General features: G+C 70.2%; 36 protein-coding genes. 15 read left to right on the forward strand and 21 right to left on the reverse strand.

Annotation, left to right across the window (positions count from 1 at the left end; genetic code table 11):
* Window positions 1-344 precede the first annotated feature (344 nt).
* The 3 genes from H149_RS0116825 to dapF are packed head-to-tail and all read right to left on the reverse strand — an operon-like array spanning window position 345 to window position 2,814.
* Window positions 345-1,289 carry a tyrosine recombinase XerC gene (locus H149_RS0116825; RefSeq protein ID WP_020650941.1) on the reverse strand — a complete coding sequence of 315 codons (945 nt, stop codon included), beginning with the start codon at window positions 1,287-1,289 and terminating at the stop codon, window positions 345-347.
* Window positions 1,286-1,987, reverse strand: coding sequence for a DUF484 family protein (locus H149_RS0116830; RefSeq protein WP_020650942.1), 702 nt, complete (start codon window positions 1,985-1,987; stop codon window positions 1,286-1,288). The genes H149_RS0116825 and H149_RS0116830 overlap by 4 nt, the downstream gene beginning before the upstream one ends.
* The gene (gene dapF, locus H149_RS0116835) at window positions 1,975-2,814 is read right to left on the reverse strand and encodes a diaminopimelate epimerase (RefSeq protein WP_020650943.1); all 840 of its coding nucleotides are present in this window, start codon (window positions 2,812-2,814) and stop codon (window positions 1,975-1,977) included. Before dapF ends, H149_RS0116830 begins: the two co-directional genes overlap by 13 nt.
* 123 nt (window positions 2,815-2,937) lie before the next feature.
* Here dapF and H149_RS0116840 point away from each other — a divergent pair, with 123 nt between their 5' ends.
* Both H149_RS0116840 and H149_RS0116845 read left to right on the forward strand, forming a co-directional pair.
* A complete protein-coding gene (locus H149_RS0116840; RefSeq protein WP_020650944.1) occupies window positions 2,938-3,330 on the forward strand; it encodes a VOC family protein in 393 nt (130 codons plus the stop codon).
* An 89-nt stretch (window positions 3,331-3,419) separates the two neighbouring features.
* The gene (locus H149_RS0116845; protein WP_020650945.1) at window positions 3,420-4,433 is read left to right on the forward strand and encodes a ParM/StbA family protein; all 1,014 of its coding nucleotides are present in this window, start codon (window positions 3,420-3,422) and stop codon (window positions 4,431-4,433) included.
* 28 nt (window positions 4,434-4,461) lie between these two features.
* Here the strand turns inward: H149_RS0116845 and H149_RS21475 are convergent, their stop codons facing one another.
* Entirely contained in the window at window positions 4,462-5,874 is a 1,413-nt protein-coding gene (locus H149_RS21475) for a WS/DGAT/MGAT family O-acyltransferase (RefSeq protein ID WP_020650946.1), read from the reverse strand.
* Window positions 5,875-6,078: 204 nt separating this feature from the next.
* On the opposite strand from H149_RS21475, the gene H149_RS0116855 reads away from it, so the two are divergent.
* The 5 genes from H149_RS0116855 to H149_RS0116875 all read left to right on the forward strand — a co-directional run bounded on the left by H149_RS0116855 (window position 6,079) and on the right by H149_RS0116875 (window position 13,794).
* Window positions 6,079-7,533 (forward strand): aldehyde dehydrogenase family protein, encoded by a 1,455-nt coding sequence (locus tag H149_RS0116855; protein WP_020650947.1) that lies wholly within the window; start codon window positions 6,079-6,081, stop codon window positions 7,531-7,533.
* A 391-nt stretch (window positions 7,534-7,924) separates the two neighbouring features.
* On the forward strand, window positions 7,925-10,360 hold the full coding sequence (locus H149_RS0116860; protein WP_020650948.1) for a penicillin acylase family protein: 2,436 nt from the start codon (window positions 7,925-7,927) through the stop codon (window positions 10,358-10,360).
* Window positions 10,361-10,455: 95 nt separating this feature from the next.
* Window positions 10,456-11,250: an endonuclease/exonuclease/phosphatase family protein gene (locus H149_RS0116865; RefSeq protein ID WP_020650949.1), complete on the forward strand. Its 795-nt coding sequence runs from the start codon at window positions 10,456-10,458 to the stop codon at window positions 11,248-11,250.
* Window positions 11,247-12,716, forward strand: coding sequence for a phospholipase D-like domain-containing protein (locus H149_RS0116870; RefSeq protein ID WP_020650950.1), 1,470 nt, complete (start codon window positions 11,247-11,249; stop codon window positions 12,714-12,716). Before H149_RS0116865 ends, H149_RS0116870 begins: the two co-directional genes overlap by 4 nt.
* Window positions 12,717-12,798: 82 nt before the next feature.
* Window positions 12,799-13,794: a bile acid:sodium symporter family protein gene (locus tag H149_RS0116875; RefSeq protein ID WP_020650951.1), complete on the forward strand. Its 996-nt coding sequence runs from the start codon at window positions 12,799-12,801 to the stop codon at window positions 13,792-13,794.
* 3 nt (window positions 13,795-13,797) lie between these two features.
* On the opposite strand, the gene H149_RS0116880 is transcribed toward H149_RS0116875, so the two are convergent.
* The gene (locus H149_RS0116880) at window positions 13,798-14,802 is read right to left on the reverse strand and encodes a YhdH/YhfP family quinone oxidoreductase (protein ID WP_026353257.1); all 1,005 of its coding nucleotides are present in this window, start codon (window positions 14,800-14,802) and stop codon (window positions 13,798-13,800) included.
* A 103-nt stretch (window positions 14,803-14,905) separates the two neighbouring features.
* Here H149_RS0116880 and pdxH point away from each other — a divergent pair, with 103 nt between their 5' ends.
* Window positions 14,906-15,526: a pyridoxamine 5'-phosphate oxidase gene (gene pdxH, locus H149_RS0116885; protein ID WP_020650953.1), complete on the forward strand. Its 621-nt coding sequence runs from the start codon at window positions 14,906-14,908 to the stop codon at window positions 15,524-15,526.
* A 166-nt stretch (window positions 15,527-15,692) separates the two neighbouring features.
* On the opposite strand, the gene H149_RS21480 is transcribed toward pdxH, so the two are convergent.
* From H149_RS21480 to H149_RS0116900, 3 genes are all read right to left on the reverse strand, one after another.
* Window positions 15,693-16,136, reverse strand: a complete 444-nt coding sequence (locus tag H149_RS21480; RefSeq protein ID WP_020650954.1) for a copper chaperone PCu(A)C — start codon at window positions 16,134-16,136, stop codon at window positions 15,693-15,695.
* Window positions 16,137-16,216: 80 nt separating this feature from the next.
* Window positions 16,217-16,627, reverse strand: a complete 411-nt coding sequence (locus tag H149_RS0116895) for a DUF2946 family protein (RefSeq protein ID WP_154654895.1) — start codon at window positions 16,625-16,627, stop codon at window positions 16,217-16,219.
* Between the two features lie 95 nt (window positions 16,628-16,722).
* Window positions 16,723-16,935, reverse strand: coding sequence for a cold-shock protein (locus H149_RS0116900; RefSeq protein ID WP_020650956.1), 213 nt, complete (start codon window positions 16,933-16,935; stop codon window positions 16,723-16,725).
* Window positions 16,936-17,202: 267 nt separating this feature from the next.
* On the opposite strand from H149_RS0116900, the gene H149_RS0116905 reads away from it, so the two are divergent.
* Complete coding sequence (locus H149_RS0116905; protein WP_020650957.1) at window positions 17,203-17,967, forward strand: M48 family metallopeptidase; 765 nt, start codon at window positions 17,203-17,205, stop codon at window positions 17,965-17,967.
* Between the two features lie 182 nt (window positions 17,968-18,149).
* Window positions 18,150-19,574 (forward strand): DNA recombination protein RmuC, encoded by a 1,425-nt coding sequence (locus tag H149_RS0116910; protein WP_020650958.1) that lies wholly within the window; start codon window positions 18,150-18,152, stop codon window positions 19,572-19,574.
* A gap of 138 nt (window positions 19,575-19,712) precedes the next feature.
* Here H149_RS0116910 and H149_RS0116915 read toward each other — a convergent pair whose 3' ends face one another.
* Window positions 19,713-21,524 carry a PhoX family protein gene (locus H149_RS0116915; RefSeq protein WP_020650959.1) on the reverse strand — a complete coding sequence of 604 codons (1,812 nt, stop codon included), beginning with the start codon at window positions 21,522-21,524 and terminating at the stop codon, window positions 19,713-19,715.
* A gap of 207 nt (window positions 21,525-21,731) precedes the next feature.
* Between H149_RS0116915 and rimO the strand changes: the two genes are divergently transcribed.
* Window positions 21,732-23,114, forward strand: a complete 1,383-nt coding sequence (gene rimO / locus H149_RS0116920; protein ID WP_020650960.1) for a 30S ribosomal protein S12 methylthiotransferase RimO — start codon at window positions 21,732-21,734, stop codon at window positions 23,112-23,114.
* 12 nt (window positions 23,115-23,126) lie between these two features.
* On the opposite strand, the gene H149_RS0116925 is transcribed toward rimO, so the two are convergent.
* Together H149_RS0116925 and H149_RS0116930 are read right to left on the reverse strand one after the other, a co-directional pair.
* Window positions 23,127-23,531 (reverse strand): GFA family protein, encoded by a 405-nt coding sequence (locus H149_RS0116925; protein ID WP_020650961.1) that lies wholly within the window; start codon window positions 23,529-23,531, stop codon window positions 23,127-23,129.
* A 103-nt stretch (window positions 23,532-23,634) separates the two neighbouring features.
* Entirely contained in the window at window positions 23,635-24,534 is a 900-nt protein-coding gene (locus H149_RS0116930; protein WP_020650962.1) for an AEC family transporter, read from the reverse strand.
* A 373-nt stretch (window positions 24,535-24,907) separates the two neighbouring features.
* On the opposite strand from H149_RS0116930, the gene H149_RS21485 reads away from it, so the two are divergent.
* Window positions 24,908-25,486, forward strand: coding sequence for a type 1 glutamine amidotransferase domain-containing protein (locus tag H149_RS21485; protein ID WP_039749341.1), 579 nt, complete (start codon window positions 24,908-24,910; stop codon window positions 25,484-25,486).
* Between the two features lies 1 nt (window position 25,487).
* On the opposite strand, the gene H149_RS0116940 is transcribed toward H149_RS21485, so the two are convergent.
* From H149_RS0116940 to H149_RS0116980, 9 genes are all read right to left on the reverse strand, one after another.
* Entirely contained in the window at window positions 25,488-26,543 is a 1,056-nt protein-coding gene (locus H149_RS0116940; RefSeq protein ID WP_020650964.1) for a helix-turn-helix domain-containing protein, read from the reverse strand.
* Window positions 26,544-26,615: 72 nt separating this feature from the next.
* Window positions 26,616-36,056 carry a S8 family serine peptidase gene (locus H149_RS24255; RefSeq protein ID WP_020650965.1) on the reverse strand — a complete coding sequence of 3,147 codons (9,441 nt, stop codon included), beginning with the start codon at window positions 36,054-36,056 and terminating at the stop codon, window positions 26,616-26,618.
* 390 nt (window positions 36,057-36,446) lie between these two features.
* Window positions 36,447-37,649 carry a helix-turn-helix transcriptional regulator gene (locus H149_RS0116950; protein WP_020650966.1) on the reverse strand — a complete coding sequence of 401 codons (1,203 nt, stop codon included), beginning with the start codon at window positions 37,647-37,649 and terminating at the stop codon, window positions 36,447-36,449.
* A 289-nt stretch (window positions 37,650-37,938) separates the two neighbouring features.
* The gene (locus H149_RS0116955; protein ID WP_020650967.1) at window positions 37,939-38,244 is read right to left on the reverse strand and encodes a cyd operon YbgE family protein; all 306 of its coding nucleotides are present in this window, start codon (window positions 38,242-38,244) and stop codon (window positions 37,939-37,941) included.
* Window positions 38,241-38,357 (reverse strand): cytochrome bd-I oxidase subunit CydX, encoded by a 117-nt coding sequence (cydX, locus tag H149_RS22900; protein WP_020650968.1) that lies wholly within the window; start codon window positions 38,355-38,357, stop codon window positions 38,241-38,243. The genes H149_RS0116955 and cydX overlap by 4 nt, the downstream gene beginning before the upstream one ends.
* A 13-nt stretch (window positions 38,358-38,370) precedes the next feature.
* Complete coding sequence (cydB, locus tag H149_RS0116965) at window positions 38,371-39,507, reverse strand: cytochrome d ubiquinol oxidase subunit II (protein ID WP_020650969.1); 1,137 nt, start codon at window positions 39,505-39,507, stop codon at window positions 38,371-38,373.
* Window positions 39,508-39,517: 10 nt separating this feature from the next.
* Window positions 39,518-41,074 carry a cytochrome ubiquinol oxidase subunit I gene (locus tag H149_RS0116970; protein ID WP_020650970.1) on the reverse strand — a complete coding sequence of 519 codons (1,557 nt, stop codon included), beginning with the start codon at window positions 41,072-41,074 and terminating at the stop codon, window positions 39,518-39,520.
* Entirely contained in the window at window positions 41,071-41,274 is a 204-nt protein-coding gene (gene cydP, locus H149_RS0116975; protein ID WP_020650971.1) for a cytochrome oxidase putative small subunit CydP, read from the reverse strand. The genes H149_RS0116970 and cydP overlap by 4 nt, the downstream gene beginning before the upstream one ends.
* Window positions 41,275-41,531: 257 nt before the next feature.
* Window positions 41,532-42,875, reverse strand: a complete 1,344-nt coding sequence (locus H149_RS0116980) for a sigma-54 interaction domain-containing protein (RefSeq protein ID WP_039749329.1) — start codon at window positions 42,873-42,875, stop codon at window positions 41,532-41,534.
* 186 nt (window positions 42,876-43,061) lie between these two features.
* Between H149_RS0116980 and H149_RS0116985 the strand changes: the two genes are divergently transcribed.
* Genes H149_RS0116985 through H149_RS0116995 form a run of 3 tightly spaced genes read left to right on the forward strand, consistent with a single transcriptional unit; the run spans window position 43,062 to window position 46,469 of the window.
* A complete protein-coding gene (locus H149_RS0116985; protein ID WP_020650973.1) occupies window positions 43,062-43,946 on the forward strand; it encodes an MBL fold metallo-hydrolase in 885 nt (294 codons plus the stop codon).
* A 25-nt stretch (window positions 43,947-43,971) separates the two neighbouring features.
* Entirely contained in the window at window positions 43,972-45,642 is a 1,671-nt protein-coding gene (locus H149_RS0116990; protein ID WP_020650974.1) for a bifunctional protein tyrosine phosphatase family protein/NAD(P)/FAD-dependent oxidoreductase, read from the forward strand.
* The gene (locus H149_RS0116995; RefSeq protein WP_020650975.1) at window positions 45,642-46,469 is read left to right on the forward strand and encodes a sulfite exporter TauE/SafE family protein; all 828 of its coding nucleotides are present in this window, start codon (window positions 45,642-45,644) and stop codon (window positions 46,467-46,469) included. The genes H149_RS0116990 and H149_RS0116995 overlap by 1 nt, the downstream gene beginning before the upstream one ends.
* Before the next feature lie 91 nt (window positions 46,470-46,560).
* Here the strand turns inward: H149_RS0116995 and H149_RS0117000 are convergent.
* A partial coding sequence (locus H149_RS0117000; protein ID WP_020650976.1) for an integrase core domain-containing protein occupies window positions 46,561-46,847 on the reverse strand: 287 nt, incomplete at its 5' end.

Genomic DNA, 46,847 nt, shown 5'->3' on the forward strand with positions numbered 1-46,847 from the left:
CCGTGGAGCCGGTGATCGGGCACCTGAAGGACGACTGCGGACTACGGCGGAACTGGCTCAAAGGATCGGAAGGGGATGTGCTGCATCCGGTGTTGTGTGCCGCCGGCTACAACCTGCGCTGGTTGATGCGGGCCATTGCCCGGTTGGGACTGAAGGCCCTTTTTGCACTCTGGCTTCTGGTCGGGATGCTTGAGCGGGTGGTCAGTGACGAGGGGGGCATGGCCGCCGGGTCGGCGGCTGGCGGCGGTGAATTGAATATTTCAGGACCGACTTATTATTCAGCGTCGTTTTTCACTAATATAGCCTTAAGGCCGAAAAATAACATTTATCGACCGCCGCGGCGCTCACGGATCACGCCGGCGCCGCGCGCGCGGGTGGGCGTCGTCGTAGACCGTCGCCAGATGTTTCCAGTCGAGATGGGTGTAGATCTGCGTCGTCGACAGATGCGCGTGCCCCAGCATCTCCTGCACGGCCCGCAAGTCGCCACTGTTTTCAAGCATGTGGGTCGCAAACGAATGCCGCAGGCGATGTGGATGCAGGTGCACACCCAGACCGTTGCGGCGCGCCCAGTCGCGCAAAGTTCGGGCAATCGCCGTACGCGACAGGCGGCCACCGCGGGACGAGACGAACAGGGCCGGCTCGCCGACGCCGGCCAGACCCGCCCGGCAGGCCAGCCAGGCGTCGAGCGCAGCCCGCGCCTTGCCGCCGAGCAGCACGATCCGCTGCTTGCTGCCCTTGCCGGTCACCGTCAGCTCCTGCTGGCGGGCGTCGAGCGCGCCGACATCGAGCCCATGCAGCTCGGCCAGGCGCATGCCGGTCGAGTAGAACAGCTCGATCAGCGCGCGCGCGCGGACTGCGTCCTCGTCGCCCGCCGTGTCGCGATCGAGCGTGGCCGACAGGGTTTCGGCGTCGATCACGGCCGGCAGCTTGCGTTGCAGCTTCGGCGCGCGCACCTGCGCGGCCGGATTCGCCGCCAGGCGCTGCTGGCGCACCAGGAAGCGGAACCAGCCACGCAGGCTGGACAGGTAGCGATGCAGGCTCGCCGGCTCGCGCCCGGCGCGGCGCTGCGCGCCGAGGAAATCGCGGACGCGATGCACGTCGATCTGCTCGAGCGCGGTGACGCGGGCCAGACCGCAGTAGTGGCCGAACCGGCGCAGATCGCGCTCGGCGGCCGCGACGGTATGCGGCGAGTAGCGCTTTTCGTCGCGCAGGTAGCCGAGGTAGTCGTCGACCAGCGGCGCGAAGAAGGCCGGCGCCTCGCTCTCCGCCGCCGGCGCCGCCGCCTTCACGTCCGCGCGCGCACCGCGGCGGCCACCAGATCGGCGGTCAGCTCGAGGAACAGCTTGCCCTGACGCGGCGCGAAGCGTTCCGCCTCGCGCGAGCCGAGCGCGACGAAGCCGAGGCTCTTCTCCTTCTCCAGCGGCACGATCGCCGCCGAGCGGATCTCGGCCGCCTTCGGGAACAGCAGCTGCGCCCGCTCGGCGTCGATCGGCCCGCATTCGATCAGGCGGGTCCGGAAGAAGTCGTCGAGCGAGCGCGCCAGACGGCCGTCCGGCTCGATCGGCACGATGCCTTCGATGTCGTGGCGCTTGTAATGCGCCGCACCGATGCCGATCAGCGTGGCGTCGATATCGAAGTCCTCGCGCATGCACTTGGCGAGCCCGGCGGCGACGCCGGCCAGCGTCGGCGCCCGGATCAGCGTGCGCGCGAGGCGGTGCACATTGTCCTGGCGGCGCTCGTTGTCGCGGGCAGCTTCGAGCAGGCGTTCGAGGCGATCCTCGAGACGCTGATTCTTGGCGCGCAACAACTCGACCTGCTTTTCGATCAGCGACACCGCGGAACCGCTGCGATGCTTGAGCTCAATGCTTTCGAGCAGATCCGGATGACGGGCCAGGAAGTCAGGGTGCGCCTTCAGATACGCGACGATCTCGCGCTCGTTGAGCTTCGGCACCGCCGCTTCCTTGGCTTGCGTATTCAATTCGGCCATTCGATCTCCCCCTCGAAGACGGTTTCCGCCGGCCCCGTCATCAGCACCGGCTCGCCTTCGCCTCCCCACTCGATGCTCAGCTGGCCGCCGCGTACCTGCACGTCGACACAGGCATCGAGCAGGCCCCACAGCCGTCCGACCGCCACCGCCGCGCAGGCGCCGCTGCCGCAAGCCAGCGTTTCGCCGGCGCCGCGCTCGTAGACGCGCAGGCGTACGTAGCTGCGGTCGACGATCTGCAAAAAGCCGACGTTGACGCTCTGCGGGAACGCCGGATGCCGCTGCAGGCGCATGCCGAGCTCGGCGACCGGCGCATGGTCGACGTCGGCGACCGTCAGCACCGCATGCGGATTGCCCATGCTCACCGCGCCGATCTCGACCGTCTCGCCCTTGTCGAGCGCCAGCGTGTAGCGCGCGGCGCGCGGCGCGGCCGCGAACGGAATGTCGCGCGGCTCGAAGCGCGGCACGCCCATGTCGACGCGGTACTGGTTGCCCTCGACGTGGCGCAGTTCGAGCACACTGGTCTGCGTGCGCACGCGGATTGCATCCTTGTGCGACAGGCCGCGCTCGCGCACGAAGCGGGCCAGCGCCCGCGAGCCGTTGCCGCACTGGCCGACCTCGCTGCCGTCGGCGTTGAAGATGCGATAGTTGAAATCGACGTCGGCGGTCGACGGCGGCTCGACGACCAGGACCTGATCGCAACCGACGCCGAAGCGGCGATCGGTGAGTCGCTGCAACAAGGCAGGTGTCGGCCGGAACGGCTCGCGGGTGGCATCGACGACGACGAAGTCGTTGCCGGCGCCTTCCATTTTGGTGAAGTGCAGCTTCATCCGTATATTGTATCGGCATCGGCCGCGCCGAGGCGGACCAGGGAGATCGATGGACCACACCGCACCGAACGGCCTGCCGCCGGGTCGCCGCCGCGCGCCGCGGCGCTGCGGGGAATCCGCGCCGTGAGGAACGTCTACGCGATCGTCACCACCCCCGAGATCCGCGCCTGCTGCGATTTCTACCGGCGCGCGCTCGACGCGCGCATCGTGTTCCGCGCCGACTGGTACGCACACATCAGCTTCCGCGGCTGGGAGCTGGGCTTTCTCAAGCCGCACCAGGACGCTCCGCTGCCGGTGTTCCAGCACACGACGACGACGCGCGGGCTGTGCATCGCGCTGGAGACCGAGAACGTGCAGGCCGACTACGAACAGCTGGTTTCGCGCGGTTTGGCGCCGCTCGGCCCGATGCGCGAGTTCGCCAATGGCGAGCGCTCGTTCGCCCTGATCGACCCGGCCGGCACCGTCCTCAACTTCGTCGAGCACCGCCCGCACGCCGCCGACGGCCCGAGCGCCTGAGCCGCGCGCCGCGGCGCTCCTTTGTCTTTTCAAAATGCGCGTGCTAGAAACGCGCGGATCAGTTCGCCACCGGGCATGGGGAGTCGTTCGTGAAGGTTCTCGGCGCAGACATCGGCTTCGGCTACACCAAGGCGACGGACGGCCGCCAGTTCCAGGTCTTCAAGTCGGTGGTCGGCGAAGCCGCCGAAGTGCAGTTCGGCGAAAGCCTGCTGCCGGGGGTGCCGCAGTATCCCCGCCACGTCATCATCGGCGGTCAAGGCTACTTCGTCGGCGAGCTCGCCGAGACCCAGTCACGCGGCCGCGGCTTCACACTCGACCAGAGCCAGTTCCTCGCCCAGTACGCCAAGATCCTGGCGCTGACGGCGCTCGCCCCGTTCGTCGACAGCGGCGATCCGGTGCGGCTCGTCACCGGCCTGCCGATCAGCTTCTTCCGCAAGCACCGCGACGCTCTGACGGCGCTGCTGCAGAGCCGCCACACGATCACCGTGGTCAAGCCGGGTGGCGCCGACCGCGAGGAGAAGATCGTCTACATCGAGCGCGTGCGCGTCGTGCCGCAGCCGTTCGGCTCGATGTTCGACCTGATGCTCAACGACATCGGCAAGCCGGCCAGCCAGCGTTTCGTCTCCGAGAAGATCGGCATCATCGACATCGGCTTTCGCACCGCGGACTACACGATCAGCGACAAGACGCGCTACTCGGAGCGCGGCTCGCAGAGCTCGGACGCCGGCATCTCCTCGGCCTACCAGGCGATCGCCAACGTGCTGCACGAGAAGAGCGGCGTCAGCGTCGAGCTGTACCGGCTCTACGACGGCGTCAGCAAGGGCACGATCAAGATCAAGGGCAAGAGCTACGATCTCACCGCGATCGTCAAGGCCGCATTCCAGCAGCTCGCGACGCGCATCGCCCAGGAAGTGAACCGCCTGTGGGCCGACGACTGGGACATCGACGCCATCGTCATCACCGGCGGCGGCGGCGCGACGCTGGCGCCGTACCTGCAGCCGCTGCTCGAAGGCGAGGTGCTGCCGATGTCGCCCGAGCAGGACGCGCGCCTCAACAACGTGCACGGCTACTGGAAGTACGGCATGCACCTCTGGGGCGGCTGAGCGCGGCGGCGGATCGATCCGCCCGCCGCTACGCCGTTTCCGCCGCGCGCGGCGCCTCCGCCGCGATGCCCACCGCCGCTTCGAGCGCGTCGAGCGCATCGCCGGCGTAGACCGACAGGCGCTGCATGCTCGGCAGCGTATCGCGGCAGCCGGTGAAGCCGACGTTGAACTGGCCGGCATAGCTGACCGCGGTGATGTTCAGCGCCTGCCCGTGCGCCAGCAGCGAAACCGGGTACATCTGCTCCATGCGCGCGCCGTTGAAGTACAGCGGCCGGTCGGGGCCCGGCACGTTCGACACCGTCAGGTTGAACATCGGCCGCGTATGGCCGCCGAGCCCGGACAACAGCTGCGCCATGAACGGCGCCATGAACAGCGCCGTGTAATTGTCGATATCAGCCTTGTGCAGCTGCTGCAGGTGCTCCTTGGCGCGCTGCGCGGACTCGTGGATCGCGCGCACGCGCGCCAGCGGATCGGCGATGTGCGTGTTGAGGTTGGCGATGATGAAGCTGATCGCGTTGCCGGCGCCCTGGTCGTCGGCCGGCCGCACCGAGACCGGCACGCCGGCGGTCAGCGGCTTGTCCGGCAGCGCGCCGATCTCGCCGAGATAGCGCCGCATCGAAGCGGCGCAGACCTCGAGGAACACGTCGTTGACGGTGACGCCGGCGGCCTTGGCGATGCGGCGCACGCGCTCCAGCGAATAGTGCTGCGTGGCGAAGCGGCGCTGCCCGGAGATCTTGCCGTTGAAGGCCGAGCGCGGCCCGCTGAACGGCAGCGCCCAGTCCTTGTCCTCGTGCCGGACCGCCTCGCGCAGCAGCTCGCCGAACGCGCGCGTCACGCCGGGCACAGTGCGCAGCTGCGTGCGCACGCCGTCGAGCACGGCCTGCAGCGGCGTCTCGGCCGCCGGCCGCGACCCGCCGCGGCTGCCGGCGCCGACCGACCAGGGCGGACGCAGATCGCGCGCATCCGGATCGGGCGAGAGCATGCGCGCCAGCATGCGCATGCCGCCGATGCCGTCGACCAGCGAGTGATGCATCTTCATGTACAGCGCGAAGCGGCGGTTCTCGAGCCCCTCGATCAGATGGCACTCCCACAGCGGGCGGCCGAAATCCATCGGGTTGGAATGCAGGCGCGAGATCAGCACGCCGAGCTCGCGCTCGCCGCCGGGCTGCGGCAGCGCCGAATGGCGGAAGTGATATTCGAGATCGATCTGCCGGTCCTCTTCCCAGGCCGGCAGCAGAAAGCGCAGGCCCGGCGCGACCAGGCGCAGGTTGAACGGGTAGGCGAATTCGCGCGCCGCGCGGAAGTGCTCGACCTGCTTCTTGAGGAACTGCGGACCGGCCTTGGCCGGCAGCGAGAAGATCGCCAGGCAGCCGACCTGCATCGGCGTCGCGCGCGTATCGACGTACAGCCACGCGGCATCGAGCGGCTTCAAGGGCTTCATCGGACTCCTCCGTTTTCTCGTTATGCGCGCAGTGTAGGCGGGCGGCGACGGCGCGCCCAGCGTCGCGGCGAAAACGCGGCTGGCGGCAAGGCCAATGGCGCTCGCGGTCATGCCGCCGCGAACCTGAACGCCTATACTTGAATGATAAACGGGCGTTCAATTCGCCCGGCCAACTTTTTACATCGGGATCTCTGGAGTGCAGTCATGAACACGGTCGTTTCCTACCTGCCCAACGCCGCCGGCGCCGCCGCCGATCCGGGCAGCGCCATCCGCCACGCCTTCGACGCCCAGTGGTCGACCGCGCTGCGCCTGCGCAGCTCGACGGCCAAGGAACGCATCGCCAAGATCCAGCGCCTGCTCGACGCCGTGCTCGCGCACCGCGAGGCGTTCTACGCGGCCGGCTACAAGGACTTCAAGAAGCCGCCCGCGGAGATCGATCTCACGGAAGTGCTGCCGGTCGTCGCCGAGGCCAAGCACACCATGCGCGCGCTCAAGGGCTGGATGAAACCGATGCGCGTGTGGCCGTCGCGGATGACGATGGGCACCAAGAGCTGGATCCAGTACGAACCGAAGGGTCGCTGCCTGATCGTCTCGCCGTGGAACTACCCGGTGAACCTGACGTTCGGCCCGCTGGTGTCGGCGATCGCCGCCGGCAACACGGCGATCCTCAAGCCCTCGGAAATGACCCCGAACCTGTCGGGCCTGATGGCGAAGATCGTCCGCGAAATCTTCCCGGCCGAGGAAGTGGCCGTCTTCGAGGGCGACGCCGCGGTGTCGACGGCGCTGCTCGCGCTGCCGTTCGATCACATCTTCTTCACCGGCTCGCCGGCGATCGGCAAGGTGGTGATGGCCGCCGCCGCCAAGCACCTGACCTCGGTCACGCTGGAACTCGGCGGCAAATCGCCGACCATCGTCGACGAGTCGGCCGACCTCAAGTCGGCGGCCCGCACCATCATGTGGGGCAAGTACACCAACAATGGCCAGACCTGCATCGCGCCCGACCACATCTACGTGCACGAAACGGTCAAGGACAAGTTCGTCGCCGAGTGCGTCGCCGTGCTCAAGGCCAGCTACGGCGACACCGCCAGCGCGCAGATGCAGAGCGGCAGCCTCGCGCGCGTCGTCAACCAGCGCCACACGCAGCGCATCGCCGGTCTGCTCAACGACGCCCGCGAGCGCGGCGCGCGCGTGCTGTTCGGCGGCGAGGTCAACGAGGGCGAGTGCTTCGTGCAGCCGACCCTGATCGACAGCATCCCGGCCGACGCCAAGATCCAGAGCGAGGAAATCTTCGGACCGCTGCTGCCGGTGATCGGCTACCGCGATCTCGACGAAGTGATCGCCGAGGTCAATGCCCAGCCCAAGCCGCTGGCGCTCTACATCTGGAGCAAGCGCGAGGCGAACATCGAGCGCGTGCTCAAGAACACGACGGCAGGCGGCACCTGCATCAACCATGTCGTCATGCAGTACGCGCAGGGCAACCTGCCGTTCGGCGGCGTCAACAACTCCGGCATCGGCTCGGCGCACGGCATCTTCGGTTTCAAGGCCTTCTCGCACGAGCGAGCCGTGGTGCGCACGCGCTTCAATCTGGCGACGATGCTGTATCCGCCGTACGGCGAGAAGACCCGCAAGCTGCTGAACCTGATGATCAAGACGCAGTAAGCGGCGGCACGCCCGGGCACCGCCCGAAAGGCCGGCCACGCGCCGGCCTTTTTGTTGAGCTGTCGGTCGGCGCCGGCGCCCCGGCGCGGCAGGCGCGCAAAAGAAGACCCGACCCACGACGGCGTCGCGCCAACCCGGGCCAGACCCGGACGCCGAGCGCGAGCAGACCGCCGCCCCAGGCGCACCCGCGAGCACGTCGCGCCGCTGCGCGCCGGCGGCCGCGGCATCGTTGTCGCGCAGGGTCATCGGATCAGCGGACAAGAATGTCCCGACCCTGCGGGCGGCGCCGGCCACGCCCGGTGGTCCAGGCGTCTCAGCCCGCTTGACCGCTCGTCGCCGGCGCCCCGGCGCTATAGTCGGCCCATAAGACGGATAACGATGGAGGGGAAACATGATCGAGAAATGGACGATCCGGCGTTCGTTCGCCTGCCTGCCGCTGTGCGCGGCGCTCCTGCTCGGCGCTTGTGGCGGTGGCGGTGGCGGCGGTGACGGCGGCGGTGACGGCACCGCAAAAGCCTACGACGCGACGATCACGCGCACCTCGATGGGCATTCCGCACATCCGCGCCAAGGATTTCGCCGGCCTCGGCTACGGCTATGGCTACGCGTTCGCCGAGGACAACCTCTGCGTGCTGCTCGACGATCTGGTGACGATCCGCGGCGAGCGCTCGCGCTACTTCGGCCCGGACGGCAGCTACTCGATCCCGGCCGTGCCGGTCACCGCCAACAACGTCGACAGCGACTTCTTCTGGAAGCTGATGGCGACCGATGCGGTCGTCGCCAATCTGCGCAACACGGCGCGCGCCGAGATTCGCGACATGACGCGCGGCTACGTCGCCGGCTTCAACCGCTACATCGGCGAACTGAAGGCCGGCCGACACCCGGGCCGGCACCAGGCCTGCGCCACCGCCGGCTATCTGGCGCCGATCAGCGAGGACGATCTCTACCGGCGCTACTTCCGCCTGTCGATCATCGCCTCCTCGTCGGTCTTCACCAACGAGATCGCGCAAGCCACGCCGCCACTGCTGTCGGCCGGCGCGAGCGCCGCGGCGGCCCCGGATCCGCAGCAGCTGAAGACCCTGCTCGAACGCGAGCCGAACGCCCTGAAGGCGTTCACGCACGACAAGGCCTTCGGCAGCAACATGTACGGCCTCGGCCCGCAGGCGACGCAGGACGGTCAGAGCCTGCTGTTCGGCAACCCGCACTTCCCGTGGAGCGGCACCGAGCGCCTGTATCTGGTGCATCTGACCATCCCCGGCCAGTTCGACATCATGGGCTCCTCGCTGTACGGCGTGCCGGCCGTGCTGATCGGCTTCAACGACCATCTCGCCTGGAGCCATACGGTCTCCACCGCCTACCGCTTCACGCTCTACCAGCTGCCGGTCAATCCGCTGAACCCCAAGCAGTACTTCTATGAGGGCCAGCTGGTCGACATGACGCCGGTGCCACTGACGATCGACGTCAGACAGGCCGACGGCAGCACCGCGCCGCAGAGCCGCACGCTGTACCGCACGCAGTACGGCCCGGTGCTGGAGATGAAGGTCGCCGGCATTCCGGTGCTCGGCTGGGACAACACGCGCGTCTACACGCTGCGCGACGCCAATGCCGAGAACGACCGCCTGATGAACCAGTTCTTCGCCTGGAACACGGCGGCCAGCCTCGACGAGTTCAAGGCCAAGCACGCCGAGGTGCTCGGCGTGCCGTGGGTCAACACGGTCGCCACCGGCCCCGGCCAGGCCGCCTACTACGGCGATCTCAGTGTCGTGCCGAACGTGCCGGACAGCCTCGTCGCCAGCTGCAAGGCGCCACTGCTGTCGCCGGTCATCGACAGCGTCGCGCCGGGTCTGCCGCTGCTGCAGGGCAACCGCGCCGACTGCCAGTGGCTCAACGACGACGATGCACCGGCGCCGGGCATCTTCGGCGCCCAGCATCTGCCGAAGCTCGAACGCCAGGACTGGGTCGCCAACATGAACGACAGCTACTGGCTCACCAACCCGGCCGCGCCGCTGACCGGCTACGCACGCATCATCGGCGACGAGGACAGCACGCGCTCGCTGCGCACGCGGCTCGGCATCCGGCAGATCCAGCGCCGTCTCGACGGCAGCGACGGCCGTGGCGCGCCCAAATTCACGATGCAGAACCTGCAGGACGTGGTGCTGTCGGCGGATCTCTACAGCGCCGAACTGGCGCTCGAGGATGTCAAGCGCGATCTGTGCCCGCGCGCCGGCATCTACGACACCAGCCGCGCCTGCGCGGCGCTGGCGCAATGGAACGGCAGGGCCAGCCCCGACGCGATCGGCGCGCCGCTGTGGATCGAGTTCTGGGGTCGCGTCGCCGGCAGCAGCGGCATCTGGAAGAACGCCTATTCGTCGGCCGATCCGGTCGGCACGCCGAACGGCCTCGACACCGCGAAGAGCGCCGTGCGCAAGGCCCTGCACGACGCGCAGAGCGCGGTGCAGGACGCCGGGCTCGACTTCAACGGCCGCTTCGATACCCAGCAGTTCTCGGCGGTGCACGCCGCCCCGCTGCGCATCCCGGTGTTCGGCGCCAGCGGCAGCGTCGGCGCGTTCACCGTCGCCGACCACGATGCGCTGACCGCCGCCGGCTATCCGGTCAATTTCGGCAACAGCTACATCCAGACCGTGACCTGGACCGCGCAGGGCGTGCACGCCGAAGGCTTCGTCACCTACTCCGAATCGAGCGATCCGGGCAATCCGCACTACGCCGACTTCACGCAGCGCTACGCGCAGAAGCAGTGGCTGCACCTGCCGTTCAGCGAGGCCGAGATCGCCGCCGACCGGCAGTCCGTGCAGCAGATCAGCGAATGATCGCGACGGCGCCGGGGCGCACGTCCCGGCGCCCGCGGCGGCAGCGCTTGGATTCGTCCCGCGCAGCCGCATAATGGTGGCGGAGACCCGCGCCCATGACGATTCCCGAACCGGCGGTCCGCGACCAAGGCCCGACCGCGACCGCCGCCGACCGCCTGCGCGTGCTGACGCTGAACATCCAGGTCGGCATGCAGACGGCGCACTACGGCCATTACGTGACCGGCGCCTGGCGCCACGTGCTGCCGTCGCGCGGCGTCCGCAACAACCTCGACCGCATCGCCGAGCTGGCCTCGCAATTCGACCTCGTCGCGTTGCAGGAGGCCGACGCCGGCAGCCTGCGCACCGCGCAGCTCAATCAGGTCGAATACCTCGCCGCCAAGGCCGGCCTGCAGCACTGGCAGCTCGCGGTCAACCGCAACCTGCGGCCGTTCGCGCAGCACTGCCTGGGCTTCCTGTCGCGCCACCCGCTGCTCGACATCGAGCATCACCCGCTGCCCGGTCGCGTGCCGGGCCGCGGCGCGCTCGCCGCGACGCTGGCGCAGCCCGGCTATGACCCGCTGCGCGTGGTGGTCGCGCATCTGGCGCTGAGCCGCACTTCGCGGCAGGTCCAGCTCGACTACCTCGCCCGGCTCGTGCCGCAGAAGCGCGAGCTGCTGCTGCTCGGCGACCTCAACTGCGAGACCGACGAGCTGCTGCAGCACTCGCCGCTGCGCGACATCGGCCTGCAGCCGGTCAGCGGCGCCGCGACCTTCCCGAGCTGGAAACCGCAGCGCCGCCTCGATCACGTACTGGCGACGCCGGGTCTGCGCGTCGCCCACAGCCACGTGGTGCCGACGCCGCTGTCGGACCATCTCGCCGTCGCCGTCGAACTGCACCTGCCGCCGGCATGAGGGCGCAGCTCGCGACGCTGCAGGACTTCGTCGTGAGCGTCGACTGGGCGGCGGTGCTGCTGCCGCTGTGGCTCGCGATCGCGGTCGGCACCGCCGGCCACGCCCTGCTGACCCGGCGTGACGCGCGCGCGGCCTGGGGCTGGATCGCCGTCTGCTGGCTGTTCCCCTTCGCCGGGCCGCTGCTCTACTTCTTCTTCGGCATCAACCGCATCCGCACGCACGCGCGGCGCTTCAGCATCGACCGCAGCGGCCGCATGATCGGCTCGGCGCACGCCAGCGACGCGCGGCGCGCGGTCGCCGCGACCGGCGTCGTACCCGGCTGGCTCGACGAAGTCGCGCGCACCGCCGACGTGCTGACGCGGCGACCGCTGCTCGGCGGCAACCGCATCGAGCCGCTGCACGACGGCGAGCAGGCGTTCCCGCGCATGCTCGCGGCGATCGAGGCGGCGCGCGAGACGGTCTGGCTGGCCAGCTACATCTTCGACAACGACGCCGTCGGCCGCTCGTTCGTCGCCGCGCTGGCGGCGGCCCGGCGCCGCGGCGTGCAGGTGCGCGTGCTGATCGACGACGTCGGCGAGCGCTATTCGCTGCGCCGCATCGGCACGCCGCTGCGCGCTGCCGGCCTCGACGTCGCGCGCTTCAATCCGCTGCGCCTGCTGCCGCCGTCGCTGCACCTGAACCTGCGCAATCACCGCAAGCTGCTGCTCGTCGATCACGAAACCGGCTTCACCGGCGGCATGAACCTCAGCGCCCGGCACCTGACCGCCGATACCGGCAAGCGCCACCGCGTCGCCGACCTGCATTTCGCGCTGCACGGCCCGATCGTGCAGCAGATGAGCGAGGTGTTCGCCGAGGACTGGGCGTTCGCCACGCGCGAGCGCCTGGCGCTGCCGCCGGCGCCGCCATGCGTGGCCGGCGGCGCCGTCGCGCGCGTCATCACCGACGGTCCCAACGAGGATCTCGATCAGCTCAACTTCGTGCTGCAGGCCGCGCTCGCCGCAGCGCGGCGCGAGGTGCTGATCATGACGCCGTATTTCCTGCCCTCGGCCGAGCTGATCGCGGCCCTGCAGGGCGCGGCGCTGCGCGGCGTGCGCACCGTCGTGCTGCTGCCGGCGCGCAACAACCTGCCGTATGTCGACTGGGCGATGCGTCACCAGCTCGGCCCGCTGCTCGAACGCGGCGTGCGCGTGCGCTTCCAGCCCGGACCGTTCTGCCACAGCAAGCTGCTGGTGGTCGACCACGCCTACACGCTGATCGGCAGTGCCAACTGGGACCCACGCAGCCTGCTGCTGAACTTCGAGCTCAACGTCGAACTCTACGATCCGGCGCTGGCGCGGCAGATGGCGGCGCACTTCCTCGAACGCTGGCAGCTCGGCGAGGAACTGCTGCTGCGCGACGCGCAGCACCCGCCGTTCGCGCAGCGCGTGCGCAACGCCTTGTGCTGGCTGTTTTCGCCCTATCTATAGAAGTGCCGGACGGGGACGGCCGCGCACGGACGCCGACTACAATACGCGCCGCCTTCCGACCGCGACCGCCCGCCGCTCCCGCATGCGCATCCCCTTCCTCGACGGTTTCCTCGCCTCGATGCTGATCGCGATCGCGATCGCGCTGCTGGCACCGCAGCTCGGCGCCAGCGGCGGCGTGCTGCATCTGGAGCAGGTGACGATGGTCGGCGTGGCGATCGTCTTCCTGCTCAGCGGCGCCGGCCTGTCGCCGGCCAAGCTCAAGGCCGGCGCCGCCAACTGGCGCCTGCACCTGTTCGTGCAGCTGTTCACTTTCGCCGTGTTCCCGCTGCTCGGGCTCGCCGTGGTCGGCCTCGCCGGCCGCTGGCTGCCGCAGGAACTGGCGCTCGGCTTCTTCTACCTCTGCGCGCTGCCGTCGACGGTGTCCTCGTCGATCGCGATGACGGCGCTGGCGCGCGGCAACATCGCCGCCGCGGTCTTCAACGCCACGCTGTCGAGCCTGATCGGCATGGTGCTGACGCCGCTCTACATCAGCCTGTGGCTGCAGGCCGCGAGCCACGGCGTGCCACTCGCCGACCAGCTGATCAAGATCGGCGAGCAGCTGCTGCTGCCGTTCGTCGTCGGCCAGATCCTGCGGCCGCTGATCGGCGACTGGGTCGCCGCGCACAAGCACGTGACCGGCAAGGTCGACCGCGGCGTGATCGTGCTGATCGTCTTCAACTCGTTCTGCGACGCCACCGCGGCCGGCGTGTGGACGCGCTACGGCGTCGCGCCGCTGCTGGCGACCGCGCTGCTGACCGGCGGTCTGCTGGGCTTCGTGCTGTGGCTGACGCATCTGGTCGCCACGCGCTTCCGCTTCACGGTCGAGGACGAGATCACGGCGGTGTTCTGCGGCTCCAAGAAGAGCCTCGCCACCGGCGCGCCGATGGCGGCGCTGATCTTCGGCGCCTCGTCCGGCGGCGCGCTCGGCCTGATCATGCTGCCGATCATGGTCTACCACCAGCTGCAGCTCATCGTCTGCTCGGTGATCGCGCGCCGCTACGCGCAGCGGCCGGAAACGGCCGCCGCGCCGGACATCTGAGCGCTACTCGGCGCCGGAGACGCGCACCAGCGTGCGGCCGGTGACGGTGCCGGCGATCAGGTCCTCGCAGGCCGCCGGCAGCTCCTGCAGCGTGATCTCGCGCGTCACCAGACGCTCGAGCACGCGCGGCTTCCATTCGCCCGAGAGCTTGGCCCAGATGTCCTCGCGCCAGGCGCGCGGGCACTCGACGGAGTGGATGCCGAGCAGGGAGACGCCGCGCAGGATGAACGGCATCACCGTGGTGTGCAGCTCGTGCGATTGCGCGAGGCCGATGCTGGCGATGTTGCCCCAGGGCTTCACGGTGCGCGTCAGCATCGCCAGCGTCTCGCCGCCGAGGTTGTCGACGGCACCACCCCAGCGCGCCGATTCGAGCGGCTTGTTGCCGACGTCCAGCGACTGGCGTGCGATCACCTCGTCGGCGCCGAGCGCGTGGAGATAGTCGTCGGCCTTGCCGGCCTTGCCGGTAATCGCGTGCACGGTGAAGCCGGCGCGCTTGAACAGGTCGACGGCGATCGAGCCGACGCCGCCGGTCGGACCGGTAATGGCGATCGGCCCCATCGCCGGCGCCTGATGGTTCTCCAGCATGCGGCGCAGCGCGAAGGCGGCGGTGAAGCCGGCGGTGCCGATCGCCATCGTCTCGCGCAGGGTCAGGCCGTCCGGCTTGCGGATGATCGAATCGGCGGCGACGCGCGCGAACTCGGCATAGCCGCCGTCGAACACCTCGCCGATGTTGCAGCCGGTGACCAGCACCGCGTCGCCCGGCCGGTAGCGCGCGTCGGTGCTCGCTTCGACGTGGCCGGCCAGGTCGATGCCCGGCACCTTCGGATAGGACTTGAGGATGCGGCCCTTGCCGGTGACGGCGAGCGCGTCCTTGTAGTTGATGCCGGTCCAGGCGACGCGCACCACGACCTCGCCCGCCGACAGCGCGTCAATGCCGATCCGCTCGAAGCGCGCCTCGGTACGGTTCTTCTCGGGGGCATGCACGCGCAGCGCGGTGAACTCGCTCATCATCGTCTCCTCGGACGTTTCATTGATCTGCGCCATTTTCCGCGGGCGCCGAAAGCGGGACAATGCCGCGCATTCTGCCAGAGCGCCCGCCACGGTCCCCGCCATGCCGCAATACACGCAAAACCCGCCGCTCGACATCGCCCATCTCGACGTCGATCCGCTCACGCAGCTGCAGCGCTGGCTCGACGACGCCGCCGCCGCGCCGATGATCGAACCGACGGCGATGACGCTGGCGACGGTCGACGCGCACGGCCGGCCGTCGGCGCGCGTGGTGCTGTTCAAGGGCTTCCACGACGACGGCCTGACCTTCTACAGCAACTACGAAAGCCGCAAGGGTCGCGAGCTCGCCGCCAATCCGAACGTCGCGCTGGTGTTCTGGTGGGACCGACTCGAACGCTCGGTGCGCGTCGAAGGCCGCGTCAGCCGGCTGTCGCGCGCGATGTCCGAGCGCTACTTCCACCTGCGCCCGCGCGCCTCGCAGATCGGCGCCGTGACCTCGCGGCAGAGCGCCGTGGTGCGCTCGCGCGAGGAGCTCGATCGCCGCTTCGACGCCAAGGCCGCCGAACTCGGCGAGCAGGAAGTACCGCTGCCGGACTTCTGGGGCGGCTACCACGTGGCGCCGGAAGCGATCGAGTTCTGGCAGGGCCGCCACGGCCGTCTGCACGATCGCCTGCGCTACCGCCGCGAAGGCGACGGCTGGATCGTCGAACGCCTGGAACCCTGAACGCGCAGCCCTGCGCACGGCCGCCAGCGTGCGGCCGGGAACCGCGGCGAGTCATCTCCGGCTGCCCGCACCCCGTCGCGACACGATGCATCGCAGCTGGCTCCCGCCGCCGGAACCCGGCACGCGGCCGCGTCAGCGAGTCGTCCGCCGCCGCAGCCGCAGGCTCTCAGGGCGCGCTGTCGCGGACCGGGAAATCGACCGACAGGCGCGTGCCGTCGTCGAGCACGAACTGCAGGCGCTGCGACTGCCCGGCCGTCAGCGGCTGCTTGAGCCCCATCAGCATCAGGTGCAGGCCGCCGGGCGCCAACGACACGCTGCCGTGCGCCGGCAGTTCGAGGCTGTCGACCTCGCGCATGCGCATCACGCCGCCTTCATGGCTCATCGAATGAATCGCCGCGCTGGCGGCGAGCGCAGGCTCGACCGTCACGCTGAGCACGCGCCGCGGCGCGTCGCCGTCGTTGCGGAAAGTCGCGTAGCCGCCGGCGACACTGGCGCCCGGCGGCGTCGCCCGCAGCCACGGCGACACCACGGAAACGGGATCGGCGGCCTGCGCCAGCGTGGACCCGCAAAGCACGGCCAGCACGGCCGCGAAACGAATGAAAGTGCGCATCGGAAACTCCTGAAGTTGCCGCACCGGCGGCATGAGAACGGCCCGGTTCGAGGGCGGGTCGCGCGCAGCGCGCGCGGACTTCAGGCGCGGCGCGGCGGCCCGCGCGACGGCGGCCGGGGCAGACGCAGGGCCCGCGACGCCGCCGCGGCGATCACGCGCGCCAGCGGCGGCGATGCGCCCGCCGCCGGCACATGGTGGAGATCCGGCGACGGCAAGGCGGCGGCATGCAGGACGGCGCAGAGCGGGCAGGCCGACAGCAGATGCGCGGTCGCGGCGCCGCTCTCGCCGCGCTGCCGCGGCTTCGCCGCGAGCTGCTGACGCAGCGCCGCGAGCCGCGCCGGCGCGGCCTCGCCGCAGAACGCGGCCAGCAGCGGATCGGCGCCGCGGCGCAGCTGCGCCTGCAAATGCACGCTCGGCAGCAGCAGCTGGCCGAGCAGCGCGGCGAGGCTGAGCATCAGGAACAGCGAGCGATGGCGCGCGGAACGGATCACGGCGGCATTCTGCCAGCGCCCCGGCGGCGACGCGAAGGCGGATGCGAAAAACCCCGCGCGCGGCGGGGTTTCGTTCGTCATCGGGAGGCGGCGGATCAGGGCAGGATCGTGACTTTCTCGGCCTGCAGGCCCTTCTGGCCTTGCGCGACCTCGAACTCGACCTTCTGGCCTTCCGCGAGCGTGCGGAAGCCCTGGGCCTGGATCTGCCGGAAATGCACGAAGACATCTTCCTTGCCGGGGCGCTGGATGAAGCCGAACCCCTTGGCGCTATCGAACCACTTCACCGTCCCTGTTTCGCGAGTAGCCATCTGTTCAACCTTTCCTTATCTCTTCGGCTGCCAGGCAGCCGCGCTGATGAACGACGAAGGGTGAGCTTCGCCTGCCGCGGGCAGGATGATGGCCTCTGCAAAAAGCTCGGCGTTCGCACGGCGTCTCCACAAAGGTAACGACCTGCGCCCGGCCCTACTCTAGCGCAACCGCATGCCGCGACAAGCGAGCCCGCGCACACTGCGGCTGTACCCGGGGCGCGACGCATCGCTATGATTCCCGGCCCAGCCGCTGCAGGGAGCGCTGCAATGAAATCCTGGCACTACGCCACCGTCCTCATCGCCATCCTCGTCGTCGCCTGCGCGACCTCGCCGACCGGCCGCCGCCAGCTGCGCCTGGTCTCCGACTCGGAGATGGCGCAAATGGGCGCGACCGCGTTCCAGGAAATGAAGACCAAGACGCCGACCACCAAGGACACGCGCGAGTCTTCGTACGTGCAATGCGTGGCGCGCGCGATCACCACCGAGGTCGGCGGCACCTGGGAAATCCAGGTCTTCGACTCCAAGGAGGTCAACGCCTTCGCGCTGCCCGGCGGCAAGATCGGCGTCTATACCGGCCTGCTCAAGGTGGCGACCACGCAAGACCAGCTCGCGGCGGTGATCGGCCACGAAATCAGCCACGTGCTCGCCGGCCACTCGGCGGCGCGCGTTTCCAACCAGATGGCGGCGCAGTTCGGCACCGTGCTGCTGTCGGCCGGCACCGGCCTGTCGCCCGACCTGATCGGCACCGGCGCGCAGTACCTCGTGCTGCTGCCGTTCTCGCGCGGCGACGAATCGGAGGCCGACATTCTCGGCATGCAGCTGATGGCGCGCGCCGGCTTCGATCCGGCGCAGGCGATCACGCTGTGGCAGAACATGTCGAAGGCCAATGGTCAGGGGCCGCCGCAGTTCATGTCGACGCACCCGTCCAACGAAACGCGCATCGCCGATCTGCAGCGCAATCTGCCGAAGGAGCAGCCGCACTACCAGCAGGCCCGCGCCGCCGGCAAGAAACCGAACTGCGGCACGCCCTGAGCGCCGCGACCGCCGCGGCGCAGGGGCACCTGCGCGCGATCCGGCTCCGGGCGCCGCGGCGCGGATGCCGGACGCCGGCATGAACAGCGGCGCCGCGCTCCGCGGCGCGAGACGCCGTCGCGACTCCCGGGCGGCAGCGCCGCAGCGGCGACCCCGCAGGGGCCGGCATAGAATGCCGCCCCATGGACATCGCCCTGTTTCTGATCGCCGCGCTGCTCGGCGCCTTCATCGGCGGCCTGATCGCCGCCCTGCTGCGGCGGACGCCCGACGCCGCCGCCGCGCTCAAACCCGAACTCGAACGCCTCGAACGCGCGCTGCGTGACGAAGCGGCCGCGACGCGCCGCGACGCAGCCGAGCTGACGCGCGGCCAGCGCGCCGAGCTCGGCGAGACGCTGACGCGCTTCGGCACGCTGCTGACCCAGCAGCACGAGCAGCTGCGCGGCACGCTCGCCGAGAAGCTCGACGGCTTCGCCGCCGAGCTGCGCGCACAGAACCAGCGGCTCGCCGACACCCAGCGCCAGCTCGCCGAGGACGCGCTCAAGGCGCGCGGCGAGCAGGCCCAGCAGCTCGCCCGCTTCGGCGAGCAGCAGAGTCTGGCGCTGCGCCAGCTGGTCGAGACGCAGACGCAGCAGGCCGTCGCGCTGCGCACCAGCGTCGACGACAACCTCAAGACCCTGCGCAAGGACAACGAGGACAAACTCGAACAGATGCGGCGCACCGTCGACGAGAAGCTGCACGAGACCCTGGAGAAGCGCCTCGGCGATTCGTTCAAGCTGGTCAGCGAGCGGCTCGAACTGGTGCACAAGGGCCTCGGCGAGATGCAGACGCTGGCCAGTGGCGTCGGCGATCTCAAGCGCGTGCTGACCAACGTCAAGACGCGCGGCGGCTGGGGCGAGGTGCAGCTCGAAAGCATCCTCGAACAGATGTTCACGATCGAGCAGTACGCCAAGGGCGTGATGACCAAGCCCGGCAGCCGCGAGGCGGTCGACTTCGCGATCCGCCTGCCCGGCCGCGGCGAGGGCGAGTCGCCGGTCTGGCTGCCGATCGACGCCAAGTTTCCGCGCGAGGACTACGAACGCCTGCTCGACGCGCAGGAGCGCGCCGACGTCGAAGCCGCGCGACTCGCCGGCGCGCAGCTCGAACGCGCCGTGCGCCTGCAGGCGAAGTCGATCAGCGACAAGTACATCGGCCCGCCGCAGACCACCGACTTCGCGGTGCTGTTCCTGCCGACCGAAGGACTCTACGCCGAGGTGATCCGCCGCCCCGGCATCGTCGATGCGCTGCAGCGCGAGCACCGCGTCGTCGTCGCCGGCCCGACCACGCTGACGGCGCTGCTCAACAGCCTGCAGATGGGCTTCCGCACGCTGGCGATCGAGCAGCGTTCGAGCGAAGTCTGGCGCGTGCTCGGCGCGGTCAAGACCGAGTTCGCCAAGTTCGGCGACGTGCTCGACAAGGTGCAGAAGAAACTCGACGAAGCCAGCAAGCAGATCGAGCAGACCGGCGTGCGCTCGCGCGCGATCACGCGCCAGCTGCGCGAGGTCGAGGCGCTGCCGGCCGGCGAAAGCGAAAGCCTGCTGGCAGCGCCGTCCGACGAAACGGATGCCTGATCGGCAGGCTCCGGCCGCGCAGCCGGCACGCTGAACTGCCAGGGCGCCGCCGCGCCCTCGCGGTGATTCTTGCGCGATGCCGCGCGCCGGACACGAAAAAGGGCGCCGCAGCGCCCTTTTTCGTGTCCGCGATCCGACTCAGGCGCCGACCGGCTTGCCGTCCTGGCGACGCACGACGACCGTCGACGAGCGCGGCGGCAGCTCGGCGCTCGGCCAGCTGCCGTTCGGGTGCTGGATGTTGATGAAGAAGGTCTTCAGATCCGGCGTGTAGGCGATGCCGGTGATCTCGCAGCCCTGCGGACCGACCAGGAAGCGCTTCGACTCGCGCGTGGTCTGGTCGATCGCGTACATGGCGTTGTGGCCGAACACGTCGACGTTGGTCTTGCCGGAGACGCCGGAGCTGCCCGGCACCGACATGTCGGTCTGCACCCACAGGCGGTTCTCCGGATCGACGCGGATGCCGTCCGGGCTCGAGAAGGTGTCGCCGTTGATGTCGCCGACCAGATTGCCGGTCTCGTTGGCCAGCGACGGGTCGCCGGCGAGCAGGAAGATCTCCCACTCGAAGCTCGTCGCGTCCGGCGCGTCGCCGGCTTCCTTCCACTTGATGATCGAACCGTGGCGGTTCGACACGCGCGGGTTGGCGGCGTCGGTGACCTTGCGGCCGGAGTTGTTGGTCAGCGTCGCGTAGACGGTCTTGTCCGGACCGACGGCGATCCATTCCGGACGGTCCATCAGCGTCGCGCCGGCGACGCGCGCCGCGGCCTTGGTGTTGATCAGCACATCGGCCTGCGTCGCGAAATCGATGGTGGCCGGCGTCTGCGAGCCCTGCGTGGTGTTGCCCGGATCGGTGGCGCCGACGACCAGGCCGTTCTGGCCCTGCACCAGCGCGATCCAGTCGCCGCTGCCGTCGGCGTTGAAGCGCGCCGCGTACAGCGTGCCCTCATCGAGCAGATTAGTGTTGGCGGCGCGGTCGTTCGGATTGACCTTGGCGTTCGGCACGAACTTGTAGATGCAGCCCGGCGTGCTGTCGTCGCCGAGGTAGACGGCCAGCGTGTTGTCGCTGCCGAGCAGGTAGGCGGTGTTCTCGTGGTCGAAGCGGCCGAGCGCGGTGCGCTTGACCGGCAGGCCGGCGAGCTCGCCGCGCGGGTCGATCTCGACGACCCAGCCGTAGCCGAGTTCCGGCTGCGAGGGATCGAAGTAGTTCTCGGTGGTTTCCTCGCAGGTCAGATACGTGCCCCACGGCGTCGCGCCGCTCGCGCAGTTGTTGAGCGTGCCGACCACGGTGCCGCCGACCGCGGCCGCGGCCGGGCCGCTGACGCGGTACAGGGTGTTGCCGGTGTAGCGCTTGTTGTACGGCGAGTTCTTCTTGACCTGCCACTTGCCGTTCGAAGCAAGCTCGACCTCGATCACCGAAACGCCGACCGCGGACAGGGCGATGCGCTTCTGCTCTCTGGTTTCCAGCGCATCGACGCCGCTCAGCATGATGGTGTCGTCGTAGTTCTCGTGGTTGATCGCCAGCAGGCCGCCCTTGTTCGGGTTGACGCCCGGCAGCTCGAAGAAGTGCATGCCGTCGTGGTTGCCGCCGGCCTGCAGCTCGGTCTCGGCCGAGGACTGCGGCGTACCGGCGTAGGCGACGGCGCCGGCGGCGACCGCGTCACCGGCCGAGAACATGACCTCGACGGTATAGCCTTCGGGCACCGTCACCGTGTCGAGCGTGTTGGCGTCGACGGCCTTGAAGCCGACGTTGTAGTCGGCCGACGACGAACCGTTGTCGTCGTCGCTGCAGCCGCTCAGGCCGGCGACGCCGAACACGGCGAGCAGCGAGGCGCCGAGGCCGCCCTTGAGTACCGTGCGGCGGCTGAGCGAGGCGCGGACGATGTCGTCGAGCATCTGCCCTTCGACGTGGATGGGGGCTTGCGGCTTGCGGTGTTGATCGGTGAGGTGCGACATGGCTGGCCTGGCTCCGTCGTGCTGGGTTGGTGAGGAAAAAACGATCCCTCGCACGCTAGTCGCCGACGATGAAAAACCCGGGACGTTTTGAAGAAGGCCGGGACGGGCGCGCGACAGCCGGCCGACAGACGAGCCGCCGGACGGCGCAGCGGCAGCGTCCCGGAACCCCTAAACTACGCGCCCCTCGCCGTCCACCCGCCGCTGTCCATGGCCCGCACCGCCCCCGCCCGCCGCCGCGCCGGCGCTTCCCAGAAGCCCGCCGCCCCGAAAGTCGGCTTCGTCTCGCTCGGCTGCCCGAAGGCGCTGGTCGATTCGGAGCGCATCCTCACGCAGCTGCGCGCCGAGGGTTATGAGACGACGCCGACCTACGACGCCGCCGACGTGGTCGTCGTCAACACCTGCGGCTTCATCGACGACGCGGTCGCCGAATCGCTCGACGCGATCGGCGAGGCGATGGCGGAGAACGGCAAGGTCGTCGTCACCGGCTGCCTCGGCGCCGGCCCGAAGAGCAGCATCGTCCGCGAGAAATTCCCGGACCTCTTGTCGATCAGCGGCCCGCAGGACTACGTGTCGGTGATGAACGCGGTGCACGCCGCGGTGCCGCCGGCGCACGATCCGTTCTTCGACCTGCTGCCGCCGCAGGGCATCAAGCTGACGCCGAAGCACTACGCGTATCTGAAGATTTCCGAAGGCTGCAATCACAAGTGCAGCTTCTGCATCATCCCGTCGATGCGCGGCAAGCTCGCGTCGCGGCCGGTCGGCGAGGTGCTGCTCGAAGCCGAGAAGCTGGTGAAGTCCGGCGTGCAGGAACTGCTCGTCATCTCGCAGGACACCTCGGCCTACGGCGCGGACCTCAAGTACGCCAAGGGCCGCTGGCGCGACCAGGAATACGAAACGCGCCTGCTCGGCCTCTGCAACGGCCTGTCCGAGCTCGGCGCCTGGGTGCGCCTGCACTACGTTTATCCGTATCCGCACGTCGATCAGATCATGCCGCTGATGGCCGAGCGCAAGGTGCTGCCCTACCTCGACGTGCCGTTCCAGCACGCCTCGCCGAAAGTGCTGAAGGCGATGAAGCGCCCGGCCGCCGCCGAGGACACGCTCGAACGCATCCACGCCTGGCGCAAGATCTGCCCGGACCTGACCATCCGCAGCACCTTCATCGTCGGCTTCCCCGGCGAGACCGAAAAGGACTTCGAGCTTTTGCTCGACTGGCTCGACGAGGCGCAGCTCGATCGCGTCGGCTGCTTCCGCTACTCGCCGGTCGACGGCGCGACGGCGAACGCGCTGCCCGGCCAGGTGCCCGACGAGGTCAAGGAAGAGCGCTACCACCGCTTCATGGAGAAGCAGCAGGCGATCAGCGCCGCGAAACTCCAGGACAAGATCGGCCAGACCATCGAAGTGTTGGTCGACGAGATCCACGACGACGCCGCCAGCGTCGGCCGCTCCTGGGCCGACGCGCCGGAGATCGACGGCAAGGTCTACATCAAGGGTCTGGGCACGAGCGGCAAGCTCAAGGCGATGCCCGGCCAGCGCATCAAGGTGAAAGTCGTCGACGCCGACGACTACGATCTGTTCGCGACGCTGGCCTGAGGACGTCGCGCCTCAGAGATGCCGCGTCTCGGCCGGCGTCTCCGACCAGCGATTGTGGCGGCCATCGGCGTACCGGATCGGCGCGGCGATCAGTTCCTCGGCCGTGACATCGTCGAGCGCGCCGAGCTGCACCGAGACGTAATCGCCGCCGATCTGCTCGATGTGGCCGCGCCCGAACGAGCGCACGCCGCAATGCCGGCAGAACAGGTGATGCGCGCTGTTCGTGCCGAACTGGTAGTCACTCAGCGCGTCTTCGCCGGCCAGCAGGCGAAAAGCGTCCGGCTTGATGATCGCGCTCCAGTTGCGGGTCTTCGTGCAGATCGAGCAATTGCAGCGGCCGGTGCCGGCGCCGAGATCGATGTCGGCCTCGAAGCGGACGGCGCCGCAGTGACAGCTGCCGTGATAGGTCTTCTTCATCGCGCTCTCCTGAAGTGGGGTGCCGTCGCAGCGGCACGCACATGCTGGCGCAGCGCTGCTGCCAGCATGCCGTCAGGAGTGTCGAGGCACCAGGCGCGCGCGCTCAGCCGAGCGCCCAGTTCCACAAGGGCACGGTGACGAAACCGAGCAGGGTGCCGACGCCGAGCAGCGTGTTGGCGACCGGCGGATCGAGGTTGTGCTGGTCGGCGAGGATCGCCGCCGAGACCATCGGCGCCATCGCCGCCTCGAGCACGGCGATCGTCAGCGGCAGGCCGCGCACGCCGAACAGCAGGCCGAGGCCGAACACGATCGCCGGGATCAGCAGCAGCTTGTAGGCGGCGCCGAGGCCGACCGCGGTGACGCGGTCGCGGCCCAGATGCAGATGGAAACGCAGGCCGACGACGAACAGCGCGATCGGCGTCAGCGTCTGTGCGATGCGCGCCAGCACCGACTCGATCATCTCCGGCCACTGGCCGAGCATGCTGACCACGATCGCCACGACCAGCGCGATGAACGGCGGGAAGAACGCCAAGCGCCGGACGATCTGCGCGGCCTGCGGCCGCTGCCCGGCGTACAGCGAGGCGACGATGATGCCGCCGGCGGCGAGCGCGATGAAGCAGCCGCCCTGATCGGCGACGACGGCAAGTGCGAGGCCGTCGCGGCCGCGCAGCGCCTCGACCAGCGGATAGCCGATGAACGAGGTATTGCCGAGGCCGGCGACCAGGATCAGCGCACCGATGCGCTCGCGCGACCAGTTCAGGCGGCGGCCGAGCCGATCGAACAGCACCCAGGCGAGCCCGAACACCAGCCACTGCGACAGCACCAGATAGATCAGGTGCCGGTCGAAATGCACGCGCGGGATCAGCTCCAGGATCATCGCCGGCAGCGCCACGTTGATCAGCCACCAGTTGAGGCCGGCGGCGAGCCCGATCGGCGGCCGCGCGTAGCGCGCGACGAGAATGCCCAGCGTCAGGCAGACGATGAGCAGGACAAAGGAATTCATGGCGCGCGATTTTACGCCATGCGCCACGCTTTCACGGCCGCCGCGCACGACGAAACGCGAACTTTCGGCACCGGATGTTGCCCAAGGAAGAGACGCCCCGGTACGGCCGTCTGGTCGGCGCCGGTGGCGCCGCCCGCGCGAGGCCCCGCGCGCCGGTCTGCCTCGCATCGGTTCCACTGCCCCGCACGGAGGAACGTCGATGAACACCCGAAACCGCATAGCCGACGCCGAGCTCGACCGCGAACTCGAAAATACCTTTCCCGCCAGCGATGCACCTGCCTGGGGCGGCACCGCCGAGGAGAGCCGCCGCCGCACCGCGTCCGCCACGCACGGCCGCAAGTCATCCGGGGCACGGGCGCTCGAAAAGGGCGGCCTGCACGGCAAGACCTTCGCGATTCTCGCCACCGACGGCTTCGAGCAGTCGGAGCTGATGGAGCCGAAACGCGCGCTGCTGGCGGCCGGCGCGACGGTCGAGATCGTCGCGCCGCATCTCGGCACGCTGCGCGGCTGGCGCCGCCACGAGTGGGGCGACGAGGTGGCGGTCGATCTCGACCTGCACGCCGCCAGCCCGTCGCGCTACGACGGCCTGGTGCTGCCGGGCGGCGTGCTGAACGCCGACACGCTGCGCACCGAGCCGCGCGCGGTCAGCTTCGTGAAGGACTTCTTCGCCAATGGCAAGCCGGTCGCGGCGATCTGCCACGCGCCGTGGCTGCTGATCGAGGCCGGCGCCGTCGACGGCCGCCGGCTGACGTCCTGGCCGTCGCTGAAGACCGATCTGCGCAATGCCGGCGGCGAGTGGGTCGACGAAGCGGTGGTGGTCGACGGCACGCTCGTCACCAGCCGCAAGCCGGACGATCTGCCGGCGTTCAACGCGGCGATGACCGGCCTGTTCGCGCAGCACCAGCGCCGCGCCCAGGCGCGTACCGCGATCGCCGCCGGCGACGTGCCGTAGCTCAGCGCGGCGGCTCGCGCAGACCGAAGGTGCGCAGCGCCGCCTGCCAGCCGGCCTGGAAGCGCGTGCGGGCGTTGAGCGCGGCCTCGAGCGCCATCAGCCGGCGATGCAGGGTGCGCGCCGAAATGCCGAGTTCGTGCGTGATCGCCTTGTCGTTGAGGCCAGCGGCGAGCAAGGCGACGAGGCGGTCGGTCTCGGCGTTGCCGGCCTCGGCGCTGTCGATCTGCAGCTCGCCGTGGCGTGTGAACGAGATCGGCGCGGCACGCTGCCACATCATCTCGAACAGCTCGCACAGCGCATCGAGCAGCGACGACGGCCGCACCAGCAGCACCGGCCCGTCCGGCTGCTGCAGGTTCAGCGGCAGCAGGCCGATGCGACGGTCGGCGATGATCAGCTTGCCCGGCAGGTTCGACAGCACGCGCACGTCCTCGCCGGCCTCGATGCTGCGCCGCGCCTCGGCGAGCCAGCCCGGCAGTTCGAGCACGGCCGGATCGTAGATGTTGCGGTACTTCACGCCGCGCCGGGTCGCGGCCAGCCGCAGCTCGTCGACGCGGTTCGGCGACGACGACAGGAACGGCGGCCGCACCAGACACAGCATTTCGGACTGCGCGCTGCGCTGCATCTGCTGATAGGACTGCGCCGAGGCCGGACCGGCGAGCATCTCGACGATCTGCTGCTCGCGCGGCGCGGCGGCCGCCGACTTCTGCATCTCCTCCTGCAGCCCGGCGATCGCCAGCCGTGTGCGCTGCAGTTCCTCCTGCCGGTGCAGGATCAGCGCCTCGACGGCGATGTCCGGCGGCGTCGGCAGGTAGCGGCGCACGCGCTCCGGCGAGTGCGTGACCAGGCCCTTGAGTTCCAGGTCCGTGAGCAGGCGCTGCACGCGGCGCTGCGCAATGCCGAGCGCGCGCGCCAGATCGGTGAGGCAGCTGCCGGGCTGACGCAGCAGCGCGCGGTACGCCTGCTGCTCGGGCAGCGTCAGGCCGACGCCTTCGAGCAGGCGGGCCGCGTCGCCGCGCGTCTCGCCGCGCGAAGTCCGATCGCCCTCCATCTTCTTCATGCGCCGCCTGCCCCGCCTTTGCCTCGATCCCGGCCGGGATCATCGGCAAAGGCGGCGCGCGGCGCCAGCGTCTCAGCGGCGCCGACGGCGCCAGGCGCCGAGCAGCAGCGGCGCGAGCAGGCTCAGGCCGAGCGCACCGCCGCCGCCGTGCGCGGCGGGCGGCGGCTCCGCCTCGTTCGGGGTGCCGGCCAGTTCGAACGCCCAGATCGGCGCCATGCCGCCGTAGTTCGGATCGTAGCCACCGGCGATGTAACCCCGCGTCTGTCCGCGGCCGACCGCCGGCATCGTCAGGTGCCGCGCGTTATGCACGGCGACGCTCCAGGCGCTGCCGTCGAACAGCTCGCCGTCGTCCCAGCCGGCGGCGGCCGGATCGCCGACGCCGTGCAGCGCGTACAGGTGTCCGTCGTGGCGCAGCACGCCCATGCCGTGGCGCGCGCGCAGCATCGGCACGTCGTCGGCCGTCCATGCCGCGCCGGCCGGCGCGAGCCGCTGCACGAGCGCGGTCGGCGGGAAGCTGTCGTAGTCGTAGTTCATCAGGTAGCCACCGAGCAGACGCACCGTGCCGCTGTCCGGATCGACATCGATGCCGGCGTTGGCGACCGCCTGGGCGAGCGGCGCGCCGGCGCTCCACGCGTCGGCGGCCGGATCGTAGACGTAGGTCTGCGCCGAAATGTCGTCCTGCAGCTCGGGCGGGAACAGGCGGCGGTTGCCGCCGGCGACGAGCAGCTTGCCGCCGACCGCCGCGACCGCCGGATAGATCAGCCCCTCCGGCAGCGGCGCGCCTTCCGACCACTGGCCGGTCACCGTATCGAAGATCTGCAGCGCGTCGACCGCCTGATACTGCGCGTCCATGCCGCCGACCACATAGAGCTTCTCGCCGATCGCCGCGGCGCGCATCGCCGTCACCGCGCGCGGCATCGTCCAGGCGCTGTCGAACACCGAGGTCTGCGCGCGCGTATCGAAGCGCTCGACGGCGCCGGTGCCGCCGTAGTACGTCGTGCCGCCGACGATCCACAGCTGCTCGCCGATCTGTGCGTAGGCGGCGTCGGAACGCGGCACCGCCATCTCGCCGACGCGCACCGGCCGTTCGGCGATCGCGAAGCAGGCGGCGTTGGTCGACGCGCCGGCCGCGGTCTCCACCACCAGGCGACCGCTGCCGTAGGCGGCGCTCTCCGGCACGACGGCCGCGATGCGCCCGCCGCTCCAGCTCTGCACCGCCAGCGCCACGCGCGTGCCGTCGTCGCGTTCGAACGCGACCGTGCCGCGCGCGTCGCCGAAGCGGTAACCGCGCAGCTGCACGGTCTGGCCGGGGCCGACCGCCAGCGGGCTCGCGCCCCACAGCGCGGCGCGCCCGGCGCCGGCCGCCAGCGCGGCGTCGAGACGCGCGATGCCCTCGGTGACCGCCTTGCCGCGCAGATCGGCGAGCGGCTTCGCACCGTTGAGCAGGGCGCTCTTGATGTCGAGCATCGGCGCCTGCGGATACTGCGCCCAGACCAGCGCGGCGATGCCGCTGAGTTCGGCGGCGGCGACCGAAGTGCCGCCGAAGTAGCCGTAGCTGTTGCCCGGGAAGGTGGTCGTCGCGTCTTCGCTCGTCACGAACAGATCGACCGCGCCGCAGCCGTAGTTGCTGGTGTAGTCCGGCCCTTCCAGATCCGGCGCGGTGGCGCCGGCGGCGACGATGCCGTCGAGATCGTAGTTGGCCGGATACTGCGGCGCCTTGTCCGAATCCATGCTGTAGTTGCCGGCCGCGGCGACGACGAGGATGCCGGCGTCGGTCGCCGCCTTGAACGCCTCGTGCAGCGCCGGACTGTTGGTCGGATCGCCCCACGACGCATTGATGATGACGCGCGACAGCTGCAGGCGCTGCTTGAGGTCGATGAGGTAGTCGATCGCCTCGACCGCGTCGGAATCGGCCGCCAGGAACAGCTGGTCGACGATGCGCAGCGGCAGCATCTGCACGCGCCAGGCGACGCCGGCGCCGCCGAGCCCGTTGTTGCCGACCGCGCCGATCGCGCCGGCGACCGCGGTGCCGTGCACGCCGCCGTCGGCCGGATCGCTGTCGTCGTCGACGGTGTCGATGCCGTGCACGTCGTCGACGTAGCCGTTGCCGTCGTCGTCGACGCCGTTGCCGGCGATCTCGCCCGGATGCACCCAGATGTTCTCGGCGAGATCCTCGTGGCCGTAGTCGATGCCGGAGTCGAGCACGGCGACCACCACGTCCGCGGCCAGGGTGCGCACGCTCCAGCCCTCGGGCGCGTTGAGGTCGCGATCGTCGAGACCGGACGCGTAGTTCACCACCTGGCCGATGTTGTGCAGCGTCCACTGCACGGCGAAGTACGGATCGTTCGGCAGCAGGCCCTGCGCGCGCCGCCGGAAATCGGGCGCGGCGAACTCGACCATGCCGCTGCGGTACAGCGCCTCGATCGTCTCGCCGACCGGCCGCCGCGTCTTCAGCGTCACCAGTCCGGTGCGCGCCGACGCTTTCAGCGGCGTCGCGCCGGCCTGCGCGAGCGCGGCGCGCAGCGCCGGCGGCAGACGCGTGCCGAGGCGCTGCGCCTGGGCCCGGGCACTGGCGGCGGACGCCTGCCGGGCGAGCGGCACGTCCTTGAAGCGGACGATGACGCGATCGAGCGCGAGATCGTTGCGCAGCGGCACGCGAAACTCGTCGGCCGCCGCGGCCTGTGCGGCGAACGGCAGCAGGCCGAGCGCGGCGAGCGCCAGCGCGACGCCGCGGGCGCCGTGCCGGCGCAGGCCGGCCAGCAGCAGCGGCAGCAGACCCAGCAGGGTCAGCGCGCCGCCGCCCGAACGCGCCGGCGGCGCATCGACCGCCGCACGCGCGGCGAGCGCGAAGCGATACACCTGGGGCGAGGCGTCGTAGTAATAGATGCCGCCGATCACGACCAGCGTCTGGCCGCCGAACACGTAGGCACGGTCGCCGACCACGGCCGCCGCCGGCGCGATCAGGTCGATGCTGCCGCTCATCGCCTCGCGCCACTGCCCGTCGGCGTACAGCGCGCCGTTGCGATAGCCCATCGGCACGCCGAAGGGGCTCGGCGCGCCGTCGCCGTGCAGCAGATAGACCGCGTCGCGATAGACCAGCGGCGCAGCGCGTGCGCGCGGCGCGGCCAGCGCCGGGCCCGCCGTCCAGCGGTCGTTCCTGAAGTCGTAGCGGTCGACACGCGTGCCGGGCTGCGCGCCTTCGCCGTAGCCGCCGAGCACGACGATCGCGTCGCCCGCCGGCGCCAGCACCGCGGCGCGGCCGTAGGCCGCGACCGGCATCGCCGCGCCCTGCGTCCAGCGCCGTGCGGCGGGATCGTAGACATAGGTCGTGGCGACGATCTCGGCGCCGGTCGGCTGCTGCTGCCACTGCGGCGTGCCGCCGAAGACGTAGAGCCGGCCGCCGCCGGCGGCGACCGCCACCTCGCCGAGCGCGGCCGGCAGATCCGGACCGGTGCTCCAGCTGCCGCTGGCGGGATCGAAGATCTGCAAGTGCGCGGTGGCGATGCCGTCGGCGTCGAAGCCGCCGACCACGTAGATCCTGCCGTCGATCTGCGCGCTGCCGGCGTCGTGCACGGCGTGCGGCATCAGCCAGCGGGTGTCGACGTACGGCGTTTCGCTGACCGCGTCGAAGCGCTCGGTCAGCGCCGTCGTGCCGTACGGCGTGAGGCCGCCGAACACCCAGACCTGCTCGCCACTCGCCTGCACGGTCGCGCCGGTGCGCGGCACCGCGGCACTGGCGACCGGGGTCGCCCGATCGGACACCGTGAAACAGGTCTGCGCCGAATCGACGCCGGCCGCGGTGGCGAGGATCAGGTCGCCGGCGCCGTAGTCGAGCGTCGCCGGCAGCATCGCGGTGACCGCATCGTCGCTCCAGGCCTGCACGGTCAGCGCCGTATCGCCGCCGTCGCGGCGCAGACGCACGCTGCCCGGCATCGCCCCGAAGTGCCGCCCGTGCAGCGTCACCGTGGCGCCGGGCCGGGCCGCGGTCGACGACAGCTTCCACACCGCCGGCGTCGCCGTCGTGTAGGCGAGCGCGGCGTCAGCGCGCACCAGGCCCTGCGCGATCGATGCGCCCTTGAGATCGGGCAGCGGCTTGCTGCTCGACAGGATGGCGCTCTTGATGTCCTGCCACGGCGCGTCCGGGTTCTGCGACCAGACCAGCGCGGCGATGCCGGAAACGATCGCCGCCGCCTGCGAAGTGCCGCTGCTGATGGCGAGCCCGCCGGGATATGGCCCGAGGATCCATTCGCCGGGCGCGAGCACGTCGACCGTGCCGCAGCCGAAGTTGCTGAAGCCGGCGACGCCGGTATAGCTGGTCGCCGCGGCGCCGACCGCGAGCACCGCATCGGACGGATCGGCGGCCGGATAGGACGGCCGGTAGTCGATGTCGCGGCTGTCGTTGCCGGCGGCGGCGACGACAAGGATTCCGGCCGCCTCGGCGGCGGCGATCGCATCGTGCAGCGCCGGGCTGTCGGCGTCGCCGCCGAAGCTGAGGTTCAGCACCACGCGCGGCAGGCCGAGCGCCTGCTTGGTGCGCACGACGTAGTCGATCGCCTCGATCACGGAAGAATCGTTGATGAAGCCGCGCGCGTTGAGCACCTTCAGCGCCATCAGCTGCGCCTGCCAGGCGACGCCGGCCGAGTCGAGGCCGTTGTTGCCGACCGCGCCGACGATGCCGCTCACCAGGCTGCCGTGCGAGTTGTCGTCGTACGGATCGCCGCTGCCGTAGACCGGCGCGATACCGTAGACGTCGTCGACGTAGCCGTTGCCGTCGTCGTCGACGCCGTTGTCGGCCATCTCGCCCGGGTTGCGCCAGAGGTTCGGCATGAAGTCCGGGTTGTAGTAGTCGATGCCGCTGTCGACGACGGCCACCACCACTGCGCTGCCGTCGGTGCGCACGCTCCACGCTTCCGGGGCGTTGATGTCGCGGTCGCCGAGGCCCCAGAGGCTGACCAGCGGCTGATACTGGGCGACGTCGTCGAGGCCCCATTGCCACGAGAAAAAGGTGTCATCCGGATAGCGCGCCGCCTGCGGGCGGCGTGCGTAATCGGGCACCGCATACTCGACCGCGCCGCTGCGATAGAGCGCGTCGATGGTCTTGGCGAGCGCCGCCTGGCCGCCGGCCGGGAGCCCGTCGAGCAGCAGCAGGCCGAGGCCGGGATAGGCGGCGCGCGGCCGCAGACCGGTCTGCGCGAGGCGCTCGCGCGTCGCCGCCGGCAGCGCGGCGAACGTCGCCGCGGCGCGCGCCGGACCCGCCAGCCGCGCCAGCTTGGCCGCGCCGGACGGCGCCTGCCGGAGCTTGACGAGCACGCCGGCCGGCGCCTCGTCGGCGCGCGCCTGCGCCGGATCGGCGCGCAGATACGGCGGCGGCAGCTCGATCCTGCTGACGGTGGTGGCCTGCGCGGCGGGCGCGACGAGCAGGCCCAGCACGACGACGAGCAGCGCGGGCACGCGCGCGGTCCTGAGTTTCATCGAACGATTCCGGAGACGATGGATGTGGACGGCCGGACGGCCGCGCCAGCGACGTGCCGCGCCGAGCAGCAGCAGCGTCAGCAGCCACAGCGGCTGCAGGGCGCCGCCGCCGCCCTTGCCGCCGCTGGCCGCGGCCGGGCGCACGGTGACGGCGACGCTGTCCTCGGCAACGCGCGTGCCGTCGCTGACCGTGATGCGGAAGCGCAGCACGGTCGGCGCATCGACGTCCGGCGCCTGGAAGCGCGGCGCCGTCGTGTCGGCAGCGCTCAGCGCGACCTGCGGCCCGTCGGTCTGCACCCAGCCGACCGTCAGCGTGTCGACGCCGTCCTGATCGCGCGCCGCGCCGGCGAGCTGCACCACGGTCGGCGCGCCGCCGCTGCGCGCGTCGACGCTCTGGTCGGGACCGGCGTCGGCGTGCGGCGGGCGCGCGTCGCAGGCCGTGGCGTTGGCGACGATGCGGCTGAACGGCAGGTTGCGGATACCGGCGAACGCAACGTTGTCGATCATCCAGCCGGTATCGCCGATCACGCCGTCGCTGGCGAGGCGGAAACGCAGCTTCACGCGCCGGCCGCCGAACGAATAGCCGAGACTCAGCACGCTGTGCGCGAGCTGCTGCTGCGGGTTCAGCTCGCCGATGAAGGCCGGCACGCCGAAGTTGGGCTCGAACACCAGCGCCAGACCGTTGTAGCCGCCTTCGACGAAATGGCTGTCGAGGTTGGCGACGTTGTAGAAGTCGGTGCCGTTGGTGCTGAGCTCGATGACGGCGCCGTCGTAGCCGTACTGCTGGCCGTCCTGCTCGCCGGCATATTCGAGGCGGAACCAGTGATCGAAACTCATCGTGAACTCGGCGCCGTCCTCGACCTCCAGCCACGGCGAGGTCAGCGTCAGATCCGAGCCGCTCGCATGGTCCGGCGCCATCCACAGGTGATTGCCGTCGCCGGCCTCGCGCACCGCCCAGCCGGGCATGCCGAGCGGCAGCGCCGCGACCTGCCAGTCGACCTGCGTCGCCGCGCCGGTCTCGACATCGTCGGCGCGCGCGTGCGGCTGCGCGTCGAAATTGACGAAGCTGGCCTGCGTCAGCGGCTGCGGCTCCAGCACCGCGCCGGCGTCCTCGCCGACCGGCGCGAAGGCGATCGTCAGCCGCATCGGCTGGCCGACGCCGGCGCGCTCGAGCCTGAAGGTCGTGGTCGCGCTCATCTCGTCGCCGCTGGCCAGCGGCGGATTGAAGACGATGCGGCCGCCGTTGGCGAAACTCAGGTCGGCGTCGCTGCTGAGCTGGGCGACGACCGGCTCGTTGATCGTGCGCGTGCCATAGCCGCGGATGCGCAGCGTCAGCGCCGCGGTCTCGCCGGCGTCGAGCACGCCGTCGGCGGTGCAGTAGCCGGCGACGCCGTCGTCGTAGGCGTAGTCGACGCTCGCCGCGCTGATCTCGAAGCTGCCGGCGTCGGCGATGTTGCTCTCGTGCACGCCGGTCAGGTCGTCGCTCCAGCGGTCCGGGGCGATCGCGCCGACGCCCATGCCGCGCTTGGCGAAGGCCGCGGCGGCGAGCCGGAAGTCGGCCTCGTCGGTCGCCGCGACCGCGGCGAGCAGCGCGTCGCGCGCCTCGAGATAGGTCGGCGCGACCGGCGTCATCTTCAGGCCGGCGATCACGTAGTCCTGCATGCGCGCGCGCGCCTGCTCGAAGCTGTAGCGCGGATCGTTGAGCAACGCCGCGTAGAACTCCCACAGCGTGTTGGCCCAGATCTCACCGGCCGCATGCACTTCGTTGTTGTCGGCGCCGTCGGTGGCGCCGGCGATCGGCGCCGTGTCCGGCAGCGGCTCGCCCTTGGCGATGTGCCGGAACGTCATCGGATAGACCGTCAGGTCGGTCGAATACGGCGCGCGGCGCAGACCGAAGTAGGTGCTGGCGCTGACGTAGAGCGCGGCGCCGTACGGTCCCTGATAGTGGTCGTTGCCGGCGACGAGGCGGTCCTCGGCGCGCACCGACAGCAGCAGCGTCGAGAAGTCGCTCCAGCCCTCGCCCATCGCCACGCCCTGGCGGTTGATCAGGCCGTTGCCGTCACCGACCAGGCGGTTGCTGACGTAGTGGAAGAATTCGTGGGCGATGATGCCGGTGTCGAGCGTGCCGTCGTAGTCGGTGGACGCGTCGCGCTGCACGTGCAGCGTCACCGCGCCCTGCGCCAGCGCCTCGCGCAGGCGCGCGCCGTCGCGCTTGAGGATCGCCAGCGTGCCGATCGTGACGCTGGCGTCCTGCCCGGCGAGGCCGAGCGGAGCGGTCGCGTCCTGGTTGTCGGCGATCAGCACCGCGGTCGCGCCGGCGGCCTGGGCGTTGGCGGTCTTGACGACGAAATCGCAGCCGCCACGGTCGATCAGCGCGATGCGGCCGGCGACCTCGGCGGCGTTGGCGAACGGCGCTTCGCAGCCGTCGCCGGCGTTGCCGCTGCCGTCGTCGACCGGCGCGAGTTCGCCGTCGACGGCGAACTGCTTCGGACCGAACTCGGCGACGCCGAACGCGAAGCTGCCGAGTCCTTCCGGGACGAGGACCGTCAGCGCGCCGCTGACCGGGCCGTCCCAGAGATACATCTGCATGCGCGGCGGATAGCCATCCGGCGGCGTCGACATGTTGGCGTTGTTGCGGCCGCCGAAATCCTGGCCCTGCGCGAACATCGCATCGTCCTCGAGGCCGCCGCGCCCGTAGTTGCGGCGCTGCGCGTTGCCGGCCGCCTCGCCGAAGCCGTGGTCGTACCAGAAGTCGTGCAGCCAGTTGGTGACATAGAAGAGATTGAGCACGGCGCCGTTGCGCGCGACGCTGCTGCGCGGATCGCCGTCTGCGACGAGCGGATAGTCGAACACGCCGGGCGCGGTCATCGTCGCGCGCAGATCGCCGAGCAGCGGGTCGTAGCCGTCGATGCCGGCGATATCCAGATAGGCGTCGACGTTGTTGCCGACGGTCTGCGTGGCGCCGTCGTCGAGCCACGGGTCCTGGGTGCTGATCGGCCCGTGCGCGAGCGTGACGAGCTGCGTCGCCGCCGGCGCGCGCGGCGGCGCCTGCGCCGGATCGCGCACCGTCGCCGGAACGAAACCGTTGCCGAGCGGACCGTCGTATGGCTGGCGGATGCCCTCGGCGTCGGCCCAGACGCGATAGCTCGCGGCGAGGTCGGCGGTCTGGTCCTTGCGCTGCAGCACGCGGCCGTCGCGGGCCGAGATCACGTAGCCGTAGGCGCGGCGCTCGCCGCCGTCGGCGCTCGCCGCGCGCAGGTCGACGTAGTGCGCGGGCTCCAGCCGCTCGCGGCCGGCGGCGTCGCGGCCGGCGTAATAGACGGGCTTGCTGCGCGGCGTCTCGACCAGATGCCAGGCGCCGGCGGCGCGGCCGGCGGGCGCGAAGAGACGGTAGCCGCCGCGCTCGGCGCCGGCCTGCAGCGACTGCGTCAGGGGCTCGCCGGTGAGGTCGGCGTACGCGGCGGCGATCGCCTGCGGAGCGTCGAGCGCGAACGCGGCGCGCGCAGCGCCGTCGGCGGCGGGCGTCACGGCGAAGTAGCCGGACACCGCCAGCGGCCGCAGTTCGCGATCGAGCAGGACGTTGAAGCTGCGCGCGAACACCTCGATGCCGTCGTGCATCTGCCGGAAGCGCGCCACCAGCGGGCCGCGGCCGGTATCGTGCAGCTCGGCGAGCCGCGCCGCGTCGACGCTCGCCCGGCTCACGCCGAGCAGCGTGCGCTGTGTCTGCAGCACGCGCCGCGCCGCGGCCTCGGCCTGCAGCGCCGGCCTGAGCGGCGCGAGGCGCTCGGACACCGCGCCCCGCTCGACCCACAGGAAAGTCGAGCCGCCGAGCGCGGCATCGTAGTGCGACGGGAAGCCGTGGCGGCCGGGCAGCGCCTGCGGCGCGATCGTCGCGACGCTGCGCCGCGCCACCGCCTGCGCAGCACGCCGGGCGTCGATCGCCGTCGCAGCGGCATCGAAATTGGCGGGCGCAGCGCCCAGATCACGCGCGGCCAGCGCCAGCAGCAGCGCGCCGATGAAGGCGGGCACGGAAGTACGCATCGGTTTCCCCTGAAGCCGTTGCCGGCGGCGCGCCGGCATGGCGTGGATGACGCGCGATGGCTTCGCCCTGACGAAGCGCACCGCGGGATTCGCTGACCGAATCCGGACGCATCGAGTGTCGGTTTCGTGACCGAATTGCGTCAACGCCAAAACATGGCCGCTTTCCGCCTTGGCAACAATCAGCCAGCCGACGCACAGGAACGGACGGCGCCGCGCCGCATCAGCGCGCAGACCGCTGAGGACTTGTCCTCAGGCGCCGTCGGCAAACAGCTCCGAAGTGCGTGTCGCGGCCGGCGGCGGGAGCCGCCCGGGGGCTTCGCGAACGGCGGCATGTCCCGCGTCCGACGCGCGGACCCGCGTCTCGCGCCCATCCGGCGCCGGCCGCCGCCCTCAGCTCAGGCCGAGCACGCTCTGGTGCAGCAGGCGCACGAGCGCCGCCTGCCGCGTGACGCCGGTCTTGCCGAACACCGCCTGCAGATGCGTGCGCGCGGTGTTGCGGCCGATGCCGAGTTGCGCGGCGCTGTCGTCGAGGGTGTGGCCGGCGGTCAGCAGCAGCGCCAGCGTCGCCTCGGCCTGCGTGAAGCCGAACAGGCGACGCGCGAGGTCCAGCGCCGAGGGCGCGGCGCCGGCCTCCGGATCGCGCAGGAACACGGCGACCGCCGGACGCCGCCGGCTTTCCGAGAACGGCCCGGGCGGGATCGGCCGCACCAGCAGGCTCAGGCGGGCACGGCCCGACGGGCGCGTCACCGACATCGCTTCGGCACGCAGGCCGCCGCCAGCCACCGTCGCGCCGCGCAGCGCGCTGCGCAGCAACTGCTGGAACTGGCGCCGCTCGGCGCCGTGCTCGAGCGACAGCTCGTGCGCGGCGGCGGCGATGCCGTCGCGCGCGTCGAGGATGCGGCGCGCTTCCGGATTGAGATCGAGCAGCGCGCCTTCCTGGTCGAGGCTGACGACCCCGAGCGCCATGCGATTGACCGAGCCGGCGAACAGCGCGCGCTCGCATTCCAGCGCATCGAGCCGCGCGTGCAGGCGAATCGAGCGCTTCACGTGCGGCGCGATCAGGCGCAGCAGCGCCTTGTCGTCGGCACCGAACGGCGGCGCATCCGAGGCGCGCGTCGCGCGCAGACGGCATTCGAGGCCGTCGCGCGAATAGATGTCGGTGCCCATCAGATGGCGGATGCCGAGCGGCCGCAGGTAATCCTGGTAGACCGCGCTGCTGCGCCACGGCCGGCCGACGAAGTCCTCGGGCGTGACGGCCTCGCCTTCCGGCAGGCCGACGAAGGGATCGACCGCGAAGAAGTGCGTCTGGTAGGAGCGCTGGCTTTCGAGCGTGATCTGCCCGGTGTGCACCATCACGCCGGCATGCACCGGCGACGGCGGCCGCATGATCAGCGTCACGTGCAGCGCGCCGAGCTGCTCGCGCAGCATCTCCATCGCCGTCTGCAGCGGCGGCGTCTCCAGCGGCCCGTCGTAGACCGCGCTGAGCAGCCGGTCGAGGAAGGCCTGCCGCTCGCCGCCGATGGCGACGGCGGACGACGGCGGCATCGCGGCCGCGCGCGCGCGCGCCGTGCGACGGGCAAGGATTGCCGGCATTGACGTTTCTCCTCCGCAAGCAGCGAGCGCGCCGGTCGTCGCCGCCGCGTCGCAGCGAACGTCAGGGAGCAGCGATACGCCGGCGCGCGTATCCGCTGACGTTTATCAGCGCCAGCCGCCAGTCAGATCATCCGAAAGGACGAGAGGCGCGCGCCGCGACGGCGATCGCGAGGCGGCGGCGACTGCGGCGCCGGCCCCGGGCCGGACGATATCGGCAGAAGAAACGATGGAGAAAGCGGCGTGCCGCGCGGCACGCGAGACGCAGCGGCGCCGTGGCGGTGCCGCTGTTTCAGCCGAGCGCGCCGCGCAGCGCGCCGCCGCCGAGGCGCAGCGCCACCGCGGCGAGCGCGGCGGCGCAGGCCCAGCCGGACAGCAGCCAGCGCGGCAGCGGATGGCGCGGAACGAAGCCGACGCCGCGCGTCAGGCCCGCCGCCATCGCCCAGCAGGCCAGCGTCGCCGCCCAGTGATCGGCCTTGCCCTGCGCGTCAACGAGCAGGCGCGGATAGGCGGTGATGGCGAGCATCAATCCGACCCCGACCGCCAGCGCCAGCCAGGACTGGCGCGGCGGCTGATCGGGCTCGCCCGTGGCGCTCACGAATGCTCCTCGGAGCCTTCGCGGCGCGCCTCCTCGTTCTCACCCCACATGGCGTTGAGGATCGCCAGCAGGACCGCGAAACCTACACCCAGCACCCACGCGAAATACCACATCGTGTCTTTCTCCTTAGTAAGCGCTGTGTTCGTCGCGCTTGATCCGCTCGACGGTGACCTTGCCGCGCATCACGCGGTAGGCCCAGCTCGTGTAGAAGATGATCAGCGGCATGAAGATCAGCGTGGCCCACAGCATGATGCCCAGCGTCAGGTGGCTGGAGACGCTGTCCCAGACCGTGAGGCTGTGATTCGGATCGGACGACGACGGCATCAGGAACGGGAACATCGACACGCCGGCCGTGCCGATCACGCCGACGATGGCGAGCGACGAGGCGATGAAGGCCAGGCCGGTACGCCCCGCGCGCGTCAGCAGCATCGCCAGCAGGCCGCCGGCGAAGGCCAGCGCCGGTACCAGCATGGTCAGCGGCGCCTTCTCGTAGTTGGCCAGCCACGCGCCGGTCTGGCGCACCACTTCCTTGGCGGCCGGATTCGGCAGCGCGTTCGGATCGATCGTCGAGGTGATCGCATAGCCGTCGAGGTGCGCGACCCAGAAGCCGGCGGCCGCGAAGCCGAGCAGCATCAGCGTGCCGGCGCCGTAGACTGCAGCGCGCGCGCGCGCCGCCAGCGGCTCCTCGGTGCGGTGCGCCAGATAGATGCCGCCGTGAAAGACCAGCATCGCGCTCGACACCACGCCGCACAGCAGCGCGAACGGATTGAGCAGCTGCCAGAAGCTGCCGGTGTAGTACGGCACGAGCAGCGAGTTGAAGTGGAACGGCACGCCCTGCAGCAGGTTGCCGAAGGCCACGCCGAAGATGATCGGCGGCACCGTGCCACCGACAAACAGGCCCCAGTCCCAGGTGCGGCGCCAGGTCGGATTCTGCAGCTTGCTGCGGTAGTCGAAGCCGACCGGGCGGAAGAACAGCGCCCACAGCACGGCCAGCATCGCCCAGTAGAAGCCCGAGAAGGCAGTGGCGTAGATCAGCGGCCAGGCGGCGAAGATCGCGCCGCCGCCGGTGATGAACCACACCTGGTTGCCGTCCCAGTGCGGGCCGACCGTGTTGATGACGACGCGGCGCTCGATATCGCTGCGGCCGACAAAGGGCAGCAGCGTGCCGACGCCCATGTCATGGCCGTCCATGATGGCGAAGCCGACGAGCAGGACGCCGACCAGCAGCCACCAGATCAGTTTCAGTGTTTCGTAGTCGAACATGGCAATTCCCTTAGTGCGCGATGGCGTCCGAGTCGTAGCGGCCGGTGCCCAGGCTGCCCGGGCCGAGCCGCGCGAAGCGCACCATCAGGTAGACCTCGACGATGAGCAGCACCGTGTAGAAACCGATGAAGCCGGCCAGCGAGCCGTACAGGCTCTCCACCGACAGCGTCGACACCGACAGGTGGGTCGGCAGCACGCCGTAGATCGTCCACGGCTGGCGGCCGTATTCGGCGACGAACCAGCCGAGTTCGCAGGCGATCCACGGCAGCGGCAGCGACCACAGCGCCCACTTCAGCAGCCATTCCTTGTGCGCGCACTCGCCCTTGACGGTGTACCAGGCGGCGACCGCGAACAGCGCCAGCATCAGAAAGCCGATGCCGACCATGAAGCGGAACGTCCAGAACATCGGCGTGACGCGCGGAATGGTGCTGTCGACCGCCTTGGCGATCATCTCCGGCGTGGCGCTGTCGACGTTCTCGGTATAGCGGCGCAGCAGCAGACCGAAGCCGAGATCGGCCTTGTGCGCGTCGAACGTGGCGCGCGCATCGGCGTCGCTCCGATCGGCACGCAGGCGCTCCAGCGCCTTGACGGCCTCGATACCGGAGACGATGCGGTGGTGATTCTTTTCCTTGATCTCGGCGATGCCGGGGATTTCCTTGCTGATCGAGCGCGTGCCGATCAGACCCATGACCCACGGGATCTGCACCGCCCAGTCATTCTTCTGCTCGGCCTCGTTCGGCCAGGCGACGAGGTTGAACGGCGCCGGCGCCGGCTCGGTCTCCCACATCGCCTCGAGCGCCGCCATCTTGGTCTGCTGCGCCTCGCCGACCGTGTAACCCGATTCGTCACCGAGCACGATCACCGAGCACACCGAAGCCAGGCCGAACGCGGCGGCGATGCGGAAGCTGCGCTTGGCGAACTCGACGTCGCGGCCCTTGAGCAGATACCAGGCCGACACCGACAGCACGAACATCGCGCCGGTGACGTAGCCGGCCGACACCGTGTGCACGAACTTGGCCTGCGCGTCCGGATTGAAGACCACCGCCCAGAAGTCGGTCAGCTCCATGCGCATGGTCTCGAAGTTGAACTCGGCGCCGACCGGGTTCTGCATCCAGCCGTTGGCGATCAGGATCCACAGCGCCGACAGATTGGTGCCGACCGCCATCAGGATCGTGACCAGCAGGTGCTGCGGCTTGGACAGGCGATCCCAGCCGAAGAAGAACAGGCCGATGAAGGTCGACTCGAGGAAGAAGGCCATCAGGCCCTCGATCGCCAGCGGCGCGCCGAAGATGTCGCCGACGTAGTGCGAGTAGTACGCCCAGTTGGTGCCGAACTGGAACTCCAGCGTGATGCCGGTCGTCACGCCGAGCGCGAAGTTGATGCCGAACAGCTTGCCCCAGAAGCGCGTCATGTCCTTGTAGATGACCTTGCCGGTCATCACGTAGACGCTCTCCATGATGACGAGCAGCCAGACCATGCCGAGCGTGAGCGGCACGAAGAGGAAGTGGTACATCGCCGTCGCAGCGAACTGCAGGCGGGACAAATCGACGAGATGCTCACTGATCATGGGCGGATGCTCGGTGGAGAAGAAGGGGCGGCGGCCGGATCGCTGCCTAGCAGGGTTTCGCCGGCACGATCGCCGTCGACCGTCACACGCTGATGGTTCACGAACAGACTCCACAGCGCGAAGATCGCGACGAGCTTGAGCACGACGATGACGATGATGTGGCGCAGCAGGCGCTTGTCATCGAGGCGTCGGGCGGGCATCGCGGCTACCGGTGGATGGAAGGACTTCACGTGCGATCAGCATCGGAACGAAAACCCGTTTGATCATGCCGCCTCGAACGGGATGACACCATGATCGAAATCAAATCCGCACCTCCTGTCCGGAGCTGCGACAGCAGAATTCCGATCCTTTCTAGAACAGCGCTTTCGGCACGGCATTGCAATTGGACAGATTGTCGCGCATCCGTCATGCCCAGTCGCCGACGCGTGTCCAGGCCGCCCGGCGCAGGCCGCGCCGATCAGTCCGCCTGCAGGCCGCGCAGCCGTCGGTAGAGCGTGCGCTCGCTGATGCCCAGATGCGCGGCGAGCTCGCCGCGCGTGCCGTCGAACGTCGCCAGTGCGCGCATCAGCGCAAGCCGCGACGCCTGCCGTCTTCCGCCCGGCCGGGCCGACGCGACCGCGGCCGGAGCCTGCACCACGTCCGGCGGCAGATCGCGGACGCGGATCGTGCCGTCATCGGCGAACAGGCGCGCGCGCTCGAGAATGTTGCGCAGCTCGCGGACGTTGCCGGGGAACGCGTAGTCGTGCAGGACCTGCAGCGCCGCGTCGTCGATGCGCAGCCGCTGGCCGCCGCCGATGCGGCGCAGCAGGCTGTCGACCAGCAGCGGAATGTCGTCGCGCCGCTCGCGCAGCGACGGCAGATGCACCGGGAATGCGCTGATGCGGTAGTACAGATCCTGGCGGAAGGTCTGCGCCTCGACCATCTCGCGCAGCGGCTTGTGCGTGGCGGCGACCAGGCGGAAGTCGGCGCGCAGCGTGTCGACGCCGCCGACGCGCCGGAATGTGCCGGATTCGATCAGGCGCAGCAGCTTGACCTGCATCGGCAGCGGCACGTCGCCGATCTCGTCGAGGAACAGGGTGCCGCCGTGCGCGGTCTCGGCGAGGCCGATCTTGCGCTGGTTGGCACCGGTGAACGCGCCGCGCTCGTGGCCGAACAGCTCGCTCTCGAACAAGGTTTCGCTGAGGCCCGTGCAGTCGACGATCACCAGCGGTCCGCGCGCGCGCGGACTCGCTTCGTGCAGCGCGCGCGCGAACATCTCCTTGCCGGTGCCGGACTCGCCCTGCAGCAGCACCGGGATCGACGCCGGCGCGGCGCGCTGGATCGCCGCCAGCGCCGCGTTGAAGGCTTCGGAGCGACCGACCAGACCGCCGCCGTTCGGCCGCGCCGAAGCCGTCGTCAGGCTGGTCATGCGCTCGACGTAGGCGACCACCTCGCCGCGCGAATCGAGGATCGGCCGCAGCTCGACGTCGACATGCTCGGGACCGCGCGGCGTGTGATGCACGTGCAGCACGCGGTCCGGGGCCCGCGTCTCGCGCGCCCGCTTCATCGGGCAGTGCTCGCCGGCGAGATCGCAGGGCACGCTGTAGAGATGCGAGACGCGGAAGCACTTGTGGCCGAGCACGCCCTGCTGTTCGGAGACGCCGAACTGCCGCTGGTAGGCGGTGTTGGCGGCGAGGATGCGGTACTCGGTATCGAGCACGATCGACGGTGCCGCCTCGTGCTCGAGGAACGAAACGAGCGCCTGCACCGCCGGCGCATCGGGCGACGGCAGCGGCGCAGAACTTCCGGGAGGCGTGCTCATGACGGCGGCGAGCCTGCCACAGGCTGCCATTTTCTGCCACGCTTTCTGTCATCTGGCGGCGGCTGCCGACCGACGCATCGTCGCGAGCCTACAGAAATTCCAGCAAAAACAGATGGGCCAGAACCCTGAGAGACTGGCACGCGGCTTGATGGTGGCAGTCATCCCGTTTCGCGTCGGAGGACCGCGATGGCAACCGAATCCCGCTTGATGGTCGAGGGACATTTTGATCCCGCGACCTCGACCGTCAGCTACATCGTCTTCGACCGCTCGACGCAGCAATGCGCGATCGTCGACAGCGTGCTCGACTACGACCCGAAATCCGGCCGCACCTCGACGCGCTCCGCCGACGCGCTGATCGCGCGCGTGCGCGAACTCGGCGGCACCGTGCAGTGGCTGCTCGAAACACACGTGCACGCCGATCACCTCTCCGCCGCCGCCTACCTTCAGCAGCAGCTCGGCGGCCAGATCGCGATCGGCGACCAGATCCGCACCGTGCAGCAGGTGTTCGGCAAGCTGTTCAACGCCGACAGCCGCTTCGCGCGCGACGGCAGCCAGTTCGATCACCTGTTCCACGACGGCGACGCCTTCCAGATCGGCTCGCTCAGCGCCAAGGCCCTGCACACGCCGGGACACACGCCGGCCTGCATGACCTACGTGGTCAGCGACGGCGACGAGACCGTCGCCTTCGTCGGCGACACGCTGTTCATGCCCGACTATGGCACCGCGCGTTGCGACTTCCCGGGCGGCGACGCGCGCACGCTGTACCGCTCGATCAACAAGGTGCTGAGCCTGCCGGCCGACACCCGCCTCTACATGTGCCACGATTACCAGCCGAACGGCCGCGAGGTGCGCTTCGTGACCACCGTCGCCGAGGAGCGCGCGCACAACATCCACGTGCGCGACGGCATCAGCGAGGACGCCTTCGTGACGATGCGCACGACGCGCGACGCGACGCTGCAGATGCCGGTACTGATCCTGCCGTCGGTGCAGGTCAACATGCGCGCCGGGCATCTGCCGGAGCCGGAGGACAACGGCGTGCGCTACCTGAAGATTCCGCTCGACGCGCTCTAGACCACGACAGCCGGGACCCCGACGCATGCAGCTCCGCGCCCTCAGCGACACCCTTTTCGTCTCCGCCCAGATCCAGGTCACCGACCTGCCGGCCATCGCCGCGCAGGGCGTGCGCACGCTGATCTGCAACCGGCCGGACGGCGAAGGCGCCGACCAGCCGACGCACCAGGAACTCGCCGAGGCGGCGACCGCCGCCGGCTTGCGCCTGCATTACCTGCCGGTGGTTTCCGGCCGCGTCGACGACGACACCGCCGCGGTCTTCGGCGCGCTGCTCGAGACCGCAGACAAACCGATCCTCGCCTTCTGCCGCACCGGCATGCGCTCGACGACGCTATGGGCGCTGTCGCAGGCCGCGCGGCAGCAGCCGGTCGAAACGCTGGTGCAGCGCGCGCACGAGGCCGGCTACGACCTCGGTGCGATCGGCGAGCGTCTCAACCGCTGCGGCGCCGGCGCCGCGACCCGCACCGACGCGCGGCATACGGTCGTGATCGTCGGCGGCGGCGCCGCCGGCATCGCCACCGCCTCGAGCCTGCTCGCGCGCGACCCGAAGCTCGACATCGCCATCATCGACCCCGCCGACACGCACTACTACCAGCCCGGCTGGACGCTGGTCGGCGCCGGCGTGTTCCGGCCGGAGACGACGGCGCGCAGCATGGCGCGGCTGATCCCGCGCGGCGTGCACTGGATCAAGGCCGCGGTCGCCGGCTTCGAGCCCGCAAACAAGGCGGTGATCCTCGAAGGCTGCCGCGTCGTGCGCTACGAGATGCTGGTCGTCTGCCCGGGCCTCAAGCTCGACTGGACGGCGATTCCCGGTCTCGCCGAGAGCATCGGCCACCACGGCGTCACGTCGAACTATCGCTACGATCTCGCGCCGTACACCTGGAAGCTGGTGCAGGAACTGCAGCGCGGCCGCGCGCTGTTCACGCAGCCGCCGATGCCGATCAAATGCGCCGGCGCGCCGCAGAAGGCGCTGTATCTGTCCTGCGATCACTGGCGCCGGCATGGCCGCCAGGGCGCGATCAAGACCGAATTCCTCAACGCCGGCGCCGTGCTGTTCGGCGTCGCCGATTACGTGCCGGCGCTGATGGAATACATCCGGCGCTACGAGGTCGAACTCAGCTTCGGCCACACGCTGACGGCGGTCGACGGTCCGCGTCAGATCGCGAGCTTCACGCGCACGCGGCCCGACGGCAGCAAGGAAACCGTCGAGCGCGAGTTCGACATGCTGCACGCCGTGCCGCCGCAGACGGCGCCGGACTTCATCCGCAGCAGCCCGCTCGCCGACGCCGCCGGCTGGATCGACGTCGATCCGGCGACGCTGCAGCACCGCCGCTACGCCGACATCTTCGGCCTCGGCGACGCCGGCAACATGCCGAACGCCAAGACCGCCGCCGCCGCGCGCAAGCAGGCGCCGACCGTCGCGCACAACGTCATCGCCGCGCTCAAGGGCCAGCCGCTCAACGGCCGCTACGACGGCTACGGCTCCTGCCCGCTGACCGTCGAGCGCGGCAAGATCGTGCTCGCCGAGTTCGGCTACGGCGGCAAGCTCAAACCGAGCTTCCCGGCCTGGCTGCTCGACGGCCGCAAGCCGACGCGCGCCGCCTGGCTGCTGAAGGAACGCCTCCTGCCGCCGCTGTACTGGGAAGCGATGCTCAAGGGCCGCGAGTGGCTGGCCAAGCCGGAGCTGGTCGGCTGATGCCGCAGCACCTGCTGCTGCCGCCGGCGCTCGGCGCCGTGGTCGGACTGATCCTGGCGCTGACCGGCGCCGGCGGCGGCATTCTCTCCGTGCCGCTGCTGGTGTTCGGGCTCGGCCTGTCGATGACCACGGCGGCACCGATCGGCCTGCTCGCCGTCGGCCTGTCGGCCGCCGTCGGCGCGATCATGGGCCTGCGTCAGGGCATCGTCCGCTATCGCGCCGCGGCGCTGATCGCGACGCTCGGCGTCGTCGTCGCGCCGGCCGGCCAGTGGCTCGCGCATCGTCTGCCGAACGCGCCACTGGCGATCGCCTTCGCCGCCGTGCTCGCCTACGTCGCCGTGCGCATGCTGCGCCAGGCGCACGTGCATCTGCGCACCGGCGTCGCGCCGGAGCCGCGCAACATGCGCCCCTGCGTCGTCGACCCGCGCGACTCGCGGCTGCACTGGACCCGGCCCTGCGCGCGCGCGCTGGCCGGCACCGGCGTGGTCTCCGGCCTGCTGACCGGTCTGCTCGGCGTCGGCGGCGGCTTCGTCATCGTGCCGGCGCTGAACCGCAATACCGATCTCGATACCAAGAGCATCATCGCAACCTCGCTCGCGGTGATCGCACTGGTGTCGATCGGCAGCGTCGCCAGCGCCACCTGGTCCGGGCAGATGCAATGGGCGCTCGGCGCGCCGTTCGCCGGCGGCGCCGTGCTCGGCCTCGTCGCCGGCCGCCTCGTCGCGCATCGCATCGCCGGCCCGCGCCTGCAGCAGGCCTTCGCCGTCGTCGCGCTGATCGCTGCGGCGCTGCTCGTCTGGCGCGCCGCGGGTGATCTGAGCAATTAAAGCCGCAGACTCACGCCGCCGATAAATCTACAAATTAGCCTTTCCGAAACTCTCTCACTTATCTATCGCCCTCGTGCCGTAAGCTTCCCCGTCAAGGCGACAGTTCAAACCCAGAGCTTCTGGCGGCTTGAGCGTACTCGATCGGCGTGAGATCGCCGAGCGAGTCATGGGGTCTTTGCTCGTTGTATTCCAGCATCCACCAGTAGACCGCTTCGCGGACGTCGTCGAGCCTGGAAAAGAGGTGCTGGTCCAGCAGTTCGTTGCGCAGCGTGCGGTTGAAGCGTTCGATGTAGGCGTTCTGGTTGGGCTTTCCGGGCTGGATGTACTGGATCGCCATGCCGGCCGCCTTGGCCCATTGCGTGAAGACTTCGCCGAGAA

The sequence above is a fragment of the Solimonas variicoloris DSM 15731 genome (assembly GCF_000382285.1).
Classification (GTDB): Bacteria; Pseudomonadota; Gammaproteobacteria; order Nevskiales; family Nevskiaceae; genus Solimonas; species Solimonas variicoloris.

Coding starts and splice junctions, on each gene's coding strand:
- H149_RS0116900 (WP_020650956.1), bottom strand. CDS start 16,935: ATGGCTACTCGCGAAACAGGGACGGTGAAGTGGTTCGATAGCGCCAAG.
- H149_RS0116910 (WP_020650958.1), top strand. CDS start 18,150: ATGGACATCGCCCTGTTTCTGATCGCCGCGCTGCTCGGCGCCTTCATC.
- cydP (WP_020650971.1), bottom strand. CDS start 41,274: ATGCCCGCCCGACGCCTCGATGACAAGCGCCTGCTGCGCCACATCATC.
- H149_RS0116865 (WP_020650949.1), top strand. CDS start 10,456: ATGACGATTCCCGAACCGGCGGTCCGCGACCAAGGCCCGACCGCGACC.
- H149_RS21480 (WP_020650954.1), bottom strand. CDS start 16,136: ATGCGCACTTTCATTCGTTTCGCGGCCGTGCTGGCCGTGCTTTGCGGG.
- H149_RS0116855 (WP_020650947.1), top strand. CDS start 6,079: ATGAACACGGTCGTTTCCTACCTGCCCAACGCCGCCGGCGCCGCCGCC.
- H149_RS0116990 (WP_020650974.1), top strand. CDS start 43,972: ATGCAGCTCCGCGCCCTCAGCGACACCCTTTTCGTCTCCGCCCAGATC.
- H149_RS0116985 (WP_020650973.1), top strand. CDS start 43,062: ATGGCAACCGAATCCCGCTTGATGGTCGAGGGACATTTTGATCCCGCG.
- dapF (WP_020650943.1), bottom strand. CDS start 2,814: ATGAAGCTGCACTTCACCAAAATGGAAGGCGCCGGCAACGACTTCGTC.
- rimO (WP_020650960.1), top strand. CDS start 21,732: ATGGCCCGCACCGCCCCCGCCCGCCGCCGCGCCGGCGCTTCCCAGAAG.
- H149_RS0116870 (WP_020650950.1), top strand. CDS start 11,247: ATGAGGGCGCAGCTCGCGACGCTGCAGGACTTCGTCGTGAGCGTCGAC.
- H149_RS0116830 (WP_020650942.1), bottom strand. CDS start 1,987: ATGGCCGAATTGAATACGCAAGCCAAGGAAGCGGCGGTGCCGAAGCTC.
- H149_RS0116860 (WP_020650948.1), top strand. CDS start 7,925: ATGATCGAGAAATGGACGATCCGGCGTTCGTTCGCCTGCCTGCCGCTG.
- H149_RS0116925 (WP_020650961.1), bottom strand. CDS start 23,531: ATGAAGAAGACCTATCACGGCAGCTGTCACTGCGGCGCCGTCCGCTTC.
- H149_RS0116930 (WP_020650962.1), bottom strand. CDS start 24,534: ATGAATTCCTTTGTCCTGCTCATCGTCTGCCTGACGCTGGGCATTCTC.
- pdxH (WP_020650953.1), top strand. CDS start 14,906: ATGCCGCAATACACGCAAAACCCGCCGCTCGACATCGCCCATCTCGAC.
- H149_RS0116905 (WP_020650957.1), top strand. CDS start 17,203: ATGAAATCCTGGCACTACGCCACCGTCCTCATCGCCATCCTCGTCGTC.
- cydB (WP_020650969.1), bottom strand. CDS start 39,507: ATGTTCGACTACGAAACACTGAAACTGATCTGGTGGCTGCTGGTCGGC.
- H149_RS0116880 (WP_026353257.1), bottom strand. CDS start 14,802: ATGAGCGAGTTCACCGCGCTGCGCGTGCATGCCCCCGAGAAGAACCGT.
- H149_RS0116970 (WP_020650970.1), bottom strand. CDS start 41,074: ATGATCAGTGAGCATCTCGTCGATTTGTCCCGCCTGCAGTTCGCTGCG.
- H149_RS0116940 (WP_020650964.1), bottom strand. CDS start 26,543: ATGAAGAAGATGGAGGGCGATCGGACTTCGCGCGGCGAGACGCGCGGC.
- H149_RS0116980 (WP_039749329.1), bottom strand. CDS start 42,875: ATGAGCACGCCTCCCGGAAGTTCTGCGCCGCTGCCGTCGCCCGATGCG.
- H149_RS0116915 (WP_020650959.1), bottom strand. CDS start 21,524: ATGTCGCACCTCACCGATCAACACCGCAAGCCGCAAGCCCCCATCCAC.
- H149_RS0116995 (WP_020650975.1), top strand. CDS start 45,642: ATGCCGCAGCACCTGCTGCTGCCGCCGGCGCTCGGCGCCGTGGTCGGA.
- H149_RS0116950 (WP_020650966.1), bottom strand. CDS start 37,649: ATGCCGGCAATCCTTGCCCGTCGCACGGCGCGCGCGCGCGCGGCCGCG.
- cydX (WP_020650968.1), bottom strand. CDS start 38,357: ATGTGGTATTTCGCGTGGGTGCTGGGTGTAGGTTTCGCGGTCCTGCTG.
- H149_RS21475 (WP_020650946.1), bottom strand. CDS start 5,874: ATGAAGCCCTTGAAGCCGCTCGATGCCGCGTGGCTGTACGTCGATACG.
- H149_RS24255 (WP_020650965.1), bottom strand. CDS start 36,056: ATGCGTACTTCCGTGCCCGCCTTCATCGGCGCGCTGCTGCTGGCGCTG.
- H149_RS0116875 (WP_020650951.1), top strand. CDS start 12,799: ATGCGCATCCCCTTCCTCGACGGTTTCCTCGCCTCGATGCTGATCGCG.